Raw genomic sequence first — 43858 nt, forward strand, 5'->3', positions numbered from 1 at the left:
TCGGGTGGCCCGGGATGGCGTGGATCTTCGAGCAGTCCTGGGCGCGGAACGCCTCGGCGACATTGCCCTTGGTCGAGCCGACGTCGGTCAGGGTCGCGCCCGCCTTCATGGCCGGGATCACCTGGGCGGCGAGGTCGGGGATCGACAGCACGGGCGTGGCGAGGACCACGAGATCGGCGTCCCTGACCGCCTCGGCGATGTCGCCGGTGACGTGCTCGGCGATGCCCAACTCGGCGACACGCGCCCGATGCGCTTCGCTGGCGTCGGCCACGGTGACCTGGCCGACGACGCCATGCTCGCGGGCGGCGCGGATGATCGAACCGCCGATCAGGCCAGCCCCGATCACGGTCATGTTCGGATAGAGAACGCCTGGATTAGACATGGCTAGGGCTCACTTCAAACCGATTTCCCCGGCGAATGCCGGGGCCCAGATTCAGCCTGAGCGGTTTGGGATGATGCGCCTCTTGTCCCCGTTCAAACGAAAGGCGGTTTTGGGTTCGATCTGGGCCCCGGCATTCGCCGGGGAGGTCGGGAGAAGCGCCAGACATCTAGCGGCCCATGAACTGGGTCAGGTGCTCGACCACGGCGCGGTTCTGCTCTTCCAGTCCGATGGTGATGCGGATCGCGTTCGGCAGGCCGTAATTGGCGACCGCGCGGACCAGATAGCCTTTCGACGCCAGGAACGCCTCGGCCTCCAGGGCCGTCTTGCCCGGCGTGGTCGGGAAGGTCGCCAGCACGAAGTTGGCCGCCGACGGAGTCACCTCAAGGCCCAGGCCGCCCAGCTGCTGAGCCAGCCACGGCCGCCATTGCTCGACCAGCGCCAGCGAGCGGGCCTGGAAATCGTCGTCGAACAGGGCCGCGACCGCCGCTTCCTGGGCGGGGATCGAGGTGTTGAACGGCGGACGGATGCGCTCGATCGGCTCGATGATGTGGCTGGGCGCGTAGCCCCAGCCGACGCGCAGGGCGGCAAGCCCGTGCAGCTTCGAGAAGGTGCGGGTGACGATCACGTTCTCGGCGGTGCGGGCCAGATCGAGGCCGTCCTCGAAGCGCGGATCGCTGCAGAACTCCGCATAGGCGCCGTCCAGCACCAGCACCACCGAGGGCGGCAGGGCCGCGTGCAGGGCGCGGATTTCGTCGCCGGTCAGCCAGGTACCGGTCGGGTTGGCGGGATTGGCGATGAAGACGAGGCGCGTGCGCTCGTCGACGCATTTGACCACCTCGTCGATGTCGATGCGGTGGTTCGTTTCCTTGGCCATCCGCACCTCGCCTTGGCAGGCGCGGGCGCCGATGGCGTAGGCGGCGAAGCCGTGCTCGCCCTGGACGATGTTGTCGCCCGGCTCGAGATAGACTTGGCACAGCAGGGCGAAGATCTCGTCGCTGCCGTCGCCGAAGGTCAGGCGCTCGGGTTCAAGATTGAAGCGTTTGGCGACTGCCTCGCGCAGGATGTTGGCCTTGCCGTCCGGATAGATGTGCAGGCGGTCGACCGCGTCGCGATAGGCCGCCTTGGCCTTGTCGCTGCTGCCCAGGATGTTCTCGTTGCTCGACAGCTTCACCGGATGGGCGACGCCTTCGACCTTCGACTTGCCGCCGACATAGGCGTGGATGTCGAGGATCCCGGCCTTGGGGACGGGGCGAGGCGCGGCGAAGCGGTCGGCGGCGGAGGCGGTCATCGGTCTACTCTGGCTTCGTACCAGTCTGTGTACGGCGGCCGCTTCTTACACGTCGAACTGCTCGGGCGCAGCCCCGATGACGCCGGTCAGTTGGCCGGGCGCCCGCGCCAGCCGTTCGTCATCGACCTGGAAGAAGCCCGACAGCGAAAACAGCTTCAGGCCGCCGGCTTCGGCGATCAGCTCGGCGGCGACGCCGTCCCGGCCCAGGGCCTCGACGATGGCGGCGGCGCTCTTGGGCGAGTCGCTGACCCAGAAGGTCTGGTCGCCGCCGGTCGGCTCGACGTCGACCTCGGCGACGGCGAGCGCCGCCTGCGGACCCCAGGTCGCCAGGCAGGGCAGGGCGGCGAACACCTTCAGCTTGGGCTCGGCCAGCAGGCGGCCCCACCAGGGCGTTTCGCTGACCAGCGGCAGCACCGCCACGCCCCACGGCGAACGGGCGACGGCGAGGGCGTCCTGGGCGGTGGGGACCAGCGACAACCGCGGGGCCGTGCCGAAGCGGAGGCGGGTCAGCTCGACGGTGCGGGCCGGTTCGCGGCCGCCGAATACCCCCAGCTGGTACGGACCCTGCCGCGCCAGGTTGTCGGCCATGATCTCGCGCCAGATGCGGATGACCAGGGCGTTCGAAGCCCCCTTGCGCGGCGCGTCGAGCAGCTTGCGGACGATGTGGGCCTCGCGGCCGGGGCGCAGGCCAAAGCCGGTGTCGCCGGAGGCGCGCTTGGCGGCGGCGACCGCGCCGGCCAGGCTGGCGCGCTCGTCCAGCAGCTTCAGCAGTTCACCGTCGATGGCGTCGAGCCGCCATCGGACCTCTTCGAGAGACGGCGTGGCTTCCGTCGCGTCGCTGCCCATGTTCTTCCCCGAAATTGGAGGGCGGACCATAGTCTTTGCCGCGGAACACGCAATAGCCAGCCATCACGGGAAGAAAATTGCGTTTCGGGTGGTTGACGCTTGGTCAGTACACCCTTGGCGCTGGACCGGTGTCGAGCACGCCCAGGAAGCTGCGTCCGTCGCGGAAATGCAGGCTGGCTTCGATGACGGGTTCGCGTCCCAGGGCCTGGGCGGCGGCGGCGAAGGCCTGCTCTGGCGTGCGGATCGGCTTGGACAGGTCGGCGCGCTCCTTGATCGCCACCTCCAGGTCGCCGGTCAGTCGGCCCTCGGAGTCGACCGACAGCACGCCCGACTTGGCCTTGCCCTCGGCGTCGCCGGCCAGGATCTGGCTCTGCTCGAAGGTGATCTGGCCGCCCGCGGCGCTCCACCCCTTGACCGCGGCCTCCCAGTTGCGGCCGCGCAGGGACGAGACGTGCGACAGCCGCGTCTCCAGGATCATGGACGCGGTCTTGTCCTGGGCGATGCGGCCGAGGAGGCCGGTGAAGGCCGTCTTGGCGCCGTCGGCCTTGAAGAAGATCGCGCCCTGGTCATCAGGGCCCGCGCGCAGGTGCAACTGCATGCCGTCCGCCGAGACCAGCTGGAACGGCTTGGCGCCCGGCGCCGGCGTGAAGGTCAGGCCCGCGCCTTCGACCGAAATCCGGGGCGGGTGTTCCTTCACGTGCGAGATGCTGGCGCGGAGCGCTTGGCCCGTGATCGCCACATCGCCCGCCTCCGGACGGGTCAGGACCACGCCCTCCGGCGCCACCAGCACCCAGTGCGTCACGTCGAAGACCGCCGCCTCGCCCTTCAGCACCGGCGCGCGGACCGCCCAGCCGGTCGGTTCGGCGATCCGGGCGTCGGTCAGGTCAATGTTCATCCGGAACGGAAAGCCGTGAAAGGTGCGCGCGCTCCAGGAGAGATCGTAGCCTCGCGACTTCAGGTCCGCCGCCTGGGCGTCCATCTTCTGCTCGGCCTGGCCGCGCAGCCAGAACCATCCATAGCTCCAACCGCCCGCCACGAGGGCGGCGAGGATGAAAGGCGCGAAGAGGCGGCTGCGCCGGGCTTTGCGGGACGGGGCGGCGTCGCTATGGGTCATGGAAAGGCGCGTCCAGTCGGGAATGGTGATGGGTTTGGCAGGCGGCGGCGAAGATCGCTGGGTGTTCGGATACGGATCGCTGATGTGGCGGCCCGGGTTCCCGTTTGTAGACCGAAGAACGGCCGTGCTCCACGGGCGGCGACGCGCCTTCTGCATCTATTCGGTGCATCATCGCGGGACCTACGAGCGCCCGGGCCTCGTGCTGGGCCTGGCGCCGGGCGGGGCGGTTCGCGGCATGGCCTATCGGGTGGCGGCGTCGGAGTGGGAGGGCGTCTACGCCTATCTTCGCGAGCGCGAACAGCCGACCGAGACCTATTTCGAGACCTGGCGCGACGTGAAGCTGGACGGCGCGGCCAAGGTCCCGGCGCTGGTTTTCCTGTCGGACATGAAGCACGCCCAGTGGGCGGGGGCCCTGACCCTCGACCAGCAGGCCCGGCTGATCGCGGGGGCGACCGGGCTTTCGGGACGCAATGTCGACTATCTCAGCGACCTCGTCTCGCACCTGCGCGAGGACGGCGTGCGCGACCACGCGATGGAAAAGCTGCTGAAGATGGTCGAAGCGATCGAGGCGGCGGCCTAAAGGCGTTCGTCTTCAAGCGCCTTCGTGGCCCCGTCGACGCGCGTCTGCAGCTCGCGCATGAACTCCGCGCGTTTGAGGCCGGCGGGGATCGGTTCGAGATATTCGAAGACGATCGTCCCCGGCTTGCGCAGGAAGCCCTTGTCCCAGTGGCTGCCGCAGTTCAGGGCCAGCGGCGTGACGGGGATGTCGAGCTCGCGATAGAGGGCCGCGACCCCGGGCTTGTAGTCGCCGGGCTGGCCGACCTCGCCGCGGGTGCCTTCGGGGAAGATCACGATCTGGCGGTCGTCCTTGAGGCGGTCCTTGGCGTCACGCACCAGCTTCTTCAGCGCCGCCGAGTGGCCGTCGCGATCGACGACAATCATGTCGGCCTTCAGCCCGTGCCAGCCGAACAGCGGCACCATCAGAAGCTCCTTCTTCATCACGAAGCAGGCGTCCGGCAGGATGGCGAACTGGCTGAAGACATCGAACATCGACTGGTGCTTGGCCGCGACCAAGGCGGGGCCGGTCGGGACGTTTTCGCGGCCGCGGATTTCCACCCGCACCCCCGCCAGCCAGCGCAGGCTCAGTGCCACGCCCTTCGCCCATAGGGTCAGGCAGGCGCGGTTGACCGCCCGAGGCAGCGGGAAGGTGGCGATCATCAGGATCGCCACGGTCGCGGACCAAAGCCAGAAAGCAAGCTGGAACAGGAACGAGCGCAGGTAGATCAAGGAGCGTCCTTCGCCGGCGGGGCGTCTTTGGTCTTGGGGCCAAGGCCTAGAAACGCTTCGCGTCCCAGGATGGCCAGGTACTTACAATATTCCACGATCATCCGCCGCGCGCTGATGCTGGTTTTCCACCAGCGATGGGCGTTGAGGTCGGTCTTGACCGGATAGGGATGCAGCTTGACACCCGGCATGGCCGCGCCGAGCTCCAGCATCGAGCGGGGCATGTGGTAGTCGGCCGTCACGACGATCAGGCTATCATAGCCCTTGGACCGCGCCCACTCGGCGGTCTCCAGGGCGTTACCCACCGTGTTGGCCGCGGTGAAGCCCAGGTCGACGCAGCAATCGTAGATCGGCTTGACCGCCTTGGTGACGCTCTGGACGTCGGCGCGGGTGGCCTCGCGGTTGACGCCAGAGATCAGCAGGCGCTTGCCCTTACCTTCCTCCAGAAGTCGGGTCGCCGCCTCCAGGCGCAGGTTGGAGGCGCCGGTCAGCGCCACGACGCCGTCGGCTTCCGGCGGCTCGGGCGCGGGAGTCGACAGGTCCACCCGGCCGGTGAATGCCACCAGGCCCAGGCCCCAGATCATCAGGGCGATCAGCAGGGCGGCCAGTGACTTCACGCCATCTCCCTCACGATCCGCGACGCGGCCAGGCGGGCCGAAACGCCCGCGATCAAAGCCGCGACGAAGGGGGCGGGCGCGGCCGCCAGCAGGTCGGTCCAGGCCAGGGGCAGAACGGGCGCAAGGCCAGCCCCGCCGCCGAAATAGCGCAGCAGGGCGCCGATCCCCGCCGCCGCGGCGCCGCCCAGAAAGCCCGCCAGGGCGCCCATCATGGCGAAGCGGCCTTGGAACAGGCTGGCGATGAAGCCGCGCTCGGCGCCGGAGAAATGCAGCACCTCGATCACCTCATGACGAGCGGCCAGGCCCGCGCGGGTCGCGAAGGCGATCACCGCCGCCGCAGCAGCAGCGATCAGGGCGAAAACGCCCAAGGCGGCGAATCTGGCCATGTCGGCGGCGCGCTGGATGTCGGCGATCCAGCGGCTGTGGTCATCGACGGTGGCGTCGACGCCTGCTGAGCGCAGCGCCTTGTCCAGGGTCTCGGCCGTCGGCGGCGCCTTGGGGTCCAGATCCAGGGTGACGAGGCGCGGGGTTGGCAGGTCCTCGACCAGGGCGTCCTTGCCGATCCAGGGCTCCAGAAGGGCCTCGGCCTTCTCGCGGGTCTGGGCCTGGGCCTCGACGACCCCCCGCACGCCGGACAGGGTCTCGGCGGCGCGGGCGGCGGCGCTGTCGGGCGTCTCGCCAGCCCGGGCCCGGACGACCACGGTGGCCGAGCCGGTCAGCTGCGCCGTCCAGCCGTGGGCGGCGCGGTTGGCGGCGAGGGCGGCGAATGCGGTGAGGCAGGCCAGGAAGCACAGCACCGCCACGACGAAGACCAGCGACCCGTCGCGCGCGTCGCGTGGGGGCAGCAGCGGTCCGGGCCGCCAGCGGGAGACGTCGAACAGCGCGGTCACGACGCGACCTCCGCGCCCAGCAGCCGACCATCGTGCAGCCGCATGGCGGGCCGGCCGGCCCGCGCGACTATGTCCTCGTCATGGGTGGCGATCAGCACGGTGGTGCCCAGGCGGTTCAGCTCGACAAACAGCCGCAGCAGGCGCAGCGACATGGCCGGATCGACATTGCCGGTCGGCTCGTCGGCCAGCAGGATGTCGGGGCGATCGACGACCGCCCGGGCGATGGCCAGGCGCTGCTTCTCGCCGCCCGACAGCGTGGCGGGCAGGGCGTGCATCCGATCGCCAAGACCCACCCAGTTCAGGAGCTCGGCGACGTCCTCGCGGTAGGTGGCCGGCTTGCGCTTGAGGATACGCAGGGGCAGGGCGGCGTTGTCGAACACCGACAGGTGCTCCAGCAGCCGAAACTCCTGGAAGACGACGCCGATCCGGCGACGCACGAACGGCAGGTCGTGGGCGTGGAGCAGGCTGATATCCCGGCCGAAGAGCTCGACGCGTCCTCGTGACGCACGGTGGGCCAGATAGATCAGTTTCAGCAGCGAACTCTTGCCCGCGCCGGACGCTCCGGTCAGGAAATGGAACGAGCCCTGACGCAGGGAGAAGCTGATATCCTTGAGGGTTTCCGGCGCTCGCCCGTAGCGCATGGAGACGCCGTCGAAGCGGACCACCGGAAGGGCGTCATCGCCCTGTTCTGTGTCGATCCGCAAGGCGCGTCACTGGGCTTTCTGGACATCAGGGTTAAAATCGGCGACCCCGTTGTCTGCGTGTGGGGATCGTTCGATTCGGCCATGATACTAACCTGCCCGGAGTGCGCCAGCCGCTATTTCGTGGACGACTCCAAGGTCGGACCGGAAGGCCGGGTCGTGCGTTGCGCCGCCTGCGGCCATCGCTGGACCGCGCGCAACGAGGAGCCGGCCGACCCGTTCGCCGACGCGGAAAGTCCCACCCTGGCCAGCCAAGGCGAGCCGGACCCCGCGCCCGCCGCTGAAGACGATCAGGCCGAAACGACGGCCGTCGAGGTGGCGCCCGTCAGCGAGCCGCCCAGCGAAACGGCTACCACTGTCGCCCCCGCTCGCGCCGCAGCCCAGCGGCGACGTCGCGACGCCATGGTTACAGGCATCGTGTGGGCGGGGATGGCGGCGTTGATGGCCGCGCTGATCATCGGCGCCCTGATCTTCCGAATCGACGTCGTCCGGATCCTGCCGGGGACCGCCGGCGCCTACGCCGCGGTGGGCTTGCCCGTGAATACGGTGGGCCTGGTCATCGATCGGGGGAGCATCAAGGCCCAGCCCGTAATGAAGAACGGCCGCGCGGCGGTCACGGTGACCGGCGCGATCCGCAACATCACCGAGCATGCGGTGGTCGCCCCGGCGCTGAGCGTCGAACTGCTGAACGCCGAAGGCAAGCGGGTCTCGGGTCAGCTGGCCAGCGCCCACGACGCCAAGATCCCGCCGGGCGAGGTTCGGCATTTCTCGATCACCTTCCTCGACCCGCCGCGCACGGCCAAGGACCTGCAGGTCGGCTTCGCGACGGAGCACGGAGGCGTCAAGGCTCCCATCCACCCCGAGCCCGGCCACTCCGAACCTGCTCACGGGAAGGGGGCGGAAAGCCATGGCGGCGAGCCTGAAGTCGCACTACGCGGCGCGCAGCAGACCTCGGCGGCCTCAGAAGCGGCTGGACAAGCAGCCCCCGGACATGAGAGCGGGAACAAAACCGCCCCTACAGCCTCTCACGAACCCGCTCACCATGAATGATTCCAAGACGCCCGAAGTCCTGATCTCGGAAGCCGAGATCGCCGAACGGGTGAAGGCGCTGGCCGAAAAGATCGCGCCGCGCATCGACGACGACACCGTGGTCGTCTGCCTTTTGACCGGCGGCCTCTGGTTCGCCGCCGACCTGACGCGGGCGCTCTATAAGGCCGGCCGCGACGTGCGCTTCGACGCCCTGTGGCTGGCCTCGTACCACGACGAGCGCAAGAGCTCGGGCCGGTGCGAAGTCCGCGCCGACCTGCAGCGTCCGCTGGTGGGACGCCGCGCCCTGGTCGTGGACGATGTGTTCGACACCGGCCTTTCGCTGTCGGAAGCCGCGCGCCTGGTCAAGGACGCCGGGGCCAGCGAGGTGCTGACCGCCGTGTTCGCTCGCAAACCCTGGCCGAGCTCGCGCGGCATGGAGCCCGACTTCGTGGCCTGGGAAGCGCCCGCCCGGTATCTGGTCGGCTACGGCCTCGACGACGAAGGCAAGAGCCGCGGCCTGCCGTACATCGGCGCGCTGGACTAAAGGGCGTAAGCGCGGCCTTCCTAGGCCGCGCGCTGCTCCGCTGACGCGGCGGCCTCGCGGCCGATCTCGAACATGTCGACCCGCTGGGCCAGCTCCTGAGCCTCGCTGCGCAGGGCGTGGGCGGCGGCGGTCGACTCCTCGACCATGGCCGCGTTCTGCTGCACCACGCGGTCCATCTCGCCCATGGTGGCGTTGACCTCACCCAGGCCCTGGGCTTGGTCGCGCGCCGAGGCGGCGATGGCGTTGATCTGGGCGTTGATCTCGGCGACGCGGGCGATGATCCGCTGTAGCGCCTCGCGGGTGCGGCCGACGCGCTCCACGCCCGCGCTGACCTGCTCGCCGGAGACGTTGATCAGGTCCTTGATCTCCTTGGCCGCGTCGGCCGAGCGCTGGGCCAGGGCCCGCACTTCCTGAGCCACCACGGCGAAGCCGCGACCGGCTTCGCCCGCACGCGCGGCCTCGACCCCGGCGTTGAGCGCCAGGAGGTTCGTCTGGAAGGCGATCTCGTCGATGACGCCGATGATCTTGCCGATCTGGCCCGACGAGGTCTCGATCTGGGTCATGGCCTCGACGGCCTCGCTGACCACAGGGTCGGAGCGTTCGGCCTCCTGGCGGGCGGCCGCGGCGGCGGCGTTGGCCTGGTTGGCGCTTTCAGCGGTGGTCTGGACGGCGACGGTGATCTCGCCGAGGGCGGCGGTGGTCTGGACCAGGCTGGCGGCCTGATGCTCGGTGCGGCGCGCCAGTTCGTCCGAGGCGCGGGACATGTCGGCGACGCCCGCGGTCATGCTGGCGGCGTTGCCGGCGATTTCGCGCATGGCCGCCTGCAAGCGGGTGAGCGCCTCGTTGAAGTCGGCGCGCAGGGGCTCGTAGCGGGCGGCGAAGGCCTTGGTGAGACGCCAGGTCAGGTCGCCGCGGGACAGATGGGCCAGCGCCTCGGCGAGTTCCTCGACGACCTGGGTCTGCTCGGCCTCCAGGGCCGCCTTCTGGCGGGCTTGCTCGGCGTTGGCGGCGTCGCGGGCGGCGCGCTGGGCCTCGGCGTCGGCATTGGCGGCGTCGGCGCGGGCGGCCGCGTCCAAGGCCTTGTCAGTGCGAGCGGTGACGGTGATGAACAGCCTTGAAACACTGGCGGTCAGCCAGATCAACGACCAGGCGGTGGCGAGGGTGACGCCGGCGTTGAAGGCCACGGACAGGACCGTCGCGTCGCCAGCCATCAGCAGATGCGGAGCAAACAGCGCGCCCGCGATATTGATGGCGATGATCGCGGCGGCGGCCAGGGCGACCGCGCGCCAGTCGCCATAGGCCACCATCAGGGCCAGCGCGGCCAGATAGGCCATGCGCGCTTCGGATTGCAGCGGGTGGCCGGCGAAGGCGGCGACGAACAGGCTGACCTGACCCATCAGGGTGACGGCCGTGGACAGGCGCTGGGTGGCGTTGTCGCGCCAGATCGCCCAGCCGCCCCAGCCCACGGCGGCCAGCACCGCCGAACCGCCAGCCAGGGCCAGGGTGAATTTCCCGCCCGTGAACAGGCTCGCGGCCGGCGTTATCAGCACCAACGCGGCGATGCAGGCCAGCACAAGCTGTCCGCCGACCTTTCGTTGAGCTTCGATACCGTCGAACTCTATGAAGCTGCGCACCGAGATACTCCACGCCCTAAGCGGCGCTAAACGTGGGTTATCGCGGTTAAACTAACGTGAGGATGGCTGAGACTTTTTGTCCTTAAGTGTGCGCTAAACCCATTCTGGGACCAGGTCCCTGGCCAGCATCTCGTCATAGCTGGGGCGCTTGCGGATCACGGCGTAACGATCGCCGTCGACCAGGACCTCAGGGACCAGCGGCCGGGTGTTGTACTCGCTGGCCATGGCCGCCCCGTAGGCGCCGGCCGACATGAAGGCGAGCAGGTCGCCCGTCGTGAACGGCGGCAGGGCGCGGTCGCGGGTGAAGGTGTCGCCCGTCTCGCACACAGGGCCCACCACGTCATAGACGGTCTCGCCGCCGCGCTGCAGCACCGGACGAATGTCGTGGAAGGCGTCGTACATCGCCGGCCGGATCAGGTCGTTCATCGCCGCGTCGATGACCAGGAACTTGCGCCCCTCCGGACGTTCGTGGACGTGCACGACCTCGCTGACAAGAACGCCGGCGTTGGCGGCGATCACTCGGCCCGGCTCGAAGGCCAGGGTCACGGGCAGGCCCTTGGTGACCTCGCCGACCATGGCGGCGAACTCGGTGGGCGAGGGCGGTTCGGGGCTATTGAAATAAGGAACGCCCAGGCCGCCGCCCAGGTCCAGCCGCTCGATCGAGAGGCCTTCGCCCAGCAGTTGCTCGACCAGCCCCCGCATCTTGGTGAAGGCCGCGCGCATGGGTTCGAGGTCGGTGATCTGGCTGCCGATGTGACAGGCCACCCCCACGGGCTCCAGGCTGGAGTTGTTGCTGGCGTTGGCGTAGAGGCGCGCGGCCTCGGCGAACGAGACGCCGAACTTGTTCTCGGACTTGCCGGTGGCGATCTTGGCGTGACCGCCGGCCGCGACGTCCGGATTGACGCGGAAAGCCACCTTGGCCTTGACGCCCATTTCGGCCGCGACCTGGGCGATCAGGTCGAGCTCGGGTTCGGACTCGACATTGATCTCGGCGACACCCGTCTCAAGGGCGAAGGCGATCTCGCGGCGCGTCTTGCCGACGCCTGAGAACACGATGCGCTCGCCGGGGATGCCGGCCGCCAGGGCGCGGCGGATTTCGCCTTCCGACACCGTGTCGGCGCCGGCGCCCAGGTCGCCGAGCACTTTCAGCACCGCGACGTTGGAGTTGGCCTTCACCGCGTAGGCGATCAGCGGATCGACGACGCCAGCCGACGCCAGGGCGTCGCGAAACACGGTGAAGTGCCGCTCCAGCGTGGCCCGGGAATAGACGTAAACGGGCGTTCCGACCTCGGCCGCGATCTTGGCCAGGGAAACGCCTTCGCAGGCCAGGCCCTCGGGGCCGTATTCGAAGTGGTTCAACGCGAGGTCCTAGTTGGGCGTGGCGCCGGGGAAGCCGGCGGCGGACGGGCCGCCGAACGGGTCGTTGGTGCCGGGTAGCGGCGCGGCGCGGATGGTGCGGCTGCTCGAAGCCGGGTCGCGGAGTTCCTGCGTGCCGCCGGCGCGGGCCGGCTGGTTCGCTTGCGCCGAGGCGGCGCGACGCTCGGCCTCCCAGGCGGCTTTCTTGGCTGGGTCCCACAGCGGAGCGGGACGCTCCAGTGCGCCTTGCTTGCCGCAGGCGGCGGCCGTGACGGCCAGGGCCGCCAGCGTCAGGGTGGTGAGGGTGCGGCGCACGATCATGCCAGAACTTCCTTCCAACGCGCGATCTGGGCGCGGACCTGGGCGGGGGCGGTCCCACCATAGCTCATGCGGCTGGCCGCCGAGGCGGCCGGGGTCAGGACCGCGTAGACGTCCTGGGTGATCCGCGGCTCGATCGCCTGGAACTGCTCCAAGGTAAGATCGGCCAGATCGACGCCAAGGCCTTCGGCGGTCTTCACCGCCGAACCTGTCACGTGGTGCGCGTCGCGGAAAGGCATGTTCAGCGTGCGCACCAGCCAATCGGCAAGGTCGGTGGCGGTCGAGAAGCCGGCGCCGGCCGCCTTGGCCATGTTTTCGGTGTTCGGCGTCAGGTCGGCGACCATGCCGGCCATGGCCAGCAGCGCAAGCTCCAGGGCGTCGAAGGCCTCGAAGGTCGGGACCTTGTCCTCCTGCATGTCCTTCGAATAGGCCAGCGGCAGGCCCTTCATGACCACCGTCAGGGTGGTCAACGAGCCGAGAATCCGGCCGACCTTGGCGCGGATCAGCTCGGCCGCGTCGGGGTTCTTCTTCTGCGGCATGATCGAGCTGCCGGTCGTGAAGGCGTCGGTCAGCTTGATGAAGCCGAACATCGGCGTCGTCCACAGCACGATCTCCTCGGCCAGGCGCGACAGGTGCGTGGCGGTGATCGAGGCGGCCGACAGGGCCTCCAGGGCGAAGTCGCGCGAGGAGACGCTGTCCAGAGAATTGGCGGTCGGACGGTCGAAGCCCAGCGCCGCCGCCGTCTGGTGGCGGTCGATCGGGAAGGGCGAGCCGGCCAGGGCGGCCGCGCCCAGCGGGCATTCGTTCATCCGGGCACGGGCGTCGCGGAAGCGCGAGGCGTCGCGGCCGAACATCTCGACATAGGCCATCAGGTGGTGGCCGAAGGTCACCGGCTGGGCCGGCTGCAGGTGGGTGAAGCCCGGCATCAGGGCGTCGGCATAGGCCTCGGCCTGGGCCACCAGGGCCTTTTGCAGGGCCTCCAACTGGCCGACCGTGCGATCGCAGGCGTCGCGGACCCACAGGCGGAAGTCGACGGCCACCTGGTCATTGCGCGAGCGGGCGGTGTGCAAGCGGCCGGCCGTCGGGCCGATCAGCTCGCGCAGCCGCGCCTCGATGTTCATGTGGATGTCTTCGTACTCGTCGCGGAACGGGAAGGCGCCCGCGGTGATCTCGCCCTCGATGGCGTCGAGACCCTTGAGAATTTCCTCGCCGTCGGCGCTTGCAATCACACCTTGGCTGATCAACATCCGGGCGTGGGCGCGCGAGCCTGCCAGGTCCTGCGCCCACAGGCGCTTGTCGAAGCCGATGGAGACGTTGATCGCCTGCATCAGCTCGGCGGGCTTGGCCGAGAAGCGACCGCCCCACATGGCTTGGCCCTGGCCCTTGGCGGCCTGGGACATATCGGAGGCGTGGTCGGTCATATGAGCGAAGTCCAGTCGGGTCAGAACGAGCCGGGCGCTGCGAAGCGCAATCCTTTGAGGCTGGCGCTTGCGGGCGTCCTCCTCGTCGGTGTGGCGGCGGTTCTATACGTCATCGCGACCGCTTCGTTCAAACCCCAAGGGCCCGCCGACCTCACAGAATTCAAGAAGGGGACGCTGGCGAAGCTGGACGTGCCCGCCAGCCCGCGCGCAGCCCCGGCCACGGTGTTCACCAGCCTGGACGGCAAGCCGGCGACCCTGGCCGACTTCAAGGGGCGCGTCGTGATCATGAACCTGTGGGCGACGTGGTGCGCGCCGTGCAAGGCCGAGATGCCGACCCTGGCCAAGCTGCAGGCGGCCTACGCCACCCAGCCGGTGACCGTGCTGCCGATCAGCGTCGACCGCGACAGCGACCTGAACCTTGTCCAGGCCGAGATGGCCGCCAACCCGCCGCTGAAGACCTATCGCGATCCGTCCTACAAGCTGTCCTTCGACCTGGAGCCGCGGGCGGCCGGCTATCCGACTACGGTGATCTATGACCGCCAGGGCCGTGAACGGGCGCGCCTGGCTGGCCCCGCCGACTGGTCTGCGCCGGAGGTGCGCGGTCTGGTCGAGAAGCTGCTAGCCGAAAAGTGATTGATCCCTCGGTTATCGAACCGCTGGCCGACGACGCCTGGCCGGCGCGTGAGCGCGAGCGACTGGGCGGCTGGCGGCTGAATGCTTCGTCCGGCTTCTCGATGCGGATCAACGCCTGCTGGCCGCTGTCGGCGCCCGATCGCGACGTCGAGGCGGCCATCGACGTCGTGGAGGCCTGGTACGCCGCGCGCGGCCTGCCGCCACGCTTCAAGCTGACCGATGGCGTGCTCGCGCCGACCGACCTCGCCGACCGCCTGACCGCGCGAGGCTATCACGCCAGCAAGGACACCTTGCTCATGGTCGGCGTGACGGGCGGGGAGGGCGACCTGTCCGTGGCGATCTCCGCCGCGCCCGACGCGACCTTCGAGGGTGTTTTCACCGCCTCGGCAGGCGATCCGGAGGATGGTCGCGAGCGGACCGAGGCCCTGGGGCGGATGCCGCCGCCGGCCTTGTTCGCCAAGCTGGAGATCGACGGCGCGCCGGCGGCGATCGGCGTCGCCGCGCTCGGCGGCGGCTTCGCGGGGATCTTCGGCATGCGCACCGTTCCAGCCCATCGCCGCAAGGGCCTGGCGCGTCGAATCCTCAGGGCTGTGCTGGCTGAGGCGCGGCAGGCCGGCGCCGAGCGCGCCTGGCTTCAGGTCGAGGCGGACAATGCCGCGGCCATCGCCCTCTATGCCGACGAGGGCTTCGAGCCCGCCTATCGCTACCGTTACTGGACCCGCTGACCGGCGCCTGCCCCGGTGATGGCGCCGCTTGGATAGGTTCGTGCTAGACAAGTTTACAAAACAAACAAGTTGATGCACTGTTTCCGCACTTCAAGGAGGAGGCCCAGTCATGCACGCGCCGCTCAAGGCCCTGGACAGTTCGCCGCTCAGTCGCGGCGACGGCCGGAACGCGCCGATCGGCGCGCTCCGCGCCTTCGTCACCCTGTTGGTGGTCGGCCACCACACGGTGCTGACCTACAATCCCTATGCGCCGCCCCCGAAGGCGTTCGGCGCGCAGCCGATCTTGTGGACGGTCTTCCCGGTCGTCGATCCGCAGAAGTTTGCGCCGTTTGGCCTGCTGACCCTGGTCAACGACCTCTTCTTCATGTCGCTGATGTTCTTCATCTCCGGCGTGTTCGTCGCCGACGGCTTGCGCGCGAAGGGAGCCGGGAGCTTCCTGAAGGCGCGGGCGCTGAGGCTCGGGGTTCCGTTCGTGATCGGCGCGGCGCTGCTGGCGCCGCTGGCCTACTTCCCCGCCTGGCTGCAGTCAGGCGGCGCGCCAGACTTGCCGGCCTTCGCCCAGGCTTGGGTCGATCTGCCCTTCTGGCCAAGCGGCCCGGCCTGGTTCCTGTGGGTCCTGCTCGCGTTCGGCGCGATCATCGCGGGGGTTCATGCGCTGTTTCCGGGTTTCGTGGAGGAGCTGGGCGTTCTGGCGAAGGGCGCGGACCGCAAGCCTGCGCGCTTCTTCTGGGGGCTCGTCGTCGTCAGTGCGCTGGCGTACCTGCCGCTGGTGATGACGACGCCGTTCGGCCACTGGACGACGATCGGGCCGTTTTCGGTCCAGACGGCCAGGATCGGCCACTACTTCACCTACTTCCTCGCCGGGATCGCGGTCGGCGCGGCGGGCGTGGGTCAGGGGCTGACGGACCCGGCCGGGCAGCTCGCGCGGCGTTGGTGGCTGTGGTGCCTGGCGCCGGTTCCCCCGATCGTCGTGACCTTGGGAGTCCTGGGCGTGGCGTTCTCGCCGAACCCGCCGCCGCGCGCGGTGCTGGATGTCGTCGGCGGTCTGGCCTTCGTCCTGGCGTGCGCGGCGCTCTCTTTCGCGGCCCTGGCGGTCGCCTTGCGGTTTGTCCGCCGGACCGGCGCGGTCGGCGGCAGCCTGCAGGCCAACGCCTATGGCCTCTACCTGACCCACTACGTCTTGGTTTCTTGGCTGGCCTGGCTGGTACTGCCGCAAGGGTGGGGCGGTCTGATCAAGGGAATCGTGGTGTTCGCGGGCGCCGTGGCGCTGGGCTGGTTGATCACCATGGCCCTGCGACGCATGCCGCTGTTGGGGCGAATCCTGTGACCATTCATGATGCGACGCCGAAGGGAATTCGCCCATGAACGACAAGCTGAAGACAGTCCAGGATGACCTGGCGTTCCTGCGCGGCCTCGCCGACGGCGCGGCGGACAAAGGCGGGCTCGGAGCGGCCGGGGGTGCGCTTTACGGGGCCGCCGGCCTGCTCTACGGCGCGCAGACCCTGGCCTACGCCGTCCAGGAGCGCGGGTGGCTTCGCATGTCGTCGCTCGCCAATCTGGTGATGGCCTGGACTCCGACGGTCATCTTCCTGATCCTGATGATCATCGTCATCGTCATCGATCGCAAGCAGCCCCGCCGGGGTGTCGCCAGCCGCGCGGTGAACGCCGCCTTCGCCGGAGCGGGCATCGCCAACCTGGCTCTGGTGCTGATCTTCGCGGCGGCGGCCGTGCGCAACAACGATTTCCGCTACTGGCTCTTCCACCCGGCGGTCGTGTTCGTGCTTCAAGGGGCCGTCTGGTACGTGATCTTCATGCTGCGCAAGCGGGGCTGGACGGCCCTGGTCGCGATCGGCTGGCTCGTTTCGGGCGTGGCGCTCGGGCTTCTTGTCGACAAGCCCGGTGTCTATCTGCTGGTCGCCACCTTCGGACTGTTCGCCTTCATGATGGTTCCGGGCTTTCACATGATGCGCCAGGCCATGCGGCCCGCATCCTGAGATCACCCGTGGCCGCCCCCTTCGACATCAATGGATTGGACGACGTCATCCATGGCCGCGTGCGGCTGGGGATCGTGGCCTATCTGGCCAGCGCCGAGGTCGCCGATTTCACCGAGCTGAAGGACCTTCTCGAGGTCACTCAGGGAAATCTGTCGGTTCACCTGCGCAAGCTGGAGGACGCCGGATACGTGGCCATCGACAAGAGCTTCGTGGGGCGCAAACCCCTGACCCGCGTGCGCTTGACCGAAGCGGGAAGGGGCGCTTTCGCCAACTACCTGAAGGCCATGGGACAGCTCGTGGAGCAGGTCGGCAAGACCTGATCAGGCGAAGCCGAGCTCCTTTCGGAGCGTCCCTGGAAGAGCCCCCGCCGTGCGGAGCTCCTGCAGCGTCTGGGCCTTGTCACGCTTGGCGTAGCGCTTGCCGTCGGGGCCGACCAGCAGGCCGTGGTGGCGATAGACCGGCGTCGGCAGGCCCAGCAGCGCCTGAAGCAGGCGCTGGATGTGCGCGGCCTCGAACAGGTCGGCGCCCCTGACGACGTGCGTCACCCCCTGCAACGCATCGTCATGGACGACCGCCAGATGGTAGGCGACGCCGACGTCCTTGCGCGCCAGCACGATGTCGCCGGCCGTCTCGGGCCGAGCCTGGATCAGGCCGGTCTCGCCGCCCGGTCCGGCGCCTTCCTCGATGAAGGTCAGGGTCTCGAACCCGCCCAGCGTCTCGCGCGCCGCCGCCAGGGACAGGCGCCAGGCGAAGGCCTCGCCGCGGGCCAGGCGTTCGGCCTCTTCGTCGGCGGGGAGGGGGCCGCCGACATAGGGGACCGCCGGCTCATGGGGCGCGCGCCCGATATCGATCTCCTTGCGGGTCTTGAAGCAACGATAGACGAGGCCGCGCTCGCGGAGGGTCTCGATCGCCGCGTGGTAATCCGCCAGGTGTTCCGATTGCCGCCGGACCGGACTTTCCCAGGACAGGCCCAGCCAGGAGAGATCCTCCAGGATCGCCGCCTCGTACTCGGGACGGCTGCGGGTGATGTCGATGTCCTCGATCCGCAGCAGAAAACGGCCGCCGGCCTCGCGCGCGGCCGTGTAGGCGGCGAGGGCCGAATAGGCGTGGCCGCGATGCAGGTAGCCCGTCGGCGAGGGCGCGAACCGGGTGACGAAGGCCACGCCTAGGCTCGGTCGGTGAACTTCGCGAACATGCCCAGGTGCTCGAACACCGCGCGCAGGAAGGCTTCCTCGCCGCCCAGCAGCGCCTTCAGCGGCGCGAACTGCTTGAAGCCGATCATCTCGGCGAGACCGTGCCCGGCGCACCAGGCGGCGATCGTCGCCAGTTCCAGGTCGAGTTCGGTGACCGCGCCGCCGGCGTGCTCGGCCAGGGTGTCGCGCACCTGGCAGTAGGCGCCGTCGTCCTTGAGCTGGTCGGGCAGGGCGTCCTTGTCACGCGAACGGTCGTACATCACACGGTACAGGGCGGGGTTGTCGCGCGCGAAGCAGACATAGGCCACGCCGATATTGGTCATCCGGGTGCGCGGGTCTTCCGTGGCGGTCCTGGCCTTGGACAGGGCCGCGTCCAGCTCGACCCAACCTTCGTGGGCCACGGCCTCCAGCAACTCGGCCTTGTCCTTGAAGTGGTGGTAGGGCGCGGCGGGACTGACGCCGGCCTCGCGCGCCACCCCGCGCAGCGACAGGGCGGCGGGGCCGTCGGTCTCGAGGATCTTGCGGGCGGCCTCGACCAGCGCGCGGCTGAGATCGCCATGGTGATACGGACGGGATTCGGCGGTCGCGGTGCTCATCGATCTCACTCTAACCCCAGCTTTCTAAAATTTCATCCAAACGCTGTAAAGATCATCTTGACGGCGTTCAGATTTGCGCTATCTAAGCATCGTCCAGATTGGATCGCCCCAAGGGACGGCCGATGGTTCGTCGTGAGCCTGGACACAACAACAGCCGAGGGGCTATCGCCATGCTTCGCTACGTAAACGCCTTTGAGAACGCCTTCGACCGCCTCGCCGGCGGCTATTTCCTGGTCATCGCCCTGGCTGTCGCGGCCGCCGTCGCCGGCGTCGTCCTTTAAGCGATCCGTTCGCGATCGGCGGGCGGCCATGGGCCCCCGCCGCCGCGTCCCGTCTTGAAGCCGCCCGTGTACGGAGCTAACCAGACCAGGACGCGTTAGGCCTCCGACGCCGCCCACCGTGCGTCGCAGGCGAATTCAGATGATCCAGACTTCCGAGCGGCCATGAGCGTCGCCTTCACCAAAGAGGGCGACAGCGAGGCCTTCGCGGCCGATCTGCCCGACCGCCCGATCTCTCCCCATCCCAATCTCGTCACGGCCGAAGGCCTGGCCCAGATCGAGGCCGAGCTCGCTTCGGCGCGCGCGGCCTATGCCGCCGCCCAGAGCGCAGGCGGGGCTGCCGACGGCGATCGCACCGCCATGGCGCGCGCGACGCGCGACCTGCGCTACTGGTCGGCCCGCCGCGCGAGCGCCCAGCCGATGGAGCGCGATCCGGGCAAGACAACGGTCCAGTTCGGCGACCGCGTGACCTTCGAGCGCGAGGACGGGCGGGTTCAGACCTTCCGCATCGTCGGCGAGGACGAGGCTGATCCAGCCAAGGGCTCGATCTCCTATATCGCGCCGATCGCGCGCGCCTTGTTCGGCAAGGCGGTGGGCGAGACGGCCGCTGCGCCAGGCGGTGAGATCGAGATCACCGCCATCGACTAGCCGCAAGTTCCGGATTGCCTTCGGGCCGGAGGCATCGCACCTGCAAGCCATGTTCGCTCCCCCGACCGCCGCTGTCCTGCTGGAGGCCCGCAAGGCCTTGGCCGACGCCGATCCGGCGCTGGCGGCGATCGAGGCGGTGACGCCGGCGTTCGACTGGCGCGTGGGCCTCGGGGGCTTTCCCGGCCTGCTGAAGATGGTCGTGCAGCAGCAGGTCTCGATCGCCTCGGCCACCGCGATATGGTCGCGGGTCGAGGCGGGCTTGCCGCAGATGACGCCCGAGGCGGTGCTGGCGCACGACGACGCCCACCTCCTGTCCCTCGGATTATCGCGACCCAAGGCGCGCTACGCCCGCGCGATCGCCCAGGCCCATGTCGCCGGGACCTGCGACTTCGACGCCTTGCGGGACCTGCCGGACGACGAGGCCGTGGCGGCCCTCACCGCGATCACCGGCATCGGCCGCTGGACGGCCGAGGTCTATCTGATGTTCACCCAGGGACGGATGGACATGTTCCCCGGCGGCGATGTCGCCCTGCAGGAAGCGATGCGCTGGATGGACCGGGCCGAGGTTCGCCCGAACGAAAAGCAGGCCTATCGCCGCGCCGAGCTCTGGCGGCCCTATCGCGGCGTCGCCGCGCACCTGCTCTGGGCTTTTTATGGCGCGGTGAAGCGGCGGGAAATCGCGCCATTTTGACGTAAGGCCACAGATGTCTTGGTTCTGTCGCTGATATGGCTCATCCTTTCCTTGCGTTCGGGAATGAATGCCGATTCCCAGAATTGCGTAGGAAGGAGGCCCGTCTTCAGTCCTGTCGCGTACCCCCTCAGCCGAGGCCCTGGGTGTTCTGACGCCCGCCTCGAAGGGAGGATCTGATGCAGGTCCTCACACGCCCCCCGTCGGGCATGCCGGCCCTCGTGCTCAACGCCGACTTCCGGCCGCTCAGCTACTATCCGCTGTCCCTCTGGCCCTGGCAGGAGGTGATCAAGGCGGTGTTCCTGGACCGCGTCGACGTCGTGGCCAGCTACGATCAGGTCGTCCATTCCCCGTCGTTCGAGATGAAGCTGCCCAGCGTCGTGGCGCTGAAGCAGTACGTCCCGCAAGAGCGACCGCCGGCCTTCACCCGCTTCAACCTGTTCCTGCGCGACGCGTTCAGCTGCCAGTACTGCGGCTCCACCGAGGACCTGACGTTCGACCACGTCATCCCGCGGTCGCGGGGCGGCCGCACGACCTGGGAAAACATCGTCACCGCCTGCGCGCCGTGCAATCTCAGCAAGGGCGGCCGAACGCCGCGTGAAGCGGGGATGCAGCCCTATCACAATGCGCGCCGGCCCTCGATGCACGAGCTTCAGGAACGCGGACGGCGCTTCCCGCCGGGTAGGCTCCACATCAGCTGGCTGGATTATCTGTACTGGGACATCGAGCTGGAGGCCTGAGGCGCTTTCTGTCGGCGTCTTCGTGCAACCGGAACCATGGCGGCGGGGTTTTATCTCCGAAGGCTCAAGCCATCGGAGATGAAGCCATGACCGATACCAACAAGGGCGACGACCGCCACTTCACCCACGGCACCGCCGCCTCGACGGCAGACATGGCGCCGGACGGACAGGTGCGCCCCGAGGACAAGTCGTTCGACGCGCCCCACGCGCGCGAGGCGGACGAACCGCTCCGCGAGGGCGAGAAGCACGATCAGCTGGCGGCCAAGGTCGAGACCGCCGAGAACCGCCAGGAAGCGCTTCTGGACGAAGGTCTGGAAGAGAGCTTTCCGGGCAGCGACCCGGTCAGCGTGAAGCGGATCACCTGAAGGTTCGTCAGCGGGCCGGAAAACGGCGCGAGGCGCGCTCGGCGAAGCTCACAGCGGCCGATGCGCCTCGCGCTGGTTCGAAGGTGGCGCGCTGGCGACGACGCCGGCGCCGGTCCAGCGCGGCGAGCTGCGCGAAGGTGAGGTGGCCGTGCTCGCGCGCGGCCTTCCGCACCTGCTCGATCATGCTTGCTCCATACACAGCGAAGACGCCCGCCGCGTCCGCCAGCCAGTCAGAGATGCTCGCGCTGCGGTGGCCAAACAGCTGAGCCACCTCGATCGCCGCGCCTAGAACGAGGGCGGCGATGGCGAGGTCGCTGCGCCGGCTGCGCGGAAACCCGAGAAACGCGATGGCCAGCAGACCGCCGAACGCGATGGCGTGGGCGCTCTTGTCGGTGAGCCCGAAGATCTTCTCCGCGCCCTGGAACGGGCCCAGCGTCAGAACCGCGACCGCCAACGATCCGGCGACCAGCACCAAGCGCGCCGCGGATACGATGTGGGTGGGCCCGAGCATGGGCGATCTCCGAAAGACGTCCATGCTTTAAGGGCCAACATCGCGCCAAGCGGTGAACGGACAGGGTTAGCGAGCCGTCACCAGACCAAGGCCTGCGCCGGCCGGTCCCTATTTCGGCGTGGCCTGCGCCTTGCGCTTGGCCTCCGCGGCGGCCTTGTCGGCCTCGTCCTTGGCTTTTTTCCACGCCTGATAGGTCTCGAGATAGGGCTGGCGGCGCAGCACCTTCGAAGCCGGATCGACGATCACCGGCGTGGCGTCGCCGACCCTCAGGCGTCCCGCGCCGCCGGTCATCGGAACCGTGATCACCCTATCGCCGACCTTGACATCGACCGGCATCGGGAACGGCTTGTCCTTGGGCGTCTTCCACGCCAGCACCAGATCGGCGCCGTCGCGGGACTGCAAAAGCTCAGGCTGCTGGGCTTCGTAGAGATAGACGTCGAAGAACCAGCCGTAGTCCGCGCCAGTCACCTGGTTGACGATCTTGATGAACGCCGGCGTGCTCAGATAGCGCGGCGAGAAGTTGCCCGGCTTGGGATCGGGCGTGCCATAGACGGCGGTGCGCGTGATCTTGAAGAAGGCCTCGTCGCTCACCAGCGCCCGCAGCGTGTGCAGCACGTTGGCGGCCTTGTAGTAGATGTCGTTCCCGGGACCGCGCTCGCCGTTATAGACCTCGTCTTCCTTCAAGGCGCGGCCAGAGACGATCGGGAAGCGGTTCTTGGTGTCGACCCGCATCTGGTTCAGGCGCGCCATATATTCCATGTCGCCGTGCAGCCATTGCGAGAACAGCGGTTGCATGTAGGTGCCGAAGCCCTCGTGCAGCCACATGTCGTCATTGTCGGCGTTGGTGAGTTGGTTGCGGAACCACTCGTGGGCGAACTCGTGCTGCAGCAGCCAGTCGAAGCCGTAGACGTCCTTGCGGTACTCGTTGCCGTAGGCGTTGAACGTCTGGTGCTCCATGCCCAGGTGCGGGGTCTCGACCACGCCCATCTTCTCGTCGCGAAACGGGTAGGGACCGATCATCTGCTCGTAGAAGTCCAGCATCGGCGTGAATTCTGCGAACAGAGCCTTGGCCTTTTCGGCGCGGCCCTTCAGGTGCCAGAACGACATCGGGAAGCTGTCGCCGTAGCGGCTCTTGTAGGACGCGGTGAGTTCCTCGTAGGGGCCGACATCCAGGGCGATGGCGTAGGTGTTGGGGGTCTTGGCCCGCCAGTTATAGGTGCGCCAGCCGTCCTTTTCGGTCATGCCTAGGAACACGCCATTGGCCGGCGCGACCAGCGGGGCGGGCACGGTGATGTGCAGGTCGACCAGCCTGGGCTCGCCGGTCGGGTAGTCGATGCACGGCCAGAAGAGGTCGCAGCCGTCGCCCTGAACGGCCGTGGCGATCCAGGGTTCGCCGGTCTCGGTCTTGCTCCAGACAAAGCCGCCGTCCCAGGGCGCGCGCTTGGCCTCCAGCGGAACGCCCGCATAGGCGATCGCCACCGTCACCGCCTTACCCTTGGTGACGCGTCGGGGCAGCGTGATCGTCATCCGCCCTTCGGGATTGGTCCAGGCCGAGGGCTTCAGCGCCTTGCCGTCGATCGTCAGCTTGCTGATCGCGAACACGCGGTCGAAGTCGAGGACCAGCTTGTCCAGCGGTGACTTGGCGGTGAAGGTCAGGGTCGCTTCGCCCTCGATGGCCTTCTTGTCTGGGAAGATCTTGAACTTCAGGTCGGCGTGATCGAAGGCCAGGGCCTGTTGCTCCGACGGCATGGGGCCGCCGGTTTCCAGCGACAGCGGGCTGGTCTTCAAGGGCTCGGCGGCCAGGGCGCTCGTCGCGGTCGACAGGGCGAGCAACGACGCGGCGCAGGCGGCCAGGGCGCGAATACGGACGGACAAGGCGGGCGACTCCCGAAGGCGAAGATCTTGGGGCGCATCGGTAGGCGCGGCCGCGGGCGGCGCCAAGCGCCGGGGCGCGTAACGCCTAAATCTTCTCGCTGATCTTGATGGCCGCCCGGCAACCGGCTTGGATCACGGCGCTCAGCAGCGGATAGCCCGGCGCCTCGCGGGCGCCTTCCTCGACGGCCAGGTCTCGGTGGGCCAGCTCGTCGTCGCGGAACTGGGAGAGTTCGGCGGCCAGTTCGGGATCGCGATCCCGCAGCTCGGTGATCTGGCCGGCATAGTGCTTCTCGATCACCGACTCGACCGCCTCCGTGCAGGCGTGGGCGGCCTTGTCGCCCATCAAGGCGGTGCCGGCGCCGAGCGCGAAGGCCGCCGCCCGCCAGACCGGCGACATCAGGGTCGGGCGGACGCCCTTCTCGGTCAGCAGGTCGTTGAAGCGGGTCAGGTGGACCTGTTCGTGGCCCTCCATCTCCTTCAGCTGTTCGGCGATCCGCTCGCGGCCGGGCGCGTGACGCATCACGGCCGCCTGGCCGCGATAGATATGCACCGCCGCGAGTTCGCCAGCCTGGTCGACGCGCAGGATTTCACCCAGGCGAGTCTTCTGGGCGCCCATGCCAGGGCGCGGGGGCGTGGGCTTGCTCATGCGGCGGCTCCCGACTTGCGCAGCGCCGCCAGCACGGACCAGACGGCGAGTTTCAGCGAAACCAGAACGTTCCAGCCGGCCATCGACAGGCCCAGGAACACCCAGGCGGCCTTGTCGCAGGCCGGCGCCTTGATCTTGGCGGTCCCCTTCAGCATCGCCTCCAGGTCGGAGACACCGGCGTAGCCGACGCCGGAGCAGGACGCGGGCCCCGGCCACCACTTCCACTCCGCTCCGGCGTGATAGGTCGCCAGGCCCGCCCCGTAGAGGAACAGGCCGCCCAGCAGCAGGTTGGCCGGCAGGCGCAGGCGCGGCCACAGCGGCGTGCGTTGCAGGCCCCAAGCGATCAGCCCCACCGTTCCGGCGACCCAGTAGACCTCGCGCTGCTTGAGGCAGAGATGGCATGGGGCGAGGCCGCCGAAGCGCTCGAACGCGTGGGCGATCGCCAGCATCAGCGCGCTTGCCAGCACGGCCAGCAGCGGCCAGTGGCGCGTGACGAGGTCGTAAAGCCTCGCTAGCGGGCCGCCCGCGTGATCGCCGCTACCGTCATTGCTCATGCCACGCACGCTCCGCCGTGTCCGCCTCCGCCGATGAAATGGCTCGCGGTCAGGCCAATGACAATGAGGGCGATCAAGATTCCGGCGAACAGGGCCAGGCGACGCTCGACCACCGGCAGCAGGGTGGGGCCGAACTTCTTGATGATGAAAGCCACCAGGAAGAACCGCGCGCCACGCGTCGCGGCCGAGGCGGCGATGAAGATCGGGAAGCTGAAGGCCGCCAGGCCCGAGGCGATCGTGACCAGCTTGTAGGGAATCGGCGTCAGGCCCTTGGCCAGGATCACCCAGACGCCATACTTGCCGTACCAGCACTGGAACTGTTCCAGGCCGCCCGCGTGTCCGGTCGCCGCCATCATCCACAGGCCGAAGTCCTGGAGGAAGTAGCCGATCGCATAGCCGAGGACGCCGCCCAGCACAGACGCGATCGTGCAGATCAGGGCGTAGCGCCACGCCTTCTCGGGCTTGGCCAGGCACATCGGCGCCAGCATCACGTCCGGCGGGATCGGGAAGAACGAGCTTTCCGCGAAGGAGACCGCAAAGAGGCTGATCGGGGCGTGGCGGGACGCGGCCATGCCCATGACCCAGTCGTAGAGGCGACGCAGCATGCGAACTCCGAGGAAGGTGAGAGCCCGTAGCTAAAGCGAGATCGACGAAAGTGTAAGGGGTTTTGACGCCGACCTCGCCGCGGAGCGAGGGAACGCTCTGATTGCGGCGGCTCGGACGCGCGTAGGGCGCTCTTGTCCCAAGGAATGGGCGCGCGCGGATCTGCGTCCACGCGCGCCACTTGGCCCTAGAACTTCAGCGCCAGCGAGACGCTGTAGTTGCGGCCGGGCTGGCTATAGGCGTCCTTGACGGCGGAGCTGTCGGCCAGGCCGCGCATGTCGCTCCACCACCAATACTTTTCATCGGTCAGGTTGAAGACGCCGGCGCGCACCGTCACCGCGTCCGTGACCGCCCACCATCCGGTCAGGTCCGCGACCGTGAACGAGGGCGGCATGAAGCAATTGTTGGCCGAGCTGCCGCCTGTCCCCGCACAGGTCACGCCGGCGCGGCCGGCGGACTTCCGGTCGGAATGGATCAGGCTGAGCTCCCCGCCAAAACGCCCAGACGGCGCGCGATAGTTGACGCCGCCGGTGATCTTGACCGGATCGATCGAGGCCAGCGGCGCGTTGACGCCATTGGTCTTGGACGAGCCCCGCGCGTAGGCGATCGCCGCCTTGGCCGTGAAGCCTGCGCCCAGATCGAACGATCCCTTGGCCTCGGCGCCGCTGATCTTTACCGCCGACAGGTTGATGTACTGGTAGACGGCGGGGGTGGCGGCGGTGAAGTTCCCCGACACCTGCACCTGCTCGATGAAGTCGTCGTACTTGCCGGTGAAGCCGGTAACGGCCACGCGCCAGCGATCGCGATGCAGGCGGAAGCCGCCCTCCAGCGTCCGGCTGGTCTCGGGCTTGAGCTCGGGGTTCGAGATCGACCTATAGTTCGACACGAGGTTGGCGAAGCCGGTGTTGACCTGCGACGGGGAGGGGGCCTTGAAGCCTGCCGCGAGATTGGCGAACAGCGTCACCAGCTCGGTCGCGTCCCAGACGACGCCGATCTTGGGGCTCAGGTGGGTGTCGCTCTGGCCGGCCGCCGCCGTCGTGAACAGCGGATCGGCCTTCGGGTCCAGCTTGTAGTAGTCGAAGCGGACGGCGGGGTAGATCGTCACCGGACCCGCCGTGATCTCGTCCTGCACGTAGAGACCGCCCAGGGTGAAGTCCGTGGTCGGGAAGGCCTTGCCGGGGAAGGTCTCGCCGGCGGGCGGGACCGTGCCGTCGCGTGTGCCCTGTTGGCGGGTGATCGAGCCGTCGCCGCCCCAGACGACCTCATGCTGGAAGGCGCCCGTCTCGAGGCGGCTGTGAAGCTCCACACCTGCGCCGAACACGCGGTTATTGAAGGTCGCGTCGCGCGTTCGGTCGGCGGCGGTGTTTCGATCTTCCGCCGAGAACTGGCGGGTCTTGCTGCGTTGCCAGTAAAGCGTGGTCTGGGCGGCTTCGATCAGGCCATGGCCGCCGTCGAAGCGGTGGTCCAGGCTGACGCGGTCGCGCTTCAACCGGTCGAAGGCGGTCAGGCCCAGGACGCTGGTCGAGGCCAGCGGCGGCTTGGCGATCGCCGACAGCACCGTCCAGTCCACGTCGCGATCCAGGTGGTCCACCGTCAGGCGGAAGCGGTTGTGGTCGTCCGGGCTGTAGATGAGCTTGCCAAGGACAGCGTTGGACTTGTTGTCCTCGGGGTTGGCGGTCGTGCGGTCGGTGTTGGCCGAGTCGTTTTTCCCCGCCGTCTTCTGACCTTCGCCGTCCCGGCGGGTATAGGCCAGCAGGCCCTCCCAGCGATCGCTACGGCCCGCCAGCACCAGGCTCTCGCTCCAGCTTTCGTCGGCCGAGGCGTAAGCGACTCGCGCGCGGCCGGCGACATTCTGGCCGGGCTTGAGGATGTCCGCGGGATCCTTGGTGATGAAGCTGACCGAGCCGGCCAGCCCATCGGCGCCATAGAGGGCGGAGGCTGGGCCGCGCACGATCTCCACGGACTTCAGGAGGTCGAGGTCTACATAGTCGCCGCGTCCGGTCGACTGAGCGCCGAACGCGAAGCCGTCCGGCACGCGCACGCCGTCGACCACGATCAGCACGCGATTGCCTTCCAGGCCGCGAATGTTGAAGCCGGCGTTCCCGTCGCGCCCGGTGGAGGCGCCGGCGGCCGTGAAGCGGGCGGGGGCGGTGCGGACCGACACCCCAGGCTCGTCGCGGACCAAATCCTTGATGTCCTTGACCAGTCCGTCCTCCATCTCGTCCGACGAGAAGACGCTGACCGTCGCGGGCGCTTTCGACAGCGGCTTTTCCGAGCGCGTTGCGGTGACCGTGACCTTGTCGACCTCGTTGGCGTCGACCGGGGCTGAAGCGTTGTCGGCGGCCCGGGCGGTCGAGGCGAGCAGGGCGGCGGTCGAGGCGGCGGCCAGGGCGGCCAGCTTCAGGCGAGACATCGAGAACCCCTTCGATGGAAATATGCGAACCGTTCGCAATTGAATGGGCGAGGGGTTAGAGCGCGGCCCAAAACCGGTCAAGCTATTTGCGATTGATTCTCAGAACTAATCGCAATATCGGAGTCGCGCCGCGTTCCAGCGGCGCCAGGGATAGCAGCCATGATCCGTTCTCTTCGCGCCGGCCTACTGGGCGGCGCGCTCTTGCTGGGCCTCGCCGCCTCCGCCGCGCAGGCTCACTCGCCCTATCTGCTTCCAAGCGTCTTCGACGCCTCTGACCGCACGCTGGTGACGGTGGAGGGAGCCTTCACCGAAAGCTTCTTCACGCCGGAAGTGGTGATGAAGTCCGACGCCTATGCGGTGATCGGGCCGGACGGCGTCCGCACGCCGCTGGCGCCGACCTATCTGCGCCAGCTGGCCGTCGCCGAGATCGTGACCGACAAACCTGGCACCTACCGCATCACCACGGGCCAGCGGGCGGGACGTGTGGCCAAGGCGGCGCTCGTCGATGGCGACTGGAAGTTCTTCGAGGGCGACAAGGCGCCGGCGGACGCCATCGATATGCAGAGCCTGACGACCGCCGAGGTCTATGTGACGCGCGGCGCGCCCAGCGACGCGGCGCTGGCGCCGATCGGCAGGGGGCTGGAGTTCCGCGCCATCACCCATCCCAGCAAGATCGTCACCGGCCGGGACGCGGTGTTCGAGGTCCTGTTCGACGGCGAGCCCCTGGCGGGGCAGGCGGTGATCCTCAGCGCCGCCGACGACCGCTACGCCGACGCCAAGCCCGCCCCGAAGACCTTCATCGCCGACGCCAAGGGACGGCTGACCCTCAAGGTCGAGCGCTCGGGCGTCTACCAGATCCAGGCTCGACATCGCGTCGCGCCCGCCGGGCCGGGCCAGGCGGGACAGAGCCACACCTACGCCCTGACGTTCGAATCCCTTCGTTGATCCAAGGAAACCTGATGACCATTCGTAACCTCTTCGCCGGTGTCACGCTGGGCGCCGTCATGGTGGCCGGCGGCGCTCACGCCGCCTCCCACGCCCGCGACACCTTTATCCGGGAGCAGGATCAGAACGGCGACGGCGTCGTCACCAAGGAGGAATACGCCGCCACCCGGTCCCTCCAGTTCGCTCGCACCGACACCAATGGCGACGGCATGCTGTCCCAGGCCGAGTACATCGCCGAGTTCAAGGCGCGGTTGGAGAAGACGCTGGCCGGTTCGGATCGTACGTCTGAAAAGAAGGCCGAAGAGCGTGAGCGCCAGATGCGCCAGGCGGACGTTCGCTTCCACGTGCTCGACAGCGACAAGAGCGGGGCGATCTCGCGGGCCGAGTTCGACTATTCCGGATGGCGGATGTTCGTCCATCACGATACCAACGAGGACGGCGTCGTCTCCGCCGCGGACCCGGTGAAGGACAATCAGCAGACCTAGGCGAAAGGCGGCGTGCGGCGTTGGATTTGGACTTTCGACGTTTCGTGGGTATCACCGCCGGCCAAGACACGGGCCAGCGCGCCCGCCTGCAAGCTGGAAGACCATGAGCGACACGCCTCCCGACCGCCTCTCCGTCAATCCTGACAGCCCCTATTACGACGCCGATCTGCTGGAACGCGGCATCGGCATCCGTTTCAAGGGCGTCGAGAAGACGAACGTCGAGGAATACTGCATCAGCGAGAAGTGGGTCCGCGTTGCGGCCGGCAAGACGCTGGACCGCAAGGGCAACCCGATGACCATCAAGCTTCAGGGCGAGGTCGAGGCCTATTTCCGCGACACCGCCGAAGGCTGAGGTCTTGGCGGACGATCCTGACCTGGAGGCCATGGCCCGCGACGAGCTTTCGCGGGCCCTGACCCTGCGCTGGCAGGATCTGCGCGGGGTGGTCCCCTGGGGCGACACCTTCGAGGGGATCTCGCCCGCCGGCCGCTATGTCGAGGTCGAGCGCAGCTACATCTGGGCGGCCGAGCTGGGCGGCGACATCCTGTGCGAAGTCGCCGTCTACGGCGGACCCTCGCGATACGATCAGGGCGCGCGGATCTCGGCGGTGATTCCACGCCCCGCCTAGCCACTTCGCACCCGGTGTTGCGAAGAAAAACACGGGTCTTTCAGATCTGGAGGCATGAGAACGCCCTCCGGGAAGGCGAGAGAGCTATTCTCTGCCCACGGGGCGTGCGAAACTGTGTCTTCGTGAGGGCGTATGACGCGGTCCATTGTGACCGCGGCGGGTCGCGCTCAGATCAAGGCGCGTGCGGGCCCAAACGCCAGGGTCCGGTGAGCGCGCATGGGTTGGCGAAGGCCGCTCCTCCGAGGCGGTCACGCCTGGGAGGACGAAAGGAACGGGATATGACCGCGACGGTCTCTCCGATCACGACGAGCGCCCCTGATGCGCCCGAAGCAGCTGTCAGTCTTTCCGATTATGTGCCCTATCGCCTGGCGACGGCGTCAGCGGCCGTCAGCCGCCTGATCGCGCGGGCCTATGAAGACCGCTTCGGCCTGACCATCCCGCAATGGCGGCTGATGTCGGTGCTGGCCGAGGGCGCCCTGACCCCGCACGCCGCCGTCACCCGGACGGCCATGGACAAGGTGCGTGTCAGCCGTGCGGCCCAGGACCTGGTCGTGCGCCGTCTGGTGGCTCGCACCACGGTGCGTTCCGACCGGCGCTCGCATACGCTGGAACTGACCGCCGCCGGCCGTCGCCTGTTCGCCGAGATCGCGCCCCTGGCCCTGGCCTACGAGGCCACGCTGCTGGCCGGCCTGGCGCCCAGCGAGGTGGCGACCTTCAAGCGCCTGCTGAATCATCTCGAGACCGCCGCCATCCAGCTCGCCGGGGGCGAGACGATCACGCCGCCCTAGCGGCGTAGACCGCGCGGGCGATCGCGCGGGCCAGGCAGTCCGCCGCCGCCGACCCGAGACGCGCGAGCATCGCGGCCCGCTCCGGGCTCTCGCCCAGCGTCGTCGCGCCCGAGGCCAGGGCGAAAACGATGTCGCCGTCGAAGGTCGTGTGTGCCGGCCGGATGGCGCGGCCCATGCCGTCATGGGCCATCATCGCGATGCGCTGCGCCTCGGCCGTGGTTAGGTCAGCGGTGGTCGCCACGATCGCCAGCGTGGTGTTGGCGCCGGGGCGCAGGCGGCCCATGGCCCCAAGCTTGGTGTCATCCGGCATCGGGTCGATCGCCATCGGCATGGCGCCGGGACGACGTCCGCCGAACTCGCCGTCGATCTCGAACGGCCAGGCCCAGAATGTCTCGCCGTCGGGCATATAGACCGAGCCGACGGGATTGGCCGCCACCAGGGCCCCAACGACCAGGCCCTCGCCCAGGTCCAGCGAAGCTGAGCCAAGCCCGCCCTTGACCACGCCCGCCATCGCCCCGCGTCCGGCCCCGACCGAGCCCAGCGGGAAGTCGACGCCGGCCGCCGCGACGGCTTTCATCCCCAGGTCTCGATAGGGCGGGGCCAGGCCCCAGGCCTTGTCGCCGCCGTTGCCCAGGTCGTGCAGCGACGCGGCCGGCACGATCGGAATGGCTGGAGAGCCTGCGGCCAGCTTGACCCCCACGTCGCGGCCCGAGAGGGCGATCGCCGCGCCGTCGGCGGCGCCGAGGCCGAACACCGAGCCGCCCGACAGGCAGATGGCGTGGGCGCGGGAAAAGCTGTTCTCCGGACGCAGGGTGTCGGTCTCCCGAACCGCCGGCCCACCGCCGCGCACGTCCACCGCCGCCGTCCAGGCGTCGGGGCATAGCAGCACCGTCACGCCGGAGCGGACGGCCTCGTCCTCGACGCATCCGACCGTGAGGCCAGGGACGTCGGTGATCAGGTTGCGCGGGCCTGGCTTGAGCATCGGGAATCTCCGTGAGCTTCGATGCTAGACCGGTCGTCGCGAGACTGGAATTCGCCGCCGACGCCTGCTAGGAAGACCACCCTTCGCGTTGCGAAGCCTGCGGGCGTGGTGAAACTGGTAGACGCGCCGGACTCAAAATCCGGTTCCGAAAGGAGTGTCGGTTCGACCCCGACCGCCCGCACCAACTCTGTCTTCCTCTCAAAAGAAGCGTCGGTTTCGGCTTGAAAAAGCCCTGGCGTGACCGCAGCATCGTCGCTGATACCGGTGTCAGTATGCGCATCGGGGAGGAGACGTCATGACCGCGTTCAAGGCCTTCGGCGAGCTTTCGCGACCGATCGGGCGGCGAGTCGTGCTGGGCGGTCTTGGCGCGCTTTCAGCGGGACTAGAAGCCTCCGCCATGGGCCGGCGGCCCCCGCGTGACGCGCCCGATCAGACGCGCTGGACCTTCGATCGCCTGACCAACATCGGCGGCGTCGCTACGACCGTCGAAGGCGACCCGCGCCTGATCGACACGCCCTACGGCAAGGCCGTGCAGTTCGACGGCGTCGATGATCGACTGGTCATCGACCGCCATCCGCTGGCGGGCATGTCCCAGTTCACCTTCGAGGCGCTGTTCCGGCCCGACGGCGGGGTCTTCGCCCAGCGCTGGTTCCATCTCAACGAGGAGGATCCGACGCCCGGCGCGCCGCCTTCCGTCACCCGCATGCTGTTCGAGATCCGCGTGACAGGCGAGGTCTGGAGCCTCGACGCCTTCGCCACGGGGCCGGGGTACAAGCAGACCCTGCTGTTCCAGGACAAGACCTTCCCGGTCGGCCGCTGGTGCTGGGTCGCCCAGAGTTACGACGGCAAGACCTACCGCGCGTTCGTGAACGGCCAGCTGCAGGGCGAGGCCGAGATGGCCTTCACGCCGCAAGGCCAGGGCCGGTCGTCGGTTGGCGCGCGGATGAACAAGATCGACTACTTCAAGGGCGCGGTCCGCGAGGCCCGCTTCACGCCGCGCGCCTTGGCGCCCGAGGCCTTGCTGCGGACCTAGAGACGCCGAGTCGCCGTGACCTGGGCGATCAAGCCCTTGAGCAATGTGCGCCCCTTTGTCCAAGGGCCGTGTCCAGAGTCGACATTGATGTGACCCGCGCGGCCGAGGTCGACGAAGTCCGCGCCCCAGCCGCGGGCGAAGGCTTCGGCGCGGTCGATCTCGACATAGGGATCGTTCCGGCTCGCCACCACGAGGCTGGGGAAGGGCAGGCGCTGGCGCGGGATCGGCGAGAAGCCGACCAGCAGGCGGCCCGCCGGACCTTCGCGATTGACGTCGGCGGGGGCCACGAGCATTGCTCCGCCGACGCCGCGTCCGCCCGTGACCTGGGCGAAGTGGGCGACGAGAGCGCAGCCCAGGCTGTGGGCGACCAGGATGGCGCCCGGCCGCTGGCGCACGGCTTCGGCCAGGCTGATCGTCCAGTCGCCGAGCAGGGGGCGCTCCCAGTCCTGCTGGTCGACCCGTTCGGCGTTGGGCAGCTCGCGCTCCCAATGGGTCTGCCAGTGGTCGGGCCCCGAATTATAGAGGCCAGGCACGATCAGGATCGGCGGACCGTCGGCGTCGTCGCGACGGTGGCGACGCGGCGTTTCGAAGGCGTGCGGGGCGGGGTTCATGATGCGCTCGGGTCAACGGATGGCCGTCGAGCGCACATGGCTCCTTTCGGGGTCTTGGCTCAATTCATATGAATTCAATAGGAATTCAGAAAAGCTGGGGCGAGACCACCGTCTCGCCCGCCGGATCAGCCGATCCTGTCGCCGCGATGCAGCGGGTCGGGCAGGGGATCGCCCGCTTTCACGAACTGCAGCGACACAGAGTTGATGCAGTAGCGAAGCCGCGTCGGCGCCGGGCCGTCCGGGAAGACGTGGCCCTGGTGGCTGTCGCAGCGGGCGCAGCGAGTCTCGATGCGGACCATGCCGTACGACGTGTCGCGCACGCCGATCACATGATCCTCGGCGAAGGGGGCGTAGAAGCTGGGCCAGCCCGTGCCGCTCTCGAACTTGGTCTCGTGCTTGAACAGCGGCAGGCCGCAGAGGCGGCAGCAATAGGCGCCGGGGCTCTTCTCGCCCAGCAGGCCGCCGCAGAACGGGGCTTCGGTGCCGTGGTGCAGGAGAACGCGCGCCTCTTCGGCCGTCAGGTCGGCCTCCAGGCGTTCGCGTTCGGGCTCCGTCGGCGGGGTAAGATCGAAGCCGGCGGTTGAAAGGATGGCTGCGTCTGTCATGACAGCCAATGTAGGCGTTCATCCGCCGAACCGGTAGCTCCAGGAGTGAACATGACCGTCGCCGTCGCCTTTCTGCAGCCAGGCTGGGCCGATTGGGAGGCCGGTCCCGTGCTGGCCCTGCTGCGCGAGCACCTGAAGGTCCAGATCGAGATCGCCACCCCGACCGGCGATCCGGAGACCTCGATCGGCGGGATCCTGGCCGCGGCCGACTACCGTTTCGACGATCCGGTGCTGAGCGACGCCGACCTCTTCATCCTGATCGGTAGCGATGAATGGTCGAAGGGCGAGAACCCGGCGATCACCGCGCTGCTGCGCCAGGCCTTCGCGGACGGCAAGCCGGTGGCGGGCATTTGCGCCGGCACGACGGCCCTCGCGCGCGCGGGCCTGTTCGAGGGGCGCAAGCACACCTCGAACGGCAAGGACTGGCTGGAGGGCGTTGTTCCCGGCTACGCGGGCGCCGAGCACTATGTCGATACGCCCAAGGCGGTCGCCGACGGCAAGGTGGTCAGCGCCTCGGGTCTGGCGCCGACGACCTTCGCTGCGGCCGTGGCGCGCTTGGTGGCGCCGGAGGCCGAGGACATGATCGCCGGCTTCGAGGCGATGTTCGCGCGAGAGTTCTCCTGAGCGGATAAATCTCTCGAAGATTGTAATTCGTCCCGATGCCCGCTAGCTTTTCTGCGCGGGACAGGGGGCGACGACATGGCGGATCCGTTTCCATCCGGACCGGGTTCGGTCGAGGCGGCGGGGCGGCTGAATGTCCGGCGGGACAAGCCGCGGACGACGTCGCGGAAGGTGCGGGTGATCGAAGCCGGAACACGGTTCACGGTCCGCAAGTCGCTCTCGGGGGAGTTGGTCTCGGGCGTCAGCCAATGGTTCGACCTGGGGGGCGGGGAATATGTCTGGGCCGGCGGCTGCCGCGACTTCCAGCCGCTGGTCGAGGAGGACGCCGAACGTCCCGACCGCCGCCAGCTGCATGACTATGCGCCGCCGCGGTTCAAGACCGCCGACGGCGTTCGCCACAAGGTGCAAGGCCGGCGGCCAAACGGGCTCGAGGGGCTGATCGTCCACTTCGACGCCTATCACATCAAGAAGGCCGGAAACGGCGTCGAGGACTCCGACGCCCGGACGCTCGACATGATGCGCTCGGGTCAGGCCAACGGCTTCCACTATGGCGAGATCAGCCGCACCGGCACGATCTTCCTGCCAGAGAACTTCGAGTGGAGCGAGTGGGGCTCGCACGCCGGCGTCAGCGCGTGTCCGGTGACAGGCCGGACGAGCGTGTCGCGCTACTATGTCGGCTTCGAGATGAACAACCCCGGCCGCCTCTACGAGGCGCAGGAGGATGGGGTCTTCTGCCCCTGGTTCAACGCCGTCCGCGACGCCGACGGCAATGTCGTGCTCGACGGGCGGGGGCGCTGCACCCGCAAGTCCGCCCACGACGAATGGTACGCCGCCTCCGAGGTCCGCACCGTGGCGGCCGACGGCAACATCAAGGCCGGGACCTATCTGCCCTACAGCTTCGACCAGTTCGAGTCGCTGACGAACCTGTGCCTGTATCTGGCCAAGACCTTCCCGGCGACGTTCAGCCTGGACCGCGTGTTCGGCCACGACGAGGTCGCGCCGCATCGCAAGAACGACCCGGGCGGAGCCCTAGCCGACCCCGCCCGTCTGATGACCATGGCCGCGTTCCGGGCCTATCTGAAGTCGCTTATCTAAGCGTCGCGGCGGCGGCTCGGGCGACGATCCCGTCCTCGGGCGCGGAGCCGCCGGAGACCCCGATGGCCCCGACGATCTTGCCGTCGACCAGCAGCAGCTCGCCGCCCTCGATCGCCATGGCGCCGGTGAAGATGGCGTTCAATGTGCCGGCCTTCACCGCGTTCTGGAACTCGGAGGTCGGGCGGCGGAAGTTGGCGGCGGTGCGCGCCTTTTTCAGAGCGACTTCCTCCGAGCCGTACTGGGCGCCATCCATTTTCTCGGAGAGGACGACCGCGCCGTTCGACTCGACCACGGTGATGACCATGGACCAGCCGTTCTTTCTCGCCACGGCCTCGGCCGCGGCGACCACCGACTTGGCCTCGGCCAGGGTGATCACCCGGCCGGAATAGGCGGGATGGGGCGCGGGCGGCGGCGGGGCCGTCTGGGCCAGGGCGGGCGCGCCGGCCAGGCAGAGGCCGGCGGCGATCAGCGTCAGGGACTTTCTCATGGCAGCACGACCTCGTCGTTCAGGCGGGTGTTTTGGGGTTGGTTGGCGACGATCCGCACCCGAAGGCCCTGCGCCTTTACGCCCGCGGGGATCTTCAGCTTGACCGCGGCCGTCTTGGGGAGCAGGTCGCGGGGCGCCTTCAGGGCCGGGGTCGCGGCGCTGGCCAGCACCTTGCCCGACGCATCGACCAGTTCGAGCTTGGCCGGCGCGGCGTCCTGGGCGCCCAGGCTATGGACGACGGTGGTGACCGTCGAGCCCTTCACCGTCACGTCCCCACGGCCGACGCCGAGGTCGGCGCGCTTGGCCGGATCGTCGCCGGCCGTCGCGAGCTTCATGTCGATGACCGTCGTCTGCCGCGGGGCCAGAACAACCTGGGTCCCCAGGCTGCGCTCGAAGGCGACCGAACGGCTCTGCGCCGCGCCGTCGATGGTGTCGTCGCCGTTGGCGTCGAGACCTTGCGAGAGCATCCATTGGCCCGGCGCGACGTTCCAGCCGGTCATGGTCGCGATCACCGGCTTGTCGGTGGTGTTGTAGGCGATGACCTTGAAGCCTGTCTTGGTCGCATCCTTGACCAGCAGCGCCACGTCCGTGCCGTCGGCGTTGTCGAAGCGCCACGAGACGACGTGGCCCGGAGTCATCTGGGCGCGCTTGTTGGCGATACCGCCGAGGCGGGTGCGCTGCAGGATGTCTGAGGGCAACTCCACGCGATCGGACCACCAGTGGCCTTCCGTGTGCATGTAAATGTGCTGGGCGTTCCACTGGATCTCGTCGGCGTAGAGATCCTCAAGGAACGTCTTGTCGCCGGTCAGCGACCAGGCGGCGTAGCGCTCGAAGGCGCCGCCCTTGGCCGCGGCCCTGACGAGGGTGTCCTTGTTGGCCGCGCCCAGGTTCATCGCGGTGAGGGCGTTCTCATTGACCGCCGCCAGCGACTTCAGGCCGTTCTTGCCGATCCGCCACTGGATCGGGACCAGGTATTTGGGGTCGCTCGTCAGGCGCCAGGCGGCCCAGAACACCTGGAAGGGACCGTCCGCGCCCGAGCCCTGCAGCACCGTGCCGCCGCGCTCGGCGTCGGTGCGCCAGTTGATCTCGTTGGGGTACGAGCCGTCCTTGGCCACGTGCGCCAGGTAGCCGTCAGCCAGGCCGATCACCGTGTCGCGCGCGGTCGGGTCGCCGTTGTAGTCGCTGATCAGGATCGAGGGGTGGGTGACGCCGAACGAATACGGCTTCTGCCACTCCCACGGACCCTCGCGGTACGAAATCTTGCCGCTGTACCAGTTGGTGTTGAAGTGCACGTGGCCGGCCGGGTTCTTGTCGACGACGCGGGGCAGGGCCTTCACCGTCGTGAACAGCCGCTCGACCGCCAGCGGGTCGCCATAGTTGACGTACATCGCCTCCGAGTTGGAGTTGATGCCCTCCTCGTAGGCGTGCAGCTCGTCGGTCACGATGGTCGAGAGGCCATCGGTGAACATGCCGTTCTTGTAGACCGCGTCGGTCAGGCGGTTCAGCGAGTGGGTGATCTTGTCCGGCTGGACGCCCATCAGGGCCAGGCCTGGCCATTGTTGCAGCAGGTCGGTGTCGTCCGACAGGCCGCCGCCGAAGTCGCCGAAGTCGGCCTGGCGCTCGTCGATCCACCAGTTCACGAACTTGGAGACCAGCTTCAGGTCCTCCAGCTGGCGGAAGGCCCACAGCGGCGTGGCGTCCTTGGGCTTGGGCTGCTCGAAGGCGGGCCAGCCCTGGCTGCCATAGGTGATGTCGCCCCAGTACTCACGGCCGATCTGGTTGTCGGGATCGACGCGCAGCAGGTCGGTGATGTCGGCGTAGAGGCGACGATAGAGGCCCTGGCGCTTGGAGGTGGTGTGCTCCTCCACGAGGAAGGCCCAGTTGTCCTTCACCTGGTTCAGGCGATCCTGGATGTGCTCGACCTTGGCCTTGTCGCGGTCCTTCAGCACGAGGCGGATCTTGGCGCCGTCCAGCGCCTTCGGGCCGAACTCGGCGCTGTCCGCGGCCAGGGTCAGGTACAGGCTGTCGGCCGTCAAGATGCGGTCACGCAGGTCTAGCCAGACGGTGCGGGCCTCGCCGGCCTTCACCGAGACGCTGACGTCGATCATGTTGCGGCCGGGCCAGATCGGGTCCTTCACCTGGATGTTCAGCGGGATGATCGTTCCCGCCGCGCCGGGCAGGGCGGGGATGTCGATCGCTATGCCGTCGAGGCCGTCGCGGGCGTTCTCCCAGCCATAGGCCCAGTTGCGGGCCAGGGGCTTGGCGGCCGGCGCGTCGCCGAAGCCCGACGGGATCAGGATGTGGACGATCGGCAGGCCCTTCGCCGTCAGGTCCGTCGCTGGGCGCGGACGATTGGGGGCGCCCTCGGGGATCGCCACGACGGTGGCGCGCTCGCCCGCCGGATGGCGGCCGGCGATATAGGCGTTGAGGTCGGCGAGGTTAAGGTAGTCCGGCGCGACGTCGGCGCGGACCGTGTAGCTCATCTTGAAGGCGTCCTTCGGCTCTGCGCCGGCCGAGAAGTTGTAGGCCCAGATCTCCTGGATAGGGGTCTCCTGCGCCACATTGGTGAAGGTCAGGACGCCGCCCTTCAGCGGTTGGGCCAGGCTGGTGACCGTGCGTTCCTGGTCCTTGGGGCGGGTCCCGACATCGGCCGTCTTGTCTCCCGTCTTGGCCGCCCATGAGAGCGACCCATAGGCGGGGCCCTGGATCTCGAGACGGTTGATCGGCTCGTCAGGCAGGGTCAGCGTCAGGGCCTTGCCGCCGTCGACATAGACGTTCCAGTCGGGCAGCTGGAAGTAGTCGTCACGGCCGGGCAGGCGCGAGCGGTTGTAGACGCCTGGCCAGGTGGTTTCGGCGATGCCGTCCGTGCCTTTCCACATCCACTCCTTGATGTCCTTTACGTCCGCGAACTCGACCTTGCGGATCGTTGTCTGGGCGTCGGTCAGGACGGGCGGCAGGTCCTTGTTCCAACCGTAGCGCTGCTTCCAGGCGGCATGGACGGCCGGGTCGTCCAGTGTGGCGACCGGCGCGGCCAGCGACGGCGTCTCGTTGCGGGCGAGGGCGGCGATGGCTCCGGCGTCCAGCGCGCGATCGTACACGCGCAGCTCGTCCAGGTCGCCGCCGCGCGTGAAGTTGTAGCGGCTCTGCACCTGGTGCGGAGCGATCACCCGGCCGGCCACGCCGAACTGGTCCAGGCCCGCGTCATAGACCGCCTTCGCCTCCTTCTTGGCCGCCAGCTTGCCGTCGACATAGAGCTGGACGCCGGTGGTCTCGTCCCAGGTGAAGGCCAGGTGCGTCCAGACGTCGGGGGAGGGGTTCTTGTCGACCTTGAACGAGACGCGGGTCCGCGCCAGGCCGTTGTCAGTGACGAAGGCGTCGAAGCCGTGGCCGTTCCAGTCGATGCGCAGGAAGGCCATGTCCCAGCTGGAGTGATCGGCGTAGCCGACGCGGAAGATCACGAACGGCGCGACGCCGACCGGATAGCCCGAGCGCCAGAAGAAAGAGAGGGTGCCGCGCTGGGCCTGGATGTTGCCGGGCGCGTTCCAGGAGACGACGCCGTCGTCGGCGGCGCGAAAGCCCTTGCCGACCTTGCCGTCGATCGGCGTCACCTTGTCGGCGAAATTAGGGATCGGATCGCCTGCCGCGACGTCGGCCACGAGGCCCTTGTCGCCCGAGAGCTTGAACAGAAGGCCCGGCCCGGCCGGCGCAGGGGCGGCGGCCGCCGCATTGGCCAAGATCAGCGCGCAGGCCGAACCCAGGAAAATCGCCTTCATGCAACCGTCTCCTCCGGCTAGCGGATATCCGGCTTTTGGTAACCGGTGTCATTCCGCGCCTCTGATGTAGCGCCGTAAGGGCAGGCTTGCAAACCCGACACGGCCTGATAGGCCATGCTGCAAAGCACAAAAATTACGGGCGGAAGTAGCCGATGTTCAGCAAGATCCTGATCGCCAACCGGGGTGAGATCGCCGTCCGGGTTATCAAGACCTGCCGTCGCCTGGGGATCGCCACCGTGGTGGTCTATTCCGACGCCGACGCCGGCAGCCTGGCGGTCGAGATGGCGGACGAGACGGTGCATATCGGGCCTTCGCCAGCCGCCCAGTCCTACCTCGTCGCCGACAAGATCATCGCCGCCTGCCGGCAGACGGGCGCTCAGGCGATCCATCCGGGCTTCGGCTTCCTGTCCGAGAACGCCGGCTTCGCCCAGCGTTGCGCCGACGAGGGCATCGTGTTCATCGGGCCCAACCCCGGCGCCATCTCGGCCATGGGCGACAAGATCGAGAGCAAGAAGTTCGCGCAAAAGGCCGGCGTCTCCTGCGTGCCCGGGCATATCGGCGAGATCGCCGACACGGCCGAGGCGGTGAAGATCTCCGAGGAGATCGGCTATCCGGTGATGATCAAGGCCTCGGCCGGCGGCGGCGGCAAGGGCATCCGCGTGGCCTGGAGCCGCCAGGACGTCGAGGAAGGCTTCCCGGCCGTGCGCGCCGAGGCCAAGGCCAGCTTCGGCGACGACCGGATCTTCATCGAGAAGTTCATCGAGAGCCCGCGCCACATCGAGATCCAGGTGCTGGGCGACAAGCACGGCAACGTCGTCCATCTGTTCGAGCGGGAATGCTCGATCCAGCGCCGGAACCAGAAGGTCATCGAGGAGGCGCCGTCGCCGCTTCTTGACGAGGCCACGCGTCAAGCCATGGGCGCCCAGGCCGTCGCCCTGGCCAAGGCGGTGAACTATGACTCAGCCGGCACGGTCGAGTTCGTCGCCGGCCAGGACAAGAGCTTCTTCTTCCTGGAGATGAATACCCGCCTGCAGGTCGAGCACCCGGTCACCGAGCTGATCACGGGCCTGGATCTCGTCGAGCAGATGATCCGTTCGGCCTGGGGCGAGAAGCTCGCGTTCGAGCAGAAGGACCTGAAGATCAACGGCTGGGCGATCGAGAGCCGCATCTACGCCGAGGATCCTTACCGCAAGTTCCTGCCCAGCATCGGCCGGCTGGTGCGCTACGACCCGCCGTCGGAAGGGGAGAAGGACGGCTACACGGTCCGCAACGACGCCGGCGTCCGCGAGGGCGACGAGATCTCGATGTACTACGACCCGATGATCTCCAAGCTCTGCACCTGGGCGCCGACGCGTCTGGCCGCCATCGACGGCATGGGCCGGGCGCTGGAGGACTTCCACATCGAGGGCCTGGGCCAGAACATCCCATTCCTGGCCGCCGTGATGGACGAGGACCGCTTCCGCTCGGGCAAGCTGGCGACCAGCTACATCAAGGACGAGTTCCCGGACGGCTTCAACGGCACGGCTCCGACGGCCGCCCAGCTCGACATCCTGACCGCCGTCGGCGCGGCCATGCAGCGCGTCTACGCCGCCCGCGCCCGGTCCTACGCCTCGGGCCTGGTCGCCTCGGCCCCGCGCGACGAATGGGTGGTCTTCGTCGGCCATGCCGAGCGCCGCGTGAAGGTGGCTGGGGAGGGCGATATCACCGTCGCGCTGCTCGACGAGGGGCGCACGCTCACGCTGACCGATATCGACTGGCGTCCGGGCAAGCCGGTGTTCAAGGCCGCGCTCGACGGCAAGGCCTTCACCGTGCAGGCGACGCCCGCCGCCGAGGGCTTCACCATCCGCCACCGCGCCGCCAAGGCCCGCGTGCTGGTCCTGACCCCGCGCTCGGCCGAACTGCATGGCAAGCTCCCCGAGAAGCAGGCCGCCGACACCTCCAAGCTGGTGCTGTCGCCAATGCCGGGCCTGGTGGTTTCGATGGACGTCGCCGCGGGCCAGCAGGTGCGCGAGGGCGAGGTCGTCTGCGTGCTCGAGGCCATGAAGATGCAGAACATCATCCGCGCCGAGCGCGACGGGGTGGTCAAAGCCGTCAACGCCAAGGGCGGCGACCCCGTCGCGGCTGACGAGGTGCTGGTGGAGTTCGCCTGAAGCTGCGCTTAGATTGCCGGCGAGATCGAACGCCGAGTCGGAGCCAAGGCGAGCATGAGCGAACGTAGCGAGTGGGCGGAGCTGTTCCTGTCGTCGAACGGCCGGCTGGCGCGCACGCCGTTCCTGATCGCCGCCGCCGTCCTGCTGGGCGTGGCGGTGCTTTACGAGGCGATCGCCGGCTACACCCTGCACTGGCTGACCGGCTGGGTGGTCTATCCGGCCCTGCTGTTCTCGGGCGCCTGCGTGCTGTCCAAGCGCCTGCACGATCGCGGCCGGTCGGGCTGGTGGTCGCTGCTGATCCTGGTGGCCTTCATCGCCGTGTGGCCGCAGCCCGAGCACTTCCTCGACTTCATGTTCTGCCTGGTCATCGCCTGGGCGGTGGTCGAGCTGGGTGTGATGGGCGGCGAGCAGGGCGCGAACCGCTATGGGCCTAATCCCTTGAAGACGATTTCCATTTGAGGGTTCCTCTCCCTTGGGAGAGGAGGGACCCGCCGCGCAGCGGTGGGAGGTGAGGGAATACGCAGGTTGACGCCTTAAACCCTCACCCTCCCATGCTTTGCATGGGCCCCGCCCTCTCCCGGCGGGAGAGGGTGGCTACAAGGGCGCCGCCGCGTCCTCGACCGGCCCGAACACCTTCACGAAGCTCGCCCTCAGCGCCGCGTCGGCCTCGTCCATGGTGACCGGCAGACCCAGGTCCACCAGGCTGGTCACCCCGTGCTCGGTCTGGCCGCAGGGGACGATGCCCGAGAAGTGCGACAAGTCCGGCTCCACGTTCAGGCTGATCCCGTGGAAGCTGACCCAGCGGCGCAGCTTCACGCCGATCGCGGCGATCTTGTCCTCGCGGCTCCAGCCGGCGCCCTTGCGCTCGACCCAGACGCCGACGCGGCCGTCGCGCAGTTCGCCCGTGACGTTGAAGGCTGCCAGGGCGTCGATGATCCAGGCCTCCAGCGCGGCGACGAAGGCCCGCACGTCGCGGCCGCGCTTGGTCAGGTCCATCATCACATAGGCCACGCGCTGACCGGGGCCGTGATAGGTGAACTGGCCGCCACGGCCGCTCTCGAACACCGGGAAGCGGTCAGGGGCCAGAAGATCGCCCGCCTTGGCCGAGACGCCGGCCGTGTAGAGCGGCGGGTGCTCGAGCAGCCAGACCAGCTCGCCCGCCGTCCCGTCGGCGATGGCTGCGGCGCGCGCCTCCATGGCGGCAACCGCTGCCGGGTAATCGACGTAGTCGGTCGAAACCGCCCACCCGACCGGCGCCGCGTCATCACGCCTCATGCTCGGAAGTCCTGTGTTTTCAGCATTTAACGGCAGCGCAAGCATACGGCCCTAATCTTGCAATTCGGACGCCGCGACCCGGTCGGTCGCGCGTGTCAGTTTCAGGGGCCTTACTTCGTGACTCAGGTCAACGCCGTCAATGTCGAGATTTCCGTGCTTCTGGGCCGCTCGATCCTGCCGATGCAGCAGCTGCTGCGCATGGGCCGCGGCGCGGTGATCCCGCTGGACGCCAAGACCAATGACGAGGTCTGGATCCTGGCCAACAACCACCCGATCGCCCGCGGCGAGATCCAGATCAGCGATGATCGCATCGCCATCCAGGTGACCCGCGCGGCCGACGTCTACGACTACATGGCGGGCGGGGCGTAATTCGTCGCAGGGGAGAAGTTCGCCAGACGCGAACTTCCGACTTCCCAAAGCCGATTCAGTTTGCTACCTGCCGCCCCTCACCACGAGCGGTCGTGGCGGAATTGGTAGACGCGCAGCGTTGAGGTCG

At 68.4% G+C, this 43858-nt stretch carries 48 protein-coding genes, 1 tRNA gene and 2 pseudogenes (1 of these 51 cut by a window edge); 25 read left to right on the plus strand and 26 right to left on the minus strand.

The window, feature by feature from the left end:
- From DI526_RS03560 to DI526_RS03575, 4 genes are all read right to left on the minus strand, one after another.
- On the minus strand, positions 1 to 382 hold the 5' end (the start) of the coding sequence (locus DI526_RS03560; protein WP_304274090.1) for a prephenate/arogenate dehydrogenase family protein. 557 nt of this gene lie to the left of the window's left edge; 382 of the gene's 939 nt are visible here — the first part of the coding sequence; it begins with the start codon at positions 380 to 382; its stop codon lies off the left edge, out of view.
- Between the two features lie 166 nt (positions 383 to 548).
- A complete protein-coding gene (gene hisC, locus DI526_RS03565) occupies positions 549 to 1670 on the minus strand; it encodes a histidinol-phosphate transaminase (protein ID WP_304274092.1) in 1122 nt (373 codons plus the stop codon).
- Between the two features lie 45 nt (positions 1671 to 1715).
- Positions 1716 to 2516: a chorismate mutase gene (locus tag DI526_RS03570; protein WP_304274094.1), complete on the minus strand. Its 801-nt coding sequence runs from the start codon at positions 2514 to 2516 to the stop codon at positions 1716 to 1718.
- A 103-nt stretch (positions 2517 to 2619) separates the two neighbouring features.
- The gene (locus DI526_RS03575) at positions 2620 to 3630 is read right to left on the minus strand and encodes a DUF2125 domain-containing protein (RefSeq protein ID WP_304274096.1); all 1011 of its coding nucleotides are present in this window, start codon (positions 3628 to 3630) and stop codon (positions 2620 to 2622) included.
- A gap of 28 nt (positions 3631 to 3658) precedes the next feature.
- On the opposite strand from DI526_RS03575, the gene DI526_RS03580 reads away from it, so the two are divergent.
- On the plus strand, positions 3659 to 4210 hold the full coding sequence (locus DI526_RS03580; RefSeq protein ID WP_304274098.1) for a gamma-glutamylcyclotransferase: 552 nt from the start codon (positions 3659 to 3661) through the stop codon (positions 4208 to 4210).
- Here the strand turns inward: DI526_RS03580 and DI526_RS03585 are convergent.
- The 4 genes from DI526_RS03585 to ftsE are packed head-to-tail and all read right to left on the minus strand — an operon-like array spanning position 4207 to position 7125.
- Positions 4207 to 4917 carry a 1-acyl-sn-glycerol-3-phosphate acyltransferase gene (locus DI526_RS03585; protein ID WP_304274100.1) on the minus strand — a complete coding sequence of 237 codons (711 nt, stop codon included), beginning with the start codon at positions 4915 to 4917 and terminating at the stop codon, positions 4207 to 4209. The genes DI526_RS03580 and DI526_RS03585 overlap by 4 nt on opposite strands.
- A complete protein-coding gene (locus DI526_RS03590) occupies positions 4914 to 5531 on the minus strand; it encodes a YdcF family protein (RefSeq protein WP_304274102.1) in 618 nt (205 codons plus the stop codon). The genes DI526_RS03585 and DI526_RS03590 overlap by 4 nt, the downstream gene beginning before the upstream one ends.
- On the minus strand, positions 5528 to 6421 hold the full coding sequence (locus DI526_RS03595) for an ABC transporter permease (RefSeq protein WP_304274104.1): 894 nt from the start codon (positions 6419 to 6421) through the stop codon (positions 5528 to 5530). The genes DI526_RS03590 and DI526_RS03595 overlap by 4 nt, the downstream gene beginning before the upstream one ends.
- On the minus strand, positions 6418 to 7125 hold the full coding sequence (ftsE, locus tag DI526_RS03600; RefSeq protein ID WP_304274106.1) for a cell division ATP-binding protein FtsE: 708 nt from the start codon (positions 7123 to 7125) through the stop codon (positions 6418 to 6420). Before ftsE ends, DI526_RS03595 begins: the two co-directional genes overlap by 4 nt.
- A gap of 81 nt (positions 7126 to 7206) precedes the next feature.
- Between ftsE and DI526_RS03605 the strand changes: the two genes are divergently transcribed.
- Positions 7207 to 8172 (plus strand): MJ0042-type zinc finger domain-containing protein, encoded by a 966-nt coding sequence (locus tag DI526_RS03605; protein ID WP_304274108.1) that lies wholly within the window; start codon positions 7207 to 7209, stop codon positions 8170 to 8172.
- A complete protein-coding gene (locus DI526_RS03610) occupies positions 8114 to 8695 on the plus strand; it encodes a phosphoribosyltransferase (RefSeq protein ID WP_304274110.1) in 582 nt (193 codons plus the stop codon). The genes DI526_RS03605 and DI526_RS03610 overlap by 59 nt, the downstream gene beginning before the upstream one ends.
- A gap of 20 nt (positions 8696 to 8715) precedes the next feature.
- Here the strand turns inward: DI526_RS03610 and DI526_RS03615 are convergent, their stop codons facing one another.
- From DI526_RS03615 to argH, 4 genes are all read right to left on the minus strand, one after another.
- A complete protein-coding gene (locus DI526_RS03615; protein WP_304274112.1) occupies positions 8716 to 10329 on the minus strand; it encodes a methyl-accepting chemotaxis protein in 1614 nt (537 codons plus the stop codon).
- A gap of 93 nt (positions 10330 to 10422) precedes the next feature.
- A complete protein-coding gene (gene lysA, locus DI526_RS03620; protein ID WP_304274114.1) occupies positions 10423 to 11688 on the minus strand; it encodes a diaminopimelate decarboxylase in 1266 nt (421 codons plus the stop codon).
- Between the two features lie 9 nt (positions 11689 to 11697).
- A complete protein-coding gene (locus DI526_RS03625; RefSeq protein WP_304274116.1) occupies positions 11698 to 12024 on the minus strand; it encodes a hypothetical protein in 327 nt (108 codons plus the stop codon).
- Positions 12003 to 13424, minus strand: coding sequence for an argininosuccinate lyase (gene argH, locus DI526_RS03630; RefSeq protein ID WP_304274118.1), 1422 nt, complete (start codon positions 13422 to 13424; stop codon positions 12003 to 12005). Before argH ends, DI526_RS03625 begins: the two co-directional genes overlap by 22 nt.
- On the opposite strand from argH, the gene DI526_RS03635 reads away from it, so the two are divergent.
- The 5 genes from DI526_RS03635 to DI526_RS03655 all read left to right on the plus strand — a co-directional run bounded on the left by DI526_RS03635 (position 13425) and on the right by DI526_RS03655 (position 17096).
- On the plus strand, positions 13425 to 14057 hold the full coding sequence (locus DI526_RS03635; RefSeq protein WP_304274120.1) for a TlpA disulfide reductase family protein: 633 nt from the start codon (positions 13425 to 13427) through the stop codon (positions 14055 to 14057).
- Complete coding sequence (locus DI526_RS03640; RefSeq protein WP_304274123.1) at positions 14054 to 14782, plus strand: GNAT family N-acetyltransferase; 729 nt, start codon at positions 14054 to 14056, stop codon at positions 14780 to 14782. The genes DI526_RS03635 and DI526_RS03640 overlap by 4 nt, the downstream gene beginning before the upstream one ends.
- 109 nt (positions 14783 to 14891) lie before the next feature.
- Positions 14892 to 16109: an acyltransferase gene (locus tag DI526_RS03645; RefSeq protein WP_304274126.1), complete on the plus strand. Its 1218-nt coding sequence runs from the start codon at positions 14892 to 14894 to the stop codon at positions 16107 to 16109.
- Positions 16110 to 16143: 34 nt separating this feature from the next.
- The gene (locus DI526_RS03650) at positions 16144 to 16776 is read left to right on the plus strand and encodes a hypothetical protein (RefSeq protein WP_304274129.1); all 633 of its coding nucleotides are present in this window, start codon (positions 16144 to 16146) and stop codon (positions 16774 to 16776) included.
- 8 nt (positions 16777 to 16784) lie between these two features.
- Positions 16785 to 17096, plus strand: a complete 312-nt coding sequence (locus DI526_RS03655; protein ID WP_304274131.1) for a transcriptional regulator — start codon at positions 16785 to 16787, stop codon at positions 17094 to 17096.
- Here the strand turns inward: DI526_RS03655 and gluQRS are convergent, their stop codons facing one another.
- Positions 17097 to 17939 carry a tRNA glutamyl-Q(34) synthetase GluQRS gene (gene gluQRS / locus DI526_RS03660; protein ID WP_304274133.1) on the minus strand — a complete coding sequence of 281 codons (843 nt, stop codon included), beginning with the start codon at positions 17937 to 17939 and terminating at the stop codon, positions 17097 to 17099.
- A 2-nt stretch (positions 17940 to 17941) separates the two neighbouring features.
- Positions 17942 to 18565 carry a TetR/AcrR family transcriptional regulator gene (locus DI526_RS03665; RefSeq protein WP_304274135.1) on the minus strand — a complete coding sequence of 208 codons (624 nt, stop codon included), beginning with the start codon at positions 18563 to 18565 and terminating at the stop codon, positions 17942 to 17944.
- A 170-nt stretch (positions 18566 to 18735) separates the two neighbouring features.
- On the opposite strand from DI526_RS03665, the gene DI526_RS03670 reads away from it, so the two are divergent.
- The 5 genes from DI526_RS03670 (at position 18736) to DI526_RS03690 (ending at position 21284) form a co-directional block, all read left to right on the plus strand.
- Complete coding sequence (locus DI526_RS03670) at positions 18736 to 18846, plus strand: hypothetical protein (protein WP_099536100.1); 111 nt, start codon at positions 18736 to 18738, stop codon at positions 18844 to 18846.
- Positions 18847 to 19008: 162 nt separating this feature from the next.
- On the plus strand, positions 19009 to 19491 hold the full coding sequence (gene greA, locus DI526_RS03675; protein ID WP_304274140.1) for a transcription elongation factor GreA: 483 nt from the start codon (positions 19009 to 19011) through the stop codon (positions 19489 to 19491).
- A gap of 49 nt (positions 19492 to 19540) precedes the next feature.
- Positions 19541 to 20182: a DNA-3-methyladenine glycosylase gene (locus tag DI526_RS03680; RefSeq protein ID WP_304274143.1), complete on the plus strand. Its 642-nt coding sequence runs from the start codon at positions 19541 to 19543 to the stop codon at positions 20180 to 20182.
- 173 nt (positions 20183 to 20355) lie between these two features.
- Positions 20356 to 20919: an HNH endonuclease gene (locus tag DI526_RS03685; RefSeq protein ID WP_304274197.1), complete on the plus strand. Its 564-nt coding sequence runs from the start codon at positions 20356 to 20358 to the stop codon at positions 20917 to 20919.
- A gap of 86 nt (positions 20920 to 21005) precedes the next feature.
- Entirely contained in the window at positions 21006 to 21284 is a 279-nt protein-coding gene (locus DI526_RS03690; protein ID WP_304274146.1) for a hypothetical protein, read from the plus strand.
- Between the two features lie 7 nt (positions 21285 to 21291).
- On the opposite strand, the gene DI526_RS03695 is transcribed toward DI526_RS03690, so the two are convergent.
- The 6 genes from DI526_RS03695 to DI526_RS03720 form a co-directional block, all read right to left on the minus strand.
- On the minus strand, positions 21292 to 21795 hold the full coding sequence (locus DI526_RS03695; protein WP_304274149.1) for a VanZ family protein: 504 nt from the start codon (positions 21793 to 21795) through the stop codon (positions 21292 to 21294).
- 108 nt (positions 21796 to 21903) lie between these two features.
- Entirely contained in the window at positions 21904 to 23736 is a 1833-nt protein-coding gene (locus DI526_RS03700) for a M1 family metallopeptidase (RefSeq protein ID WP_304274151.1), read from the minus strand.
- 19 nt (positions 23737 to 23755) lie between these two features.
- Positions 23756 to 24316, minus strand: a complete 561-nt coding sequence (locus DI526_RS03705; protein ID WP_304274153.1) for a demethoxyubiquinone hydroxylase family protein — start codon at positions 24314 to 24316, stop codon at positions 23756 to 23758.
- Entirely contained in the window at positions 24313 to 24870 is a 558-nt protein-coding gene (locus DI526_RS03710) for a disulfide bond formation protein B (RefSeq protein ID WP_304274155.1), read from the minus strand. Before DI526_RS03710 ends, DI526_RS03705 begins: the two co-directional genes overlap by 4 nt.
- Positions 24867 to 25475 carry a YqaA family protein gene (locus tag DI526_RS03715; protein WP_304274157.1) on the minus strand — a complete coding sequence of 203 codons (609 nt, stop codon included), beginning with the start codon at positions 25473 to 25475 and terminating at the stop codon, positions 24867 to 24869. Before DI526_RS03715 ends, DI526_RS03710 begins: the two co-directional genes overlap by 4 nt.
- 185 nt (positions 25476 to 25660) lie before the next feature.
- Positions 25661 to 27886: a TonB-dependent hemoglobin/transferrin/lactoferrin family receptor gene (locus DI526_RS03720; RefSeq protein WP_304274159.1), complete on the minus strand. Its 2226-nt coding sequence runs from the start codon at positions 27884 to 27886 to the stop codon at positions 25661 to 25663.
- Positions 27887 to 28045: 159 nt separating this feature from the next.
- Here DI526_RS03720 and DI526_RS03725 point away from each other — a divergent pair, with 159 nt between their 5' ends.
- The 5 genes from DI526_RS03725 to DI526_RS03745 all read left to right on the plus strand — a co-directional run bounded on the left by DI526_RS03725 (position 28046) and on the right by DI526_RS03745 (position 30730).
- Entirely contained in the window at positions 28046 to 28831 is a 786-nt protein-coding gene (locus tag DI526_RS03725; protein ID WP_304274161.1) for a DUF4198 domain-containing protein, read from the plus strand.
- Between the two features lie 14 nt (positions 28832 to 28845).
- Positions 28846 to 29316, plus strand: coding sequence for a hypothetical protein (locus tag DI526_RS03730; RefSeq protein ID WP_304274164.1), 471 nt, complete (start codon positions 28846 to 28848; stop codon positions 29314 to 29316).
- A gap of 103 nt (positions 29317 to 29419) precedes the next feature.
- Positions 29420 to 29668 (plus strand): DUF3297 family protein, encoded by a 249-nt coding sequence (locus DI526_RS03735; RefSeq protein WP_062099782.1) that lies wholly within the window; start codon positions 29420 to 29422, stop codon positions 29666 to 29668.
- Positions 29669 to 29699: 31 nt separating this feature from the next.
- A complete protein-coding gene (locus tag DI526_RS03740; protein WP_304274198.1) occupies positions 29700 to 29942 on the plus strand; it encodes a hypothetical protein in 243 nt (80 codons plus the stop codon).
- Between the two features lie 278 nt (positions 29943 to 30220).
- Positions 30221 to 30730, plus strand: coding sequence for a MarR family winged helix-turn-helix transcriptional regulator (locus DI526_RS03745; protein WP_304274169.1), 510 nt, complete (start codon positions 30221 to 30223; stop codon positions 30728 to 30730).
- On the opposite strand, the gene DI526_RS03750 is transcribed toward DI526_RS03745, so the two are convergent.
- Entirely contained in the window at positions 30717 to 31712 is a 996-nt protein-coding gene (locus tag DI526_RS03750; RefSeq protein ID WP_304274172.1) for a P1 family peptidase, read from the minus strand. The two genes, DI526_RS03745 and DI526_RS03750, sit on opposite strands and share 14 nt — an antisense overlap.
- A gap of 99 nt (positions 31713 to 31811) precedes the next feature.
- Between DI526_RS03750 and DI526_RS03755 the strand changes: the two genes are divergently transcribed.
- Positions 31812 to 31896, plus strand: a tRNA-Leu gene (locus DI526_RS03755).
- A 111-nt stretch (positions 31897 to 32007) separates the two neighbouring features.
- On the plus strand, positions 32008 to 32745 hold the full coding sequence (locus DI526_RS03760; RefSeq protein ID WP_304274175.1) for a LamG-like jellyroll fold domain-containing protein: 738 nt from the start codon (positions 32008 to 32010) through the stop codon (positions 32743 to 32745).
- Here DI526_RS03760 and DI526_RS03765 read toward each other — a convergent pair.
- Entirely contained in the window at positions 32742 to 33356 is a 615-nt protein-coding gene (locus DI526_RS03765; RefSeq protein WP_304274177.1) for an alpha/beta hydrolase, read from the minus strand. The two genes, DI526_RS03760 and DI526_RS03765, sit on opposite strands and share 4 nt — an antisense overlap.
- 125 nt (positions 33357 to 33481) lie before the next feature.
- On the minus strand, positions 33482 to 33961 hold the full coding sequence (gene msrB / locus DI526_RS03770; protein ID WP_304274180.1) for a peptide-methionine (R)-S-oxide reductase MsrB: 480 nt from the start codon (positions 33959 to 33961) through the stop codon (positions 33482 to 33484).
- 51 nt (positions 33962 to 34012) lie between these two features.
- Between msrB and DI526_RS03775 the strand changes: the two genes are divergently transcribed.
- Positions 34013 to 34585 (plus strand): type 1 glutamine amidotransferase family protein, encoded by a 573-nt coding sequence (locus DI526_RS03775; RefSeq protein WP_304274183.1) that lies wholly within the window; start codon positions 34013 to 34015, stop codon positions 34583 to 34585.
- A 75-nt stretch (positions 34586 to 34660) separates the two neighbouring features.
- A complete protein-coding gene (locus DI526_RS03780) occupies positions 34661 to 35677 on the plus strand; it encodes an N-acetylmuramoyl-L-alanine amidase (protein ID WP_304274186.1) in 1017 nt (338 codons plus the stop codon).
- Here DI526_RS03780 and DI526_RS03785 read toward each other — a convergent pair.
- Entirely contained in the window at positions 35670 to 36164 is a 495-nt protein-coding gene (locus DI526_RS03785) for a heme-binding protein (protein ID WP_304274189.1), read from the minus strand. The two genes, DI526_RS03780 and DI526_RS03785, sit on opposite strands and share 8 nt — an antisense overlap.
- A pseudogene (locus DI526_RS03790) lies at positions 36161 to 40067 on the minus strand (LamG-like jellyroll fold domain-containing protein). Before DI526_RS03790 ends, DI526_RS03785 begins: the two are co-directional and overlap by 4 nt.
- Before the next feature lie 22 nt (positions 40068 to 40089).
- Here DI526_RS03790 and DI526_RS03795 point away from each other — a divergent pair.
- The gene (locus tag DI526_RS03795; RefSeq protein ID WP_304274190.1) at positions 40090 to 42087 is read left to right on the plus strand and encodes an acetyl/propionyl/methylcrotonyl-CoA carboxylase subunit alpha; all 1998 of its coding nucleotides are present in this window, start codon (positions 40090 to 40092) and stop codon (positions 42085 to 42087) included.
- Positions 42088 to 42141: 54 nt separating this feature from the next.
- Positions 42142 to 42546 (plus strand): DUF805 domain-containing protein, encoded by a 405-nt coding sequence (locus tag DI526_RS03800; RefSeq protein ID WP_304274193.1) that lies wholly within the window; start codon positions 42142 to 42144, stop codon positions 42544 to 42546.
- A 135-nt stretch (positions 42547 to 42681) separates the two neighbouring features.
- Here DI526_RS03800 and lipB read toward each other — a convergent pair whose 3' ends face one another.
- Positions 42682 to 43407, minus strand: coding sequence for a lipoyl(octanoyl) transferase LipB (lipB, locus tag DI526_RS03805; RefSeq protein WP_304274195.1), 726 nt, complete (start codon positions 43405 to 43407; stop codon positions 42682 to 42684).
- Here lipB and DI526_RS03810 point away from each other — a divergent pair.
- Positions 43374 to 43731, plus strand: a pseudogene (locus DI526_RS03810) (FliM/FliN family flagellar motor switch protein). The gene lipB and the pseudogene DI526_RS03810 sit on opposite strands and share 34 nt — an antisense overlap.
- The last annotated feature ends 127 nt before the right edge of the window (positions 43732 to 43858 follow it).

It is taken from the genome of Caulobacter segnis (assembly GCF_003243465.1).
Classification (GTDB): domain Bacteria; phylum Pseudomonadota; class Alphaproteobacteria; order Caulobacterales; family Caulobacteraceae; genus Caulobacter; species Caulobacter segnis_A.

Coding starts and splice junctions, on each gene's coding strand:
- DI526_RS03695 (WP_304274149.1), bottom strand. CDS start 21,795: ATGCTCGGGCCCACCCACATCGTATCCGCGGCGCGCTTGGTGCTGGTC.
- DI526_RS03750 (WP_304274172.1), bottom strand. CDS start 31,712: ATGCTCAAGCCAGGCCCGCGCAACCTGATCACCGACGTCCCTGGCCTC.
- DI526_RS03735 (WP_062099782.1), top strand. CDS start 29,420: ATGAGCGACACGCCTCCCGACCGCCTCTCCGTCAATCCTGACAGCCCC.
- lipB (WP_304274195.1), bottom strand. CDS start 43,407: ATGCTTGCGCTGCCGTTAAATGCTGAAAACACAGGACTTCCGAGCATG.
- DI526_RS03780 (WP_304274186.1), top strand. CDS start 34,661: ATGGCGGATCCGTTTCCATCCGGACCGGGTTCGGTCGAGGCGGCGGGG.
- DI526_RS03635 (WP_304274120.1), top strand. CDS start 13,425: ATGAGCGAAGTCCAGTCGGGTCAGAACGAGCCGGGCGCTGCGAAGCGC.
- DI526_RS03705 (WP_304274153.1), bottom strand. CDS start 24,316: ATGAGCAAGCCCACGCCCCCGCGCCCTGGCATGGGCGCCCAGAAGACT.
- DI526_RS03670 (WP_099536100.1), top strand. CDS start 18,736: ATGCTTCGCTACGTAAACGCCTTTGAGAACGCCTTCGACCGCCTCGCC.
- DI526_RS03610 (WP_304274110.1), top strand. CDS start 8,114: ATGAGAGCGGGAACAAAACCGCCCCTACAGCCTCTCACGAACCCGCTC.
- DI526_RS03665 (WP_304274135.1), bottom strand. CDS start 18,565: ATGAGCACCGCGACCGCCGAATCCCGTCCGTATCACCATGGCGATCTC.
- DI526_RS03730 (WP_304274164.1), top strand. CDS start 28,846: ATGACCATTCGTAACCTCTTCGCCGGTGTCACGCTGGGCGCCGTCATG.
- argH (WP_304274118.1), bottom strand. CDS start 13,424: ATGACCGACCACGCCTCCGATATGTCCCAGGCCGCCAAGGGCCAGGGC.
- DI526_RS03800 (WP_304274193.1), top strand. CDS start 42,142: ATGAGCGAACGTAGCGAGTGGGCGGAGCTGTTCCTGTCGTCGAACGGC.
- DI526_RS03580 (WP_304274098.1), top strand. CDS start 3,659: ATGGGTTTGGCAGGCGGCGGCGAAGATCGCTGGGTGTTCGGATACGGA.
- DI526_RS03775 (WP_304274183.1), top strand. CDS start 34,013: ATGACCGTCGCCGTCGCCTTTCTGCAGCCAGGCTGGGCCGATTGGGAG.
- DI526_RS03690 (WP_304274146.1), top strand. CDS start 21,006: ATGACCGATACCAACAAGGGCGACGACCGCCACTTCACCCACGGCACC.
- DI526_RS03570 (WP_304274094.1), bottom strand. CDS start 2,516: ATGGGCAGCGACGCGACGGAAGCCACGCCGTCTCTCGAAGAGGTCCGA.
- DI526_RS03715 (WP_304274157.1), bottom strand. CDS start 25,475: ATGCTGCGTCGCCTCTACGACTGGGTCATGGGCATGGCCGCGTCCCGC.
- DI526_RS03650 (WP_304274129.1), top strand. CDS start 16,144: ATGAACGACAAGCTGAAGACAGTCCAGGATGACCTGGCGTTCCTGCGC.
- DI526_RS03765 (WP_304274177.1), bottom strand. CDS start 33,356: ATGAACCCCGCCCCGCACGCCTTCGAAACGCCGCGTCGCCACCGTCGC.
- DI526_RS03740 (WP_304274198.1), top strand. CDS start 29,700: ATGGCCCGCGACGAGCTTTCGCGGGCCCTGACCCTGCGCTGGCAGGAT.
- DI526_RS03745 (WP_304274169.1), top strand. CDS start 30,221: ATGACCGCGACGGTCTCTCCGATCACGACGAGCGCCCCTGATGCGCCC.
- DI526_RS03720 (WP_304274159.1), bottom strand. CDS start 27,886: ATGTCTCGCCTGAAGCTGGCCGCCCTGGCCGCCGCCTCGACCGCCGCC.
- DI526_RS03760 (WP_304274175.1), top strand. CDS start 32,008: ATGACCGCGTTCAAGGCCTTCGGCGAGCTTTCGCGACCGATCGGGCGG.
- msrB (WP_304274180.1), bottom strand. CDS start 33,961: ATGACAGACGCAGCCATCCTTTCAACCGCCGGCTTCGATCTTACCCCG.
- DI526_RS03575 (WP_304274096.1), bottom strand. CDS start 3,630: ATGACCCATAGCGACGCCGCCCCGTCCCGCAAAGCCCGGCGCAGCCGC.
- DI526_RS03795 (WP_304274190.1), top strand. CDS start 40,090: ATGTTCAGCAAGATCCTGATCGCCAACCGGGGTGAGATCGCCGTCCGG.
- DI526_RS03710 (WP_304274155.1), bottom strand. CDS start 24,870: ATGAGCAATGACGGTAGCGGCGATCACGCGGGCGGCCCGCTAGCGAGG.
- DI526_RS03645 (WP_304274126.1), top strand. CDS start 14,892: ATGCACGCGCCGCTCAAGGCCCTGGACAGTTCGCCGCTCAGTCGCGGC.
- DI526_RS03605 (WP_304274108.1), top strand. CDS start 7,207: ATGATACTAACCTGCCCGGAGTGCGCCAGCCGCTATTTCGTGGACGAC.
- hisC (WP_304274092.1), bottom strand. CDS start 1,670: ATGACCGCCTCCGCCGCCGACCGCTTCGCCGCGCCTCGCCCCGTCCCC.
- DI526_RS03785 (WP_304274189.1), bottom strand. CDS start 36,164: ATGAGAAAGTCCCTGACGCTGATCGCCGCCGGCCTCTGCCTGGCCGGC.
- greA (WP_304274140.1), top strand. CDS start 19,009: ATGAGCGTCGCCTTCACCAAAGAGGGCGACAGCGAGGCCTTCGCGGCC.
- DI526_RS03680 (WP_304274143.1), top strand. CDS start 19,541: ATGTTCGCTCCCCCGACCGCCGCTGTCCTGCTGGAGGCCCGCAAGGCC.
- DI526_RS03725 (WP_304274161.1), top strand. CDS start 28,046: ATGATCCGTTCTCTTCGCGCCGGCCTACTGGGCGGCGCGCTCTTGCTG.